Below are 42,540 nucleotides of genomic sequence, written 5' to 3' on the forward strand. Positions count from 1 at the left end.
GGGCGAGCACGGTCGGGTCGTTGTCCACGTACACCACGCGTGACTGCGGGTTGATCCGCTGGACCACCTGACGGGTGTTCTCTGCGGTCGGCAGGCCCGAGCCCAGATCCAGATACTGAACGATGCCGGCCTCTCTGGCGAGAAACCGGCACGCCCGAATCAGGAAATCCCGGTTGCCTCAGGCCAATTCGCTTACCTGCGGAGCCACGGTTCTGACCTGCGCCAAGACCGCGCGGTCGACCTCGTAGTTGTCCTTGTCGTTGAGCGCGGCGTCATAGACCCCCGCGATCCTCGCACGGGTGACGTCCACGCCTACCGGGACCACGCTTGGGGTAAGGAGCGTGGGGGAGACATACCACGGGCCCCGGGGAGCGGTCGGTTCGGTATCCATCAGACCAGTCCCCCGTATCCGCTCCCGCCCCGGGTCGGTACAAACCAGATGCACGAGCCCGCTGTGCCGCGAGGTTGTCCGCGCATGTCCGCACCGTCATCGCCGCGATTTCGACTTGCCCCGCCGAGCTGAGCGACAACCAGCGAACGCCGTCCGCGTTCCGCAACGAAAGCGGATGGCTGTGGTGTCCGCATCCGCGCCGTCGTTCTGCGAATATGTCACTGCTGCATCGGTATCGGCGACGTATCGATCATCACTCGTCGAATCACGGTGCGTGCCAGGACATCCGACCCAACCTTGCTGGCGCCAGCGCCACGGCCACGATCCGAGGCCGGGCGTTCGTGATGGCCATCGAGGCGATCTTACGGTGCTCGGCGTCTAGATCGATCGGGCAGAAGCCGCCGAGTATGGCGTAAATCCGCTGCGGCTACGTGATCTGGATCTCCTTTCGCCTGTGGAGTTCTCACTGGTGACAACGCGGCCGTGACCAGCACCGGGCCGAACATACCGTCATTCAACGACGTATCGACAAGTGCTGCTCAGGCAGCGTTCTCCGAAAGGCAGTCGTCATGGCCGTTACAACCCGGAAGCCGGGTCGGGTCGGGTCTGATCCACATGGGTTGGCAGCCGCGTACTTTCGCTGGATACGGCCGGATGCGACGGTTCTGGCGATCGCGGATCGGGCTGGCAAGATCGTTGACCGTCATCTGGAGCTTGCGGACGTCCGACGTACCGGAAGTCCAGCAATCCGGGTGTACCGGCCGGGCGACGACAGTGGGTTGGGCGCGGCGATCCAGATCGTGAACGACGACATGCCGCTGCTGGTCGACTCCGTGACCTCGGCCCTGCAGTATCTGGGCGCGAAGGTCACCGAGGTGATCCATCCGATCTTCGATGTCGCACGCGACGAGCAGGGCCGGGCGCGTGAGATTGTCGCCGCGGACACCGGTCGGGACAGCGCGAGTACTGAAGGGATGCACCGGGAATCGTGGATGCATCTGCAGTTGGGGCAGCCGGTCGATGGGGCGCTGCTCGACCGTATCGAGGCGGCGGTGCCACCGTTGTTAGAAGATCTGCGGCGAGTCCACGACGACACACCGGCGATGGTCGACGCAGTGCATGCGCTGGCCGATCGGCTGGACCGCGTCGGAGACGAGGAAATGCCCGAATGCGCGCGCCTTCTGCGCTGGCTCGCCGACGGACGCTTCACCGTTCTTGGATACGGGTACTACTTGTTGCGGCGATCCGCCCCTCGGCCCGACGCCGAACTCGATGCGTGGCCGTTGCCCGGCTCGGCGTTGGGGGTACTGCGCGACGAGTCGGCCGCGGAGATACCGTTGCCGGTCTTCGGTGCCAAGCGGCCGGTTTTGCGCGTGACCAGTGGGTTGGTGAACTCCCTGCTGCCAGGCTCCCGGGACGCACACTTCATCAGCATTGCCGACTATGGCGCCGACGAGTCCGAGCGGCTCGGACCCGCCGGGGACACCGTTGCGCTGGTCAAGGGGGAGCACGTGATCGTCGGTACGTTCACCGTCGCCGGCTTGCACGAGAACATTCTCGATATTCCGGTGGTCGCCCAGCGTGTACACGAGGTCATCGACTGGGCAGGTTTCGAACTGAATTCCTTCTCCGGCCAGGCGATGCTCGAGGTGATGCAGTCGTTTCCACGCACGGAGTTGTTTGCTACCGATATCCGGCGATTGTTCGAAATGGTCTCCGCTGTAGCGAATTTGGGTCTACGGCGCCGCCTTCAGTTGTTCGTGCGCCAGGATGTCCGCGCCGGGGCGATCCACTGCCTGGTGTACCTGCCGCGCGACCGGTACTCGACCGAGGTGCGGCTGCGGATGCAGGACGTTTTGGCAGCGGAATTCGACGCCGAGCAGATCACCTTTTCGGCGCGCGCCAGCGAATCGGAACTTGCCGTCGTGTATTTCACGATTCATCGCCGCTTCGACGAAGATGGGCAGGTTGTTTCCGAGTCCGATCGTGAGCGGATCCAGGAGCTGTTGTTCGCCACCACTCGCACGTGGGCCGACCGCTTGATCGCTGAAGCCGCTACCAGCCCCGGCGTATCGCAAGCGCTCGCACAGGAGTACGCCTCCGCCTTCCCCGGCAGCTATCAGCAGGAGCACGAACCTGCCCGCGCGGTCGGCGACCTCCGGCGGCTCGAGCCGCTCGGCGTGGGAGATATCGACGTCGATCTGCACAAGGTGGTGGGATCTGCGCCGGGCACATGGCGATTCGTCCTCTACGTCAATGGTGACGGCGTATCGCTGAGTCGTGTGCTGCCGGTACTGCAGAGCCTGGGGGTGGAGGTGGTGGACGAGCGACCGTATCCCATCGTTCGCCGGGACGGATCGACGCGGTGGATCTACGATTTCGGGTTGCGAGTTCCGACGGCACCGTTCGGCGACGTAGTTGATCTGGTTGAAGGGGACGGACTCGCAGATCCCTCCATGCTTGTACCGGGCGGTGACGTCCGGCAACGAGTTGCTGAGGCAGTCGTGGCCATGTGGACCGGCCGCGCAGAGGTTGACGGGCTCAATGAGCTGATCCTGAGTGCGGGGCTGGACTGGCGAGAGGTCACCATGTTGCGGGCTTACGCGAAGTATCTGCGCCAGGCCGGGTTTGCCTACGCACACCGCAACATCATCCGTGTCCTGCTGGCAGGCTCGGTGATCGCGCGCTTGTTCGCCGAGCTGTTCGCTGCCTATTTCGATCCCGACAGAGCCGATGCGGCCGCCGCCGAGCCGGCCGACAGGATCGCGAGCCGTGTTCGGGCAGAGATCGACGCGGTGATGGGCTTGGACGCCGATCGCATCTTGCGTGCCATGCTGAGCCTGATCACCGCCACCTTGCGTACCAATTTCTATCGCCGCGGCGACGATGCGAAGCCGCCGGAATATCTGTCCTTCAAGTTCGATTCTCGCGAGATCGACGAATTGCCTAGGCCGAAGCCGCAGTTCGAGATCTTTGTGTATTCGCCGCGAGTGGAGGGTGTGCATCTGAGGTTCGGTTCGGTGGCCCGCGGTGGATTGCGGTGGTCGGACCGTTTGGAGGACTTCCGCACCGAGATCCTCGGGCTGGTGAAAGCACAGGCGGTGAAGAACGCGGTGATCGTGCCGGTCGGCGCGAAGGGCGGGTTCGTGGTCAAACAACCGCCATCCGCGACCGGTGATCCGGTCGCGGATCGGCAGGCGTTGGCCGCGGAAGGCGTGGTGTGCTACCGCACGTTCATCTCGGGGCTGTTGGATGTGACCGACAACGTGGATCACGCGAGCGGCGGGGTCGTGCCGCCGCCACGGGTCGTGCGTCGCGACGGTGACGATACGTACTTGGTGGTGGCAGCGGACAAGGGCACGGCGACGTACTCCGATATCGCCAATGAGGTGGCCGCGAGCTACGGGTTCTGGCTGGGTGATGCGTTCGCCTCGGGTGGGTCGGCCGGATACGATCACAAGGCGATGGGTATCACCGCCAAGGGGGCGTGGGAGAGTGTCAAGCGGCACTTCGCCGAAATGGACAGGGATACGCAGACAACCGATTTCACGGTGGTGGGCGTCGGCGACATGTCCGGCGATGTATTCGGCAACGGGATGCTGCTGTCGGAGCACATCCACCTGGTGGCGGCGTTCGATCACCGGCACATATTCTTGGATCCGCATCCGGACGCGTCGGCCTCGTATCGTGAGCGGCAGCGGATATTCGCACTGCCGCGGTCGTCGTGGGCCGACTACGATAACTCGCTGATCAGCGCGGGTGGCGGAGTATACGACCGCACCGCCAAGCTCATTCCGGTCAGTCCCGAAGTCAGGACTGTGCTGGGCATCGACTCCGCAGTGACTGCGCTGGCGCCGCCGAAGCTGATCCAGGCGATCCTGCGGGCGCCGGTCGACCTGCTGTGGAATGCCGGCATCGGCACCTATGTGAAGGCATCGGCGGAATCCCACACTGACGCCGGTGACAAGTCCAACGATGCGGTGCGGGTGAATGCTGACGAATTGAGAGTCGCGGTGATCGGAGAGGGCGGCAACCTCGGCCTCACCGCACTCGGCCGAGTCGAATTCGCCCGGCGCGGTGGGCGGATCACCTCCGACGCCTTCGACAACTCCGCCGGGGTGAACTGCTCCGATCACGAAGTCAACATCAAAATCCTGCTCGATTCCGCCGAAGCGGACGGCATTTCGGTCGGCGATCGTGACCAGTTGCTTCGCGACATGACCGAGGAAGTGGCCGAACTCGTCCTGCGTGAGAACTTCTCGCAGAACATTCAATTGGGGTTGTGCCGTGCCGAGGCCGACGCTATGGCGGGAGTGCACCGGCGGGTGCTGAGTGCCCTGGAGAGCGGGCACGGAATCGACCGGCAATTGGAGGCGCTGCCGTCGGATGCCGATATGCGGCGCCGGATAGCCGAAGGACGCGGGCTCACGTCGCCGGAGTTGGCGAATCTTCTAGCGCACGTGAAACTTTCGCTGAAGGCCAATCTGCTGTCTGGGAAGTTGCCCGACAGTGCTGCCTTCGCCGCCGTTCTGCCCACCTACTTTCCGGCACCGCTGCGCGGCCGCTATGGCGCTGCCATTCGGTGCCATCCGTTGCGCCGTGAGATCGTTGCCACCACCCTGATCAATGACATGGTCGACTTCGGGGGGCTCGCTTACGCGTTCTTGCTCGCCGAGCAGAACGGTGTCACCACAGATGACGCGGTGCGTGCTTTCACTGCCGCGGCCGCGATCTTCGAACTGCACTCCCTCTGGCAGCGCATCCGGACCACCCCGATGCCCACGGCGACCCGCGACGAACTGGAGTTGGAAACCAGACGCACCCTTGTCCGTGCCGCGCGCTGGCTGCTGGCGACGCGGCCCCAGCCCCTGGCCGTCGATGCCGATATCACCCGCTATCGCAGCGGTATCCACGCGTTGACGACAATCGTGCCGGTTCGGCATGACAGTTCGGCAGATCGGTTGTCGCGCAGCGCGATCGAGCGGGGAGCGCCCCGGGAACTGGCCGAGCAGGTGTTCCGGTTGATCCATCTGTTCCCGTTGCTGGATGTCGTCGACATCGCCGAGATCATGGACCAGGACTCCGACGGCGTAGCGCGACTGTATTTTTCTCTCGCCGATCACTTCGAGATCGAGCGACTCCTGAATGCGATCGGGGAGCTCGATCGGGGCGACCGCTGGCAATCGCTGGCCCGGCTTTCGGTGCGTGACGAGCTCTACGCGTCACTGCGACTGCTGACCATGGACGTTCTGCGTGCCGCCGAGTCATCCGACAGCGCCGCGGAGAAAATTGCCTACTGGGAGTCGGTCAATCGCCACCGGATCGAACGCTCGCGCACCGTCCTCGACGAGATCGTCACCGCCGCCACCTGCGATCTGGCCCAGCTATCGGTTGCCGCGCAGCAGGTTCGCAGCATGGTCGCCGGGCGTGAGACCGAAGTGTCCGCTACGAGCACGAGCTGATGGCGTCGACGGTTCAACCGGGTGTATCGGTGATTTGACGTCACCGTTGCTCGCTCGAGATCAGGCTGCCGTTGCGGAGCAGGCCGTGGCGTTTGACGGTACGCACTATCGGGGTGATCTCGAAGTGTTGGATGCCATCGAGGCCGCCGAGTGTGTTGGTCTGCATGCGGTACAGATCGCTGGTGTCGCGGTGATAGGTCGCGACCATCAAGTTGGCGGGTCCGGTGATCGACGCCGCAAATCGGACACGAGGGTCGGCAGCGAGAGCGGAACCTACGGTTTCGATAGCCCCCGGGGCGACCGATATCCAGATCATCGTCTCGATCGGGTAGCCGACCAATGCGAGCGGGTATTCAGTGACGATATCGAGGATATGTTGCTCGCGGAGGCGGTCCAGTCGACGCCGGACGGTTGGGGCAGTGGTAGCGAGCCGGGCGGCCAGGTCGCTGTAGTTGGCGCGGGCGTCGACCTGGAGTGCGGCGATCAATCGGTGGTCGAAGGCGTCGAGGGCGGGGGTCTGGTCGAACCAGCTGGCGGGGCTGGTGAATATGCGGAGTACGAACGATGGGATCAGTTCGCGGACGCCGGTGGTGCGGGACAGAGCGTCGAGGAGACCAGCGATATCGCCGCCATCGGGACGGGTGTGTGTCGTGAAAGTGAGGTCGGCCTGCCCGGCGAGCATGTCGACCCACGGGGTGTCGACGCGAGCCGCCACGGCGGCGGCGACCCGCGATGCTGTGCCGCCTTCGGCGCGCATCCGCAGGATCAGGTGCACCACACCGAGGGCGTGGGGTGCGGGCAGCGCGGTGACCCGCAGTAGCCCGGAGGTCGCGAGGCGATGGAAGCGGCGAGCGACTGCCTGCTCGGAGATATCGAGTTCGCTGGCGACGGCGCGAAACGAGGCTCGGCCATCCCGGTGCAAGATGGTGACCAACTCGCGATCGACGTCGTCGAAATGAGGATTTCCGCCCATCATTGCCTCTCGATTGATGGTTATTGTGCATTCCGACCGGACGGCTTGATGTTCTCGATTGTGCGATGTCACCGTGGCAAAGGATTGTGAATCGCCCAGAGTGTCGCCCGAATGAACGACAACCGACTCGAGGAGGCTGTTGATGGTTGAGACGCTCGAAACGCTGTCTCCGGCGCCAGGCCTGACCATTACCCGTATGGGATACGGTGCGATGCAGCTGTCAGGACCGAACGCATTCGGCCCACCTCACGATCGGGCTGAGGCCGTGGCCGTTCTGCGCGAGGCTGTCGAGCTTGGTGTCACCCACATCGATACCGCCGAGGCGTATGGGCCGACGATCACCAACGAGATCATCAACGAGGCGTTGCATCCGTATGACGGCATCACCATCGCTACGAAGGTCGGTGCCCGACGTGGTGCGAACGGTGAATGGTCGCGTTCTCCTTCAGTGGACGATTTGCGTGCTGAAGTGTACGAAAATCTCGACCATCTCGGTGTCGATGTTCTCGACGTGGTCTACCTGCGGTACCGGTCCGATGAAGCCAACGCTGCCGGTCAGGACTCGATAGCACCGGAGTTCACCGCGCTGGCCGAGCTCCGCGACAGGGGGCTGATCCGTCACCTGGGACTCAGCGGAGTGTCCTCGGTGCAGCTGACCGAAGCGCAGTCCATAGCTCCGGTTGTAGCGGTGCAGAACCTCTACAACCTGGCGTATCGCGAGGACGACGAGCTCGTCGACAGAACCGCACGCGAGGGCATCGTGTTCGCGTCGTTCTTCCCGCTGGGCGGTTTCAGCCCGCTGCAGTCCGATGCGCTGTCCGAGGTCGCAATCCGTTTGGGTGCCCCCCGCCAGCAGGTCGCTCTGGCGTGGCTGCTGCAGCGCTCGACCACCTCCATCGTCATCCCCGGCACGTCTTCCCGCGACCACCTACGCCAAAACATCGCCGCTGTCGATCTGAAACTACCCGTCGACGCCCTTGAGCAACTCGACAGCATCGGCCGCTGAGATTGGTCCGCACCGTCAACCACGACTTGCTCATCGTCCAAAACGACGGGGACTGGGACACTGGAAACTTCGGCTCTATCGCATCTTCGGGATGACGGTGTACGGGCAGACGGTGTACGCGATCTCCAATCTTTTTGTAGGCCAAGCCATCTGCGTCGATCCGATCGACTTCCGGCATCGAGCGATCCTGCCGTCCAGGGTATGGGCCGACGGCGAACCCGAGGGGGTGCGGCGCCGCGCCGCGCTGGAGATGGCCGATACCGCACGGGCGGCCGCGATGTTGGGCGTGGACACCGTGGTCGGTTTCATCGGCTCGAAGATCTGGAAGTATTCCGACGGCGTAGCGCGACTGTATTTTTCTCTCGCCGATCACTTCGAGATCGAGCGACTCCTGAATGCGATCGGGGAGCTCGATCGGGGCGACCGCTGGCAATCGCTGGCCCGGCTTTCGGTGCGTGACGAGCTCTACGCGTCACTGCGACTGCTGACCATGGACGTTCTGCGTGCCGCCGAGTCATCCGACAGCGCCGCGGAGAAAATTGCCTACTGGGAGTCGGTCAATCGCCACCGGATCGAACGCTCGCGCACCGTCCTCGACGAGATCGTCACCGCCGCCACCTGCGATCTGGCCCAGCTATCGGTTGCCGCGCAGCAGGTTCGCAGCATGGTCGCCGGGCGTGAGACCGAAGTGTCCCCCACAAGCACGAGTTGAGGGCGGAGTGGAAGGGATTCAGCGTCTTGCCAGTTCGCAGCGGCTGAGGAACTGGAATTCCTGCGACCGGCAGCGGGCTGAGCCTTACGAGCCGGCGGCGTCAGCGAGGTGGCTGGACCCGGTCAGGTTCGTTCGGCGGGGGTGCCGGTGACGATCGTGTCACCCGGTACATGAGGCCCTGTTTGGCCAGGTAGCTGCCGCGCGATCACTGTTCTTGTTCGGCCGCTGACGTGAGATAGCGATGCAGTGAGGTCTTCGATGCGGGCCATGCCTTCGTGACATGACTGTGAACGGCACCCCTTGTTGCGGCGGTGCGGTTCCCACCACTGACAAGTCGAGTTCGGTGGCATACGCCTCGTTGTTAGCCTGTGCGTCGGCACGGGGAACTCGTTGTGCTACAACGGGATTAGCGAATCAGGAAGTGCATGTGACGATTTCATCGATAAGCCAGATCCTGCAAGTCGCCGGTGCCCTGATTCTCTTGGCTGCTTTCATCGCCGCACAGCATGGTGTGCTGACGGGCTCATCGACCACGTATCTGACGCTCAACGCGGTGGGTGGGGCGTTGCTCGCCGCGCTCGCGTATCTGGGTCACGACTGGGGCTTCCTGTTGTTGGAAGGCGCTTGGGCCGCGGTGGCGGCGTTCTCACTGGTAAAGGCTCATTCTTCGGCGCGGTCGAGCGATCCCGACTTCAGTGCGAGCGCGGTGTCAGGTCCACGCCGGGCTCCGCCGCTTCCTGAGGCGCGCGCGGCCCGCCTCATCGGTGATGAGCTGAGCAACCCCGATCGGCTCATTCATCTGTTCCGTGACTCCTATGTAGGTGCCCAGGGCCGCCAGTGGGTGCAAGGGCACATCCTGTGGTGGGTGTTGACGTTCCTGCGCGACAATGGGGTTCGCGTCGACTTCGGCGTGCTGACGTCGGCGGCATTGCGTCGCAAGGTCGTGCGGATGCCGTTGCCGCCGGGGCACAGCGCGATACATCCAGCCGGGCACACCGATATGAATTTCGGCCTGTGGTGGTCGCTGTTCGTCGATATCGCGCGAGTGGTTTACCGGCCGTGGTGGTGTCGGCTGATACCCGGACTCGGTCCGAGGTTGCCGGGCCTGGCCGAATTGGAGCGGCGTGCGTCGGTGCTCGGGCTACGGTCGTGGATGTCGAGTACCAGCTACGAGGAAATATCCGGAATCAGCCGGTCGCTGGCGGTGATCCGAGCGCACGAGCGCCGCCGCACGCACGCCGACGACGTGATGATGGTGGTGTTGGTGCGCGAACTACTGCTCGTCGAAATGCATTGGCTCCATGCCCCTGACGGTCGCCCGCGCGCCGGCGACCGGTCGCGCGTTGACGTCGCGCTGCTACGGCGCTATGCGGTCGCCGACATCCGCTGGGGCGACCGCTATTTGAGCCCCCTGGACCACATGTACTTGCGCGCTGGCGACATCCTCGGGCATCTCGCGTTGCGACGGGACTCAGTCCTCGATCCGGCTCTGCGGCCGGTCCTGGAATTGTACGAGCGGGTCAAACGCGCGGATGAGCAACCAGGTTCTGCCGCAAGAATTATGCCCGGTCATGTGCCTGATCCAGCGGCCCTCTGACCTCCAATGGCCGGGCCGAGTTACCGGCCGTGTTCGGACTCGCGTCCGCCGATCGCGGCGACCCGACGTCGGCAGGTTCGGCGTTGCGCTGTCGGCCGACAGGCACCAAAATCCGTCACAAGATCGGACGGAACTGGTCGCCCGCCAGCGGGATGCAGTCAGCCGCCGTAGCCTGCGGCATCGGTGGTGGGGTCCATCTCTGGTTTCGATTCGATCCATTCGCACAGCTCGGCTGGGAGATGCCGCTGGCGCGCAGTTGCGCATGCACTTGTCAGGCGAGTTGCCGGTCTACTGCCGAGGGGTTCAGGATTTCCTGGATCACCATGACGGCGGCTCCGATGACGCCCGCTTGGTCGCCGGTTTGCGAGTGGACGATGCGCAGATTCTCCGTGGCCAGGGGCAGTGATCGTCGGTAGATGGACTCGCGAATGCCTGCGAGGAGGAGTTCGCCGGCCTGCGCCAGGCTGCCGCTGACGACGATCAGGGCGGGGTTGAACATGTTGACGCACGCCGCGAGTACCTCGCCGATACTGCGACCCGCCTCGCGCAGGACTTGCCCTGCGACGATATCGCCGCCGCGGACGACGTCGACGATCTCCGCGTTGGTGTCGACATGCAGCCCTTTGTCTCTGAGGAGTGCGGCGATGGCGCTGCCGCCGGCGATCGCTTCGAGGCAGCCGGTGTTGCCGCAGCGGCACGGTACATCGGGGGAGTTGTGCACACGGATGTGGCCGATATCGCCTGCGGCGCCGGCCGTGCCGCGGTGCAGCCGGTAGTTGCTGATCAGGCCGGCGCCGATCCCGGTCGCGATTTTGACCAAGATCAGATGGTCGGTGTCGGGGTAGGCGGTGTTGTGCTCGCCGAGTGCCATCAGGTTGACCTCGTTGTCGACGAGTACGGGAACATCGAAGTCGGCCTGCACGCGGGCGGGCACGTTGTAGCCATTCCAGCCGGGCATTATCGGGGGATTGGTAGGGCGGCCGGTGGCATGCTCGACCGGTCCGGGAAGTCCGATGCCAACACCTGCGACTTGCGATGCGGGAGTTGCCAACTGGGCGAGCAGAGCATGCCACTGCTCGACCAGTGTCGTGAGGACGGTATCGGGACCGGCGGAGATGTCGAGAGACAACTTGTGTACCGCGAGGGTCGCGCCCGTAAGGTCGTTGACCGCGATGATGGCGTGAGTCGCGCCGACTTCCGCGGTGAGGACCACGCGCGCGCGAGTATTGAACACGAACAGGTCGGCGGGCCGTCCACCGGTCGAGACGCCGGTGTCTGCTTCGCTGACGAGTCCGGCGTGCATGAGCATGTCGAGGCGAGTGCGCACAGTGGAGCGGGATAGCCCCGTCGCCGAGGACAGATCGGCGCGCGTGCGCGGTTTCCCATCGCGCAGCAGTTGCAGCAGGTGTCCTGGTGAGGCTGCGTTGGATGCGAGTAGTTCGGCCACCTGTCAAGTTAATCAGACCACGAAGGCTTTGTGATGAGGCGGGTCATGTTGTGTTCATCTATGAACCAATACCTTCGCCGCACTGACAAGAAGTAGTCATGCTGTTCGGCTTTAGTCGGCATATTCTGGACTTCTGTGTTGACCGCACCATAAGTGCTGGCTACGTTCGGTCCATGTGGGATATTGGGATCAACACCTGGGTTTGGGCCTCGCCGCTGACCAATCGTGACTTGGCCGCACTCGCTCCGAAGATTCGCGATTGGGGCTTCGATGTTGTCGAGTTGCCCGTGGAATCGCCGGGCGACTGGGATCCGCACCAAGCGTCGGATCTTCTGGCCGAGATCGGCCTGAAGGCGTCGTTGTGCCTGGTCATGCCGCCTGGCCGAGATCTGCTCGACGCGGATCAGGCGTCGGAGACGCAGGTATACCTGCGCCATGTCGTGGATGTGGCGGCGATCGTCGGTAGTCCCGTGGCGGCTGGCCCGGCATACAGCTCGGTCGGCCGTAGGTGGTGGATTGAGGATAGGGCGCAGGTCTACGCGCAGCTGCGTGTCGGCCTCGCCCCTGTCGTCGAGTACGCGGCGTCGAAGGCGGTTCGGATCGCGGTGGAGCCGCTGAATCGGTATGAGACCAGCCTGCTCAACACAGTCGAGCAGGCGTTGGAGGCGTTGGAGGGGCTGCCCGAACAGGGGTGGGGTCTCGCGCTCGACACCTATCACATGAATATCGAGCAATCCTCCTGTGCCGCTGCGGTTTCGGCCGCTGGTGCGCGCATCGCCCACGTGCAGGTCGCTGGTAACGACCGGGGCGCGCCGGGGCGGGATGGCCAGGACTGGGCCGCGTTTCTGCGCGCTCTGGCTCGCTCCGGCTACCGCGGTCCACTGTGTGTCGAGTCGTTTACGCCTGAGGTTCCCGCGCTCGCCACCGCTGCCTGTTCGTGGCGCCCTGTTGCGGTGTCGCAGGATGCCCTCGCCGTCGACAGCCTGGAGTTTCTGCGCACTGAGATCGCCCGTCTCGGCGGTTGACGGCGTCTCGTGCGAGCGACGGCATCGAATTGCCATCGGAACTCCTACTTTTGATTGACTACCGACGAAAGTGGTCCTACTGTTCGCCATATGAATGTGACGCATAGAACATCGGTCGCCCGGAATGGCCGTGCGGGTTCTCCTACGGTGCGGGCAGCGGTGGTCGGTGCGGGATTCATGGGCCGGGTGCACGCCGAGTCCGTGCGCCGCGCGGGCGGCCAGGTTGTCGCGGTTGCGTCGAGCAGCCCGTTCACCGCCGACGCCGCCGCGGCGGCACTGGGCGCAGGCCGCGGCTATCCGAGCCTGGACGCGTTGTTGTCCGACGCGGAGATCGACGTGCTCCATGTTTGTGCGCCGAACACCGTGCATGTGAGCGTGACGCTCGCCGCGCTGGCGGCCGGTGTCCATGTGATCTGCGAAAAGCCGCTTGCGACAAGGGAAGCCGACGCGGCCGCCTTGGTGGGCGCCGCGAGCGGGCGAGTGGCTACCGTGCCGTTCGTGTACCGATTCCATCCGATGATCCGCGAAATGCGGCAACGACTGGCTGCCGGTGAGGCGGGGGTCTTGTCGACGGTCAGCGGCGGTTATTTGCAGGACTGGTTGTCCGAATCGACCGACGACGACTGGCGTGTCGATGCTGAATTGGGCGGACCATCACGGGCTTTCGCCGATATCGGATCGCACTGGTGCGACCTGATGGAATTCATTACCGGCGACCGTATCGCGCGGTTGTCCGCGCAGACCCTGGTCGTCCATGAGCGGCGTGAGGTCTCCACGGAAGACGTTGCGTCGGTGCACTTCACGACTGAATCCGGCGTGGTCGGCACTCTCCTCGTTTCGCAAGTGGCGGCCGGTCGCAAGAATCGTCTGCACATCGAAGTGTCGGGTACGCAAACGAGTTTCGGCTTCGATCAGGAGGACCCGGAACGACTGTGGGTGGGGCGCCGCAGAGGAAATCTGGTGCTGCTCCGCGATCCCGACGCGCTGTCCGCGCAGGCTGCCCGGTACTCGCGGCTGCCCGCCGGCCACGCGCAGGGCTATCAGGACTGCTTCGACGCCTTCGTCGGCGACACCTACCGCGCCATTCGGGGCGAGGACCCCGCCGACGGGCTGCCCACCTTCGAGGACGGGCTCCGGGCTGTCCGTATCACCGAAGCCGTCTTGCGCTCGGCCGCGAGCGGCGGGGAGTGGAACGAGGTGCTCCCATGAGTGAGGTACTGGTGCGGCTGGAAGGCATCACCAAGAGTTTCCTGGGTGTCCCGGTGCTGCGTGGGGTGGATCTGGACCTGCGGGCGGGCGAGGTGCACGCGCTGATGGGCGAGAACGGGGCGGGCAAGTCGACACTGCTCAAGGTACTGGCAGGTGTGCACCGGCCGGACACCGGCCGGATTCTGTTGGGGGGCAACGAAATTGTCTTCTCCGCACCACGCGCCGCGCAGGCCGCCGGGATCGCGATCATCCATCAGGAACTGAACCTGCTTCCGCACCGGACCGTCGCGCAGAACGTCTTTCTGGGGCGTGAACCTGTGCGGCGCGGGCGGGTCGACCGGCGAGCAATGGAGTCCGAGACCCGGCGATTGCTCGAGTGGGTGGGGGAAGAGGGCATCGAACCGGGGGCCGAAGTCGCTGGGCTGTCTGTGGCGCAGCGACAGGTCGTGGAGATCGTGAAGGCGCTATCCACCGACGCGGTGGTGCTCGCGATGGACGAGCCGACCGCGGCGCTGGCCGAGCACGAGGTTGCGCTGCTGTACGGCTTGGTGTCGCGGCTGCGGGACCGCGGGATGGCGATCCTCTACGTCTCGCATCGGATGCGGGAGGTGTTCGACCTGAGCCAGCGCGTCACGGTGCTGAAAGACGGTGCGTTCGTGGCGTGTTCACCAACCGGCGAGTTGACCTCCGATCAGCTGGTGCGGCACATGGTCGGCCGCCCGCTCGCCACGCTGTACCCCGAACGGGCGAGCGAACCCGGGCAGGTTCGCATCGCCCTTCGCGGCGCGGGCAACGGGCGGGTGCGCGATCTGACGTTCGAGGTGCGAGCAGGGGAGATCGTAGGGCTGGCAGGGCTACAGGGATCCGGCCGATCGGCCATCGCCAGGGCCATCTGGGGCTTGGAGCCTTTCACCAGCGGTGTCCTCGAACTGGATGGCAAACCGAGGCGAATCTCGAACCCGCGCACCGCGGTGCGCAGTGGAATCGGGTATGTCACCGAGGACCGCAAAGGCAACGGGCTAGCGCTGCGACAGTCGGTGCGGGACAACGTACTGCTGGTGCGCCGCGCCGGATTGAAAGGGACAGCAGCACGGCGGACATCGGATCTGATCGGGCTGCTGAACATGGTCGCGGTCGCGGCGCGTGGTCCGCAGCAGGAGGTGCGGTACCTGTCCGGTGGTAATCAGCAGAAGGTTGTGTTGAGCAAATGGCTCGCGGTGCGGCCGACTGTCCTGATCGTGGACGAACCGACGCGAGGGATAGACGTCGGCGCCAAACAGGCTGTCTACCAACTGCTTCGCACTTTGGCCAGCGACGGTGTGGCGGTCCTGATGATCTCGTCCGACCTTCCCGAGTTGATCGGCATGAGTGATCGGATCCTCGTCATGCATCAGGGCGTCCTCGCGGGCGAGTTGCCCGCCAACGCATCCGAAGCCGCAGTGATGGGGCTGGCCACCGGTCACCGGATCGGAGAGGTCGCATGAGCACCGTGGCAGAAAGGATCCCGGTCATGCGCCGCGCCTTCACCTCGGAGCGAGGGTTCTCGTTCACGCCGACTGTATCGGTGTACCTGGCGCTGGCAGCGCTGCTCGTGATCGGCAGCATTTTGGTGGGCTTGCGGGGCGGGGTGCTGCTGGATGAGGGCGGCATCTTCAACATCCTCACGCGCAGCACGGTGCTCGGTCTGGTCGCGGTCGGGCAGACCATCGTCGTGGTCACCGGGTCGTTGGATCTGTCGGTGGCCTACCTGATCGGATTGTGTTCGTTGGTGGCGGCACAAACGATGGCCGGTCGGCTTGAGATGGTCGTGCCGGGGGTAGCGGCGGCGCTGGCGGTCGCCGCGGTGGTCGGGTTGCTCAATGGGCTGGTGATTACCGTGCTGCGGGCAAATGCCTTCATCGCCACGCTGGGGGTGGCACTGATCTTGCGTGGATATCTGCAGGAGAATTACACCGGTCCCGCGGGGAGCGTGCCGCGCGCGTTCGAACACCTCGGATACGACCGGATCGGACCGGTCCCGCTCGCGGCGTTGCTGATGTTGCTGATCGCGGCGGGTGCGTGGTGGTACATGCGACGTACCCGGACCGGCTATCACATGTACGCGGTCGGGGGTGACGTCGATGTCGCCCGGCTGTCGGGTGTGCGAACCGCACGCACGATAGTCATCGCGCACATACTGTGCGCGCTGATGGCCGGACTGGCCGGGGTGTTCTTGGCCTCGCGCCTCGGTTCGGGTGCGCCCTGGGTCGGTACCGACGCCGGATACGACCTGGAATCCATCGCCGCGACCGTGCTGGGCGGTGCGGCGCTGAGCGGGGGGCGCGGCGGCGTCATCGGCACTGTCGGTGGAGTTCTCATCCTGGCGACGTTGGACACCATCTTCGACGACCTCGCCGTAGATCCCTTCTTCAAGAATGTCGTGCGCGGTGTCGTGCTGATCATTGCCGTGGCGATGTACGCCCGCCGCATGCTGTCGGAGAAGACATCATGAGCGTGACGTGGCGTCCGAGACTTGCCGAGGGCACGGGTCCGGTCTTGACAGTCCTCGTCGTACTGGTGGTGGCACTGGCATTCACTGGGTCCGCCTACACCGAGGTAACCGGCTATCTGGCACTGCTCAAACGTGCGGCCCCCCTGGTGATTCTCGCGATCGGACAGTACTTCGTTGTCGTGTCCGGTGGCTTCGACCTCTCGGTCGGGTCGCTGGTGACCGCGGAGGTCGTCATCGCGGCGCGCTTGATCAACGGCGACGACGGCAATATCGCCTGGGTGGTACCGCTGCTATTCGGTTTCGGTCTCCTGGTCGGCTTGGTGAACGGGCTCATTACGACGAAGCTCCTCGTTCCGTCGTTCATAGTGACCCTCGGAATGCTGCTCATACTCGACGGTGCGGTGTTCCTGTGGACCGGTGGCGCTCCGCGGGGGGACTTGACGCCGTCGTTCCGAGTGCTCGGGCGGGGCAGCGCCGATCTCCCGATAGCGGGACAGGTGCCCTGGTCGGTGCTCATCCTGACCGCGGTTCTCATGGGCGCGGCGTTGTTCATGCGCAGCGGCAAGGGGCGGACATTGGTGGCAGTCGGCGACAACGAGGAGACGGTCCGCCTCGCTGGCGGTCGTGTCGACCGACTGCACCTGCTGGCGTTCGTATTGTCTGGGCTGCTCGCCGCATTGGCAGCGATCCTGCTGGCCGGCTTCGCCGGAGTATCCGCACAGGTCGGGCGTGGCCTGGAATTCCGGGCCATTACCGCCGTCGTCCTGGGCGGCGTGCTCCTCGGCGGAGGTCGCGGCTCTGTCGTCGCCGCGGCGGCGGGCGGGGTGTCGCTGGAAGCGCTGTTCTCACTGCTGCATCTCGTCGGCGTGTCCGGCGGGCTCGAATCGGCAGTCCAGGGCGTGATCATCATCGCGGCGATCGCGTACGCCGCACACGGCGCGGGCCTGCGACGTCTGCTGCGACTTCACAAACCGGAACCGGTCACCTAGACCAATCTCACGCAGTACCAAGGAGAAACAACAATGAGAAGCAAATTGGCCATCACGGCAATGGCAGGCATACTCGCCCTCGCCGGGTGTTCCAGCGACTTACCCGACAAAGGTGCAGGGAACACGTCCAAAGCGGCGGCTTCGAAATCGGAGTTCTTCGACCGCGGTGAGTTCGATCGCCAATTGGCTTTCCGCACCGCCCAGCCGGTCGGGCTCGACGGCGGCGACTCACGCGACAAACCATGGGAGCAGATGCTCGATCCGGCGATGGTCGACACCGCGAAATATGCCAAGCCGGGTGGCAATTACAACCTGTGCTTCGCCAACGCCTCGGTGAACAATCCCTGGCGGCAGGTGGGCATCAAGACCATGCGTGAAGAGGCCAAGCTGCATCCCGAGATCGGGAAATTCACCGTGCTCGACGCGGGAGCCAAGGACGACAAGCAGATCAGCGACATCCAGTCGTTCGCGACACAGGGGTGCAGCGCGCTGATCATCTCACCCAACACCACCGCGACGTTGACGCCGGCCGTGGAGGCGGCGTGCAACACCGGTGTTCCGGTCATCGTGTTCGACCGCGGTGTGAAGACCAGCTGCCCGGTAACGTTCATCCATCCCATCGGCGGATACGCCTTCGGCGCGGACGGCGCCGAGTTCCTGAAGCAGAAGGTGCCTGCCGGCGGAAAGATCCTCGCACTGCGAATCCTGCCGGGGGTGGACGTGCTGGAACAGCGGTGGGCCGCGGCCGATCAGATCTTCACGGGCAGTGGGCTCGACATCGTCGGTGTGGAGTTCACCGACGGCGATGCCGCCAAGACCAAGAGCATCGTCACCAGCTATCTCCAGCGCAAAGGCAAGATCGATGGCATCTGGATGGACGCCGGGCAGACTGCCGTCGCCGCGGTCGAGGCATTCCAGGACGCCGGTGTTGCGCTGCCCGCGATCGTCGGTGAGGATCAGCAGGACTTCCTGCGAATGTGGAACAAGGTGAAGCTGACTGCCGTCGCCCCCACGTATCCGGCCTACCAGTGGCGGACACCCGTCATCGCTGCGTTGCGGATCATGGAGGGCAAACAGGTTCCGCGCGAATGGGTGCTGCCGCAGTTGAAGATCACCCAGGAGACGTTGCCCAACTACATCAAGGCGGATATGCCGCCACTGCACTACGCGATGTGTGGCTGCGAGAACATGCCGGGATACCCGGCGCCGTGGAAGTAGTGCCAGCGGCGTATGGATCGGGAGCGAGGAACCATACCGATGAGCCGACCACTCACCTTGTTCACCGGGCAATGGGCGGATCTGCCGTTTGAGGAAGTCTGTCGGCTGGCCGCCGACTGGGGCTATGACGGAGTGGAGATCGCGTGCTCGGGTGACCATTTCGATGTCGCCCGGGCGGTCACCGACAGCGGATACGCCGAGGCCAAGCTGGCTCAGCTGAAGCGGTACGGGTTGACGGTGTACGCGATCTCCAATCATCTTGTGGGCCAAGCCATCTGCGATGACCCGATCGACTTCCGGCACCGATCGATCCTGCCGTCCAGGGTATGGGCCGACGGCGAACCCGAGGGGGTGCGGCGCCGCGCCGCGCTGGAGATGGCCGATACCGCACGGGCGGCCGCGATGTTGGGCGTGGACACCGTGGTCGGTTTCACCGGCTCGAAGATCTGGAAGTATGTCGCGATGTTTCCGCCGGTGTCGCTCGATGTGATCGACGATGGCTACGCCGATTTCGCTGAGCGTTGGCATCCGATCCTCGATGTCTTCGACAACGTGGGTGTCCGGTTCGCGCACGAGGTGCATCCGTCGGAGATCGCCTACGACTATTGGACCACCAAGCGGGCGTTGGCGGCGGTCGACCATCGTCCCGCGTTCGGTCTCAACTGGGACCCATCGCATTTCGTGTGGCAGGACCTCGATCCGGTTGCCTTCATTCTGGATTTCGCCGACCGCATCTACCACGTGGACTGTAAGGACACGAAGAAGCGATTCGACGGGCGCAACGGGCGGCTCGGCTCGCATCTGCCGTGGGCGCATCCGCGGCGTGGATGGGATTTCGTGTCGACCGGTCATGGTGACGTGCCGTGGGAACAGTGCTTCCGGGCGTTGAATGCCATCGGCTACTCCGGCCCCATTTCGGTGGAGTGGGAAGACGCCGGGATGGACCGCAGGCAGGGTGCGCAGGAAGCTGTTGGGTTCGTCCGCAGCCTGTTGTTCGACCCGCCCTCGGCCGCGTTCGACGCGGCATTCGCACGCAACGACGATGCCTGAACTCGACACCCGCGTGAAAACCTGAGCGGCCGTTATTGTCCCGATCGGCTGTCCGGCTGTGCGTGGTCTGGCATAGTCGGATGATGGGGCACACGGGGAGTTGTGCGACCGCCACCAAGCACGAATGCCGGTGTGGTGGATGTGCAGGGGCAAAACATCGGTGGGGCTACCTGCTGGCTTTGGCAGGCGGCGGCGCGGCGTCGACGTATCCCCAGCGGCCGTCGACGACCAGTGATTTCCGCAAGGCGACCGACGCGGCGTGGGCGGTGGCCACGGGGCCGCGGACCTCGAAGAAGCCCACGAAAAGGCGTAAGGCCGCTGCGGTCGAGTCCCTGTTCGCGGATGTGGTCGACTGGATGGCCACGCATCCCGATGATCTCGAGTCGGTTCGAACGTTGGCCGAGGCATTGGCCGGCGAGGTCGCCGACGAGCTGTCAGAAGGGCTCGAGCCTGGGGCTAGACTCGCACGTCGCCAGTTGTTGGCCGATCACTTCTGGTGCTCGCTGTTGGCTGCCTTCGCACAGGTGATGGCGACCGTGGACGAGGTGCCCAAGGCGGTATCCAAACTCTTGCTGCAGCACAAGCAATCCACTCCGTGGGCCGCTGTTCCGGACGCGGTGATCACCGCTGCGGTGCATCTGGCCTGGAAGGCGATCAAGAGCCTTCCAGTGTTCGAAGGGTATGACCATGCCCTGTTTATAGTGCGGGTTCTTGCGGTCGCGATCTGCCCTGCACCCGAAAACCACAGGGAGGTCTTCGAATACTGTGTTAAACCGTTCCTCAACGACCTGATCAAGCCGATACTGCAGGATCGTACCGTCGACATGCTCCGCGAGGCTCTACCAGAAGGTTGGATCTGACCGACTATGTCGGCTGACGAGGCCACCTGCGCCTTGGGCGCCATCGTGTCGTCTCGGCAGGGCGCTCGGCGCCTGCGCCGACTGGACCGGTCGAGGCGGATGGTGCCGCGTGCCCTGGGTTTTCGTCGGACTGACGATGCCGCCCCTCGGATGTGGCGACAGGTTGGTCGGTGGCTGGTAGAGGTGTGGTCGCGGCTGCTTGTTGAGCGTATTCGCCGTCGACGAGATCGTAGGTCTTGGTGATATCTGCGAGGATCGAGCGCCACCTCGCGTCGGCGCCTTCGTCGTGGGGACGCCTGCTCAGGTCGATGAGGGTTTCGACGACGCCTGCCGATCGCGCAGCGGCTCCCAGTAGTGCCGATGTGGTGCGTGGATTGTCGGCCGCTGCGGCGGCCCCGAGTTGGGCGCGCCAGCGGCGAACTTCCACGATGACCGGCTCGTGCGTGGGCTGGAGTTGCCCCAGCTCGGCGGATGTCGCCGCATGCAGAAGTTCGAGCAGCCTTCGATGTTCGATGGCTGACCGAAACTCGTTGGCCTGCCGTGAAACCACCCGCGGGACTGCCACAGCGGAATCGATGCCGAGGACCGCCAGCGCTGCCCGGAGTTGGGCGATCGTGCTCACTTGCGTGTACTCCTGTTCTGGACTGTCGCTATGAAGTGCCGACGATCGCCACGCAGGTGATCGGCCTGCGCCGAGGGCGCCGAACAGAACGGTTGGTCGGCTCGGCAGGACGCGGGCGGGTTGTTGGCGCTGGATTTGCTGGTCCAGGAGAGGTTTTGGCTTGGCGGACGGAGCGGCCGAACGGGTTGTGGGTGACGGATCAAGTGCGACGCCCCATGTTTGCTACGGGGTGGCAATGCGCTGAATTCCTCGGCTCTCGAGTTCGGCATCGGTGGTCATGAGCTCGTTGCGAGCCGAGTATGTCATTGGTAAGTGATTGTTTGCTGACAGCGAGACGGATTCTGTGCAGGAGGAGGAATCTGGCGGGCTTGTTTGTTACGTGTGCCAAGGCGCTCCGACGTCCGCGATCAATGCGGCCGGACTGCGGGTCGCTCTGGTCAGCCCCTGCCATTGCGGCGAAGTGAGGTGGCCAGAACGGCCGCCGAGAGCACGCGCGCGTCGACGATATCGGTGGCGTCCAGGCCGGTGAGTTCCGCGATTCGCCGCAATCGGTAGCTATAGCTGTTGGGATGGATGTGCAGCGATGAGGACGCGGCCTTGCGGTCCATGCCGTGGAGAAGGTTTGCGTGCAGCGCTTCCAGTAGGTGCGGATGGTCGTGCAGCGGATCGATGAGTGCTTCCAACGCATCCCGGGCGGGGCCCGGTCGGGTGATCTGGTACTCGACGAGGACATCGTCGAGTCGATAGAGGCCAGGTTCGTGTCCGATGGATAGGACCAATTCGAGCACGTCGCCGGCCAGCGTCACTGTCGCCGGAATCGCGGCGATCGAATCGGCGTGCGCGACTGCGGCAGTGACCGGGAGTGCGAAGTCCGCGGTCAAAGCCTGAACAAGGTCGCCGAGGGTAGCGGATATCAGCGGCTCCTGAGCTGGTGCTGGGACTAGCAGGGCGCCGTGTTTGCCGTCGAAAGCGAGCAGGGTTTTGCCTGCGCCGATGTAGCGGTTGGCGACGTCCTGGGTCTGCCTGATGCGTCGGCGGGCCGATGCGAGTTCACCGGCATTGGTCGGGCGGGCAGGCACGCCGTCGACGTCGACGATGACGACATCGTAAGAATCGGCGAGTGAGATGTTGGCCTGGGCTGCCAGTCCGGCAGCATTCTTGCCCATCAGCAGGGCTGTCGAGAGGGCCTCGCGCGCCTCGCGTTCGACGCCGAGGAGGCCTCGGTGCACCTCGAGGTAGGTCGACGTGATCTCGACCGTGGCTCGGTGGAGGTACGCGAGCAGATTCGACGTGAACGCCCGCAGATCGCCGATGTCATCGGGGCCGGCCGCCGCGGTCACCGCGTCGGACACTACGCGCGCGCCGGTCAAATACGCGTCCACGACGTCGCCGAGCGGAATCCGCTCCTCGGCACGACGACTCACCGAGGCGATGACCTCGGTGAGATCGTCTCTGCGCGCCTCGCGTCCTTGGTCGGCGACGGTCAGGAAGGCCGAGAAGTGGGTCAGCGCCGACTGTTTCAGCTCGTTGCCGACCAGTTCCTCCGATAATTGCGAATACACGTCGACCTCGTGTATCGACGTGGACACAGTTTGTTGCGCCAGCGAGGACAACCTGGCGAGGACGTTCTGCATCAGAGGTGAATCCATCCGCAACGGAGTCAACGGCAAAGGCATGCAAGGGATTATGGCAATCGCTCGCTTTTGACACGTCAATAGTGTTGAAACGAGGGCATATCCGGGAGTGTCGGCAACTTTGTGGTAGTAGAGATCGTTGCGCAATGAGGGGATGATCCGGTGATATTTAGGGTAGATTTCACTCGTATCGGACATGCCTGCCGACTGCTGGGAGTGCGCATTCATGCGCGGCCGCACGCGCTACTGCTGGAGTCGCATCCGTCGGCGCTGGTTGCGAGCAAGTGTCACATCTTGCAGTATGTAACTGAAAGGTAGCTGTTTCGCTCGGTCGTCCATTGCGCCGCCGGCCATGACAGTGTCCAGAGTCCGACCGGGGAGGTGTCGATGAGAACGAATCATGATTCGCTGGTTGAGGGCCGACGTTGGCATCCTGGAGCCGGGGAGCCGCAGAGATCGGATGTGGGCGAGTGAGCGATGCGGAGAACTCGCGCAGGAGGGCGGACGTGGCCAAGATGATCTCGGGGATCATCGCTACCTTGGATGCCGAGCCGCACGATGCGGACGCTTTCCGGTGGCGCACCAGGTTTGCTGGCATCGCCCGGGTGCTCGGCGATCCCGATGTCGATGACAGGAGAGCCGTGGACGAGGTCGTCGAGTCTGTCGGCGATTTATATGCGGGTGGTCGGAATCTCGCTGATTTCTATCTCGCGCGCAAAGACTTCGACGAGCAGCGACGGGTCAACCGGGAATTCGCAGCCCAACTGGGTTGTCTGCGCGAATTCTGCGCCGCTCATCCGCTGCCGCATCCGTTGGAATCAGCACGTGAGTGTGGTTGTCAGGCGCGACGGGGTCGGTCGTCGCGCTGACGTCCGGCCTGGATTGCGATACATAGTGTGGCAGCCAAGGGCGCGCGTGTGTTCTATCGCCGAGATAGGTTGCTGGTGTGCGGTTTACGATCGATGTTCCTCAGTCCGTGCTCGACGATCTGGACGCGCGGTTGCGTCGGGTCCGGCTACCGGCCGCCGCCCCGGGTGCGCCGTGGGCCGCGGGGACCGATCCGGGGTATCTCGGTGAACTCGTCGAATATTGGCGCACCGGCTACGACTGGCGTGCCGCCGAACGCAGGCTCAATGCCCACCCGCAGTTCGTGCTCGAGGTGGCAGGTACATCGATCCACTTCGTCCATGTCAGGGGGCGCGGCGTCGATCGGGTGCCGTTGATCCTGACTCATGGCTGGCCGAGCACATTCGCCGAAATGCTGCCGCTGGTACCGCTTCTCGCCGACGGGTTCGATTTGGTGATCCCCGATCTGCCGGGGTTCGGTTTCTCCGCGCCGCTGCGGGGGCCGGCGACCGAGGCCGCGATAGCCGATGTGTGGGCCGCGTTGATGTCGCGGTTGGGTTATGACAGGTTCGGTGCGGGCGGTGGCGATATCGGGTCGGGGGTGTCGGCCTGGCTGGGCGCCCGGTATCCGGAGCGGGTGATCGGCATCCACACCCACCACATCAAGTTTCCGCCCGCCGGCCGCCGCGGCGAATTGTCAACGGCCGAGCAGGCGTTCGTGGCGAAGCTGGCGGCCAAGAGCTCCGATGATTACGGCTACGGGATCATCCAGGCCACCCGTCCCGACACCCTCGCCGCCGCGCTGACCGACTCGCCGGCCGGGCTCGCCGCGTGGCTGGTGGAGAAGTTCCAGCGCTGGAGCGACTGCGCCGGACAGGTCGAACGCCGCTTCAGCAAGGACGACTTGCTGACGAACGTGATGCTGTATTGGATAACCGGCTCGATCGGTACCTCGTTCCGGCCGTACCGCGACGACGAACTCGCACCGGAGCTGCCGATGGTGGACGTGCCGGTCGGTGTGACCATGAGCGTTGAGGACGCGGGCTTGCCAAGGGAATTCGCCGAGCGGACGTATTCGGATATCCGGTATTGGCGTGAGCCGACGGTGGGCGGGCACTTCTTCGCGCAGGAGGAGCCGGAGCTGCTCGCGGACGAACTGCGACTGTTCTTCCGACTCTGCCGAAGCTGAGTTCACCGCCCTTCCCGCCGGTGGAAAGGATGTGCTGTTTCGATCCCGTGTGGTCCTACCGTCGTAGTCGTGGCGTTCAGTAGAGCCGTACGGCGGCCTCCGTCGGTACTCTGCCGCCACTCGGCTTCTCCGCTACCGCCCAGCCAGGTGTGACGACTGGCGACCGGGGTAGCGGAGAAGTCCCCGACGACGTTCGTCGGGGGACGACCGACCCCGCCCGGCACGACCCCTTCGCCGGGCGGGGTCTTCGTGCGAGTGCCTCGACATCGCTGGCGCACGACCGCCACACGGTTCGACGGTCGATGACGCACTGAAGACCCCGCCCAGGCGAACCCGGGCGGGGTCGGTGCGTCTCCAACTCGTTTTGTCGGAGACCTCTCCACTACCTACTTAGCCGGCGGCGTCACATAGGGCTGGTTGATAGTGGAGAAGTATTGGATGGCGGCGCCGATGGCGATCGGGGCGGTCACGAAGATCTGGCCCGCGAGCGTCCCGAGCGCGCCGATCGCGATGATGCCGCCGAGACAGCCGATGGCCGCGGCCGGAATGAACGGGCCGAAGAGACCGATAATCGTGGCCGACGCGACGGTCGCGCCCGCGATGCCGCCGAGGACGCAGCCGATGGCGCCGCCGCCGAGACCGCCGAGCAGGGTGCCGACAGTCGCACCCATGCTGATGGTGCTTGTCAAACGGTTCCAGGCCGCCTGCTCACGGTCGTACTCGTTCTTCCATGGCGCCTTGTCTTCGAATGGCAGGGCGGCAGGTTTGTAGACCGCCGCGTGCGGGTCGAGTTGGGGTGTGAGTGTTGCTGTGCGGTCCGCGATTTCGGCGACGATCGGGAATTCGAAGTCGTCGAGCCGGAACTTCAGCGGCATGCCGGTCAGCACCGTGCCGTTGCTCGCCTTGATCTTGAAGATCTCATCTTCGATGACCATGGCACCGGCATCGGTCTTGATGATGGTCTGAGTGTCGGTGGCAGCGGCGGTGAACCCGACCGCGCTCTCGTTCTCGGGCTGAGCACCGGCGGTGCCTGCCGCGATACCGACTGCGGCGGCCAATCCAGCGGCAACCGCTACGATTTTCCTCATCTTTGTTTCATTTCCTCTCGGTATTTCTGGGATCGAAATCCGCGCGCCGTACGAATCGAATGAACACGAGGTCCGAGACGGTAGGGCGTGCCGAGACGGCTTCGACCTTCTATTCCCATGATTGGGAAGTGATCGGTCGGCGCGGCGTCATCGCCCTAGCGTGGCGAACGGCGTCGTGGTCGAACGAGGAGTCAGACATTGACCAGCCATCTGAGTCCGGTTGCCGAAGCATGGGACTGGCAAATGTACGGAGAATGTCGGGGGATGAACTCGGCGGTGTTCTTTCATCCGGACAGGGAGCGTGGCTCGATGCGCGCCGTTCGGATCGGCTACGCGAAGCGAATCTGCCACCGCTGTGCGGTGCTCGAACAGTGCCGTGAATTCGCGCTCTCGAGCGGCGAACTGTATGGCGTGTGGGGTGGCATGTCCGAACAGGAGCGGCGGGCTGAGCAACAGCGCACGCGGGACGCAGCATCGACCGATCGCGCTGAGCGGCGGGTTAGGGGCCGGAACTGACCACGACGGCGGGATGTGTCGATGCCGTAGCGAGTATCTGGCGAACGAGGGTTCGGCGTGGCTGCTGGAGCGGTAATGTGCCTGGTCTGGACTACGGAGGGCGACGTGGACGGTAACGGAACTGGCCAGCGCGCAACGGCTGTCGAGCTCACGCCGCGAGAGGCGGCTGCGGCAATCTTTTCGCGGAAGTTGTCGGAGTTGATCGTGGAGTCGGTCGTTGCGACCGAGCGCGGCTCCACTCGCTCGATGACGCTTTACTCACTGGCACAGCATTTGGAGCTGGCATATCCGGACGTAGCCATCTCGCAGTCCGGGCTGTACCGGCTCATCCACGGTCAGGCGATACCTCGGCTCGATCTCATCATCGCGCTTGCGCGGGTTTTCGACGTATCCCCAGAGTATTTCGTGACAGCGGGCGAGGACTTCTGACTGGTCGACTGTTTCTCGGTGGAGCGTTCCGCCGTTGACGCAACCTGTACGCAACACCGTATCGGGAATTGGAAGTAGACTCCGGGATCCCACCACCCGATCAGCGCAGGCTGGCCGGTGCAGCGGCGGCGTGAGGTTCGCATGAGTAGACACAGGCATCAGCGCGTCCCTGTCCACGACAGCTTCGTCGGTCGAGAGGACGAATTGGAACGGGTCATCACTCTGATGCTGGGGCGGGTGCGGCTGCTGACGCTGATCGGGCCTGGCGGGATAGGGAAGACAAGGCTTGCCGCGGAGGCCGTTCGCGGCTATCGCGTCGCGGAACAACGGCCGGTGCACTGGGTGCGACTCGCACGCTTGACGGCTGGATCGGACGCCGCGGTCGTCGAGGACGAGGTTGCCCAGGCCGTGGTGGGGAGCGATTTCTCCACCCGCACAGCGGGTGTGGCGTTGCTGGAGACCCTCATAGCTACGCCGTCGGTACTCGTGCTCGACAACTGTGAACATGTGCTGGACGGTGTCGGTGAGCTGATCTCCCGACTGCTCGATTCGATCGACGATCTGAGCATCGTGGCGACCAGTCGCACGGCAATCGGGTGGGTCGACGAATACCGAATCACTGTGGCGCCGCTGGCGCACCGCGATGCTGTCGCCCTGTTTCGGCAGCGATCCGAGCTGACCGATCATCCGGTGGTCGACGGCGACGAGGCCGACATCGGCGCGATCTGCCGCCATATGAACGATCATCCGCTGTACATCCGGCTGGCCGCCGCCCGCTTGGCTCATCGGCCGCCGGCGATGATTCTGGCCGAGCTCAGCGGTGAATCGGGTGTGGATGGACGGCTGGATTGGGGCGACGGCCCGCGGTTCGGCGTCGACGCCCGCCACCGTGCGATATCCGACGCGATCACCTGGTCCTACGATCTGTGTGCCCCGCGAGAACGTGTCCTTTTCGAGCGGATGTCGGTATTCGCGGCCGGGTATGCCATCGATCCCGAGGAGGACGGGGAACTGCGCGCCTCGGTGATCGGAGTGGAGGCAGCGGCGATCCAAGCTGTGTGCGCCGATGAAGACACCTCGACCGAATCGCATTTGACGGCGGACGAAATCGAGATCCTGCTCGCGAATTTGGTCGATCATTCGCTGGTCACCGTCCATGTCGCTGGACCGACAGTGCGTTATTCCCTGGTCGAGAGCCTGCGCGTATTCGCGGCCCACCGTCTGCGGGAGCGTTCGACCGGCTCCGTCGACCATGCCGCACGAGTGGCGCAGAGATACCTGCACTACTACCGTGACCAAGTCGTCTATGCGGCAGCGACCTGGTACAGCGATGCGGAATGCGGCATGGTCGACTGGGCGGTCGCCTCGTGGGACAACATTCGCACCGCCGCCGAGCGTGGCATGCATACGCCAGATGAGCTGACCACCGGTCTGCAGATATGTGCCTGCGTGCTCGCGATGCGCCTGCCGTTCGTGATGGGGTCGCTTCGTGAGACGCGCCGACTTGCCGAACAGGCGCTGGAGGCCACGCGAACACTGCAACCTCCGCCGAACGAACTCCGCGTCACGACACAGGCATGGATCGCGTTGATCGCCTTGTGCCAGAGCGATCTCGAGGGCGCGGCGCGGTTGCTCGACGAGTGCGTCGACACGCACTTCGCCGGTGTCCCTGCGGCAGACCGGCCGCTGCACTGGCGGCGCACCGTGGATACCGATATCGGTCTGCCGCCGGCTGTGGAAGTGGCGTGGGGGCACGAGCTTCTCGCGCTTCGCGACGCGAAATCGGTGACGGTCCTGGAACGCGCCGTCCGCAAATGCGAGGATCTCGGCGACGTGGGTGGTGCCGGGTTCTGGGGTCTTGCATCCGCTATGGCGGCGGCGCTGCTGTGGACGCGACATCCGGCACTGACCCGTGCTCAGCACTACCTGGACACCGACACCGGCTCGGTCCGGGCGAAATCATGGGCGCAGTTGATACAAGCGATCGTCAAGACCAAGAGTGACGACCCCGAGGGTGCGCTGGTATTGGAACGCCAGGCATTGACCGGGTTGCTGGCCGAACGCGACCAGGCCGCCGCGATCTGGACCGTACATACGCGCACGTGGTCGCTGGCGCGACTGGTCGAGAAGCTGCGCGCGGCCGAGCGTACTGTCCAGCCCCGCGTCGTGGCCTTGGCCATCGAAACCGCCCAACTTCTGGGCGCGGCCTCCGTGTGGCGCACCCGGTTGGGCATAGATATCTCCAGAACCGGCCCGTTCCACGATGAAACCGAACACGCGACGGCGATCGTTCGCGATGTCCTCAGTGCCGAACAATATTCCGCGGCCACCTCGCAAGGGGCGGGACTGCGCCCGGAACTGAACGAAATACACCTGTTCGCCCAGGGAACACTGTCCGTCGAACCTCGATATCCGGTGGTTGCCGGAGCGGATCCCGCACTGTGGCATCGGCTCACCCGCGCCGAACAGGAGGTGGCCTTGCTCGCGGCTCGCGGAATGACGAACGCGGCGATCGCCTCGCGGCGCGGCAGTTCACGAAAGACCGTGGATTCGCAGATCGCTGCGGTGCTACAGAAATTGTCCATCGGTTCCCGTGCCGATATTCGGGAGTTCGTACCGAAGGAGTCGCGCCCGAGGAACAGTCACCAGACCTGACGCCGGGCGCCGCCATCCAGTCGTTCCCGTGTGCGGCGAACGGCCAACTTCCCAGCTGGGGGAAGAACGCCGGGATTGGGTACGGTCCGGTCGTAGCGTCACGGGCGTGGTATTCCTCCGATTCACCCGGGGCACTGTAATGAATCACCAAGCCGTGGCCAGCAATTCGACCGCACTAGCTATGGACAGGCGCGCCGTGGACATCGATCGGCTATCGATGGCGCAACGAATCGAAATGCTGTCCGCCCTCCGCGGCGGCCCCGCCGTCGCCTTCGGTGCGGGGCAACGGTGGCGGAATCTGGAGGGCGTGATGACGTTCTTCCGCGACGCGGGCCTGGGGCGACCTGGCACGTGGGTATCGATGGTGAACGCGGGTGTGCTCGAGGGCGTCGCGCGCGGGATCGCCATGGCCTACGACTCCACGGCCGACGATTACGGCAACCAGGCCGCGCGGGTGTGGGCCGCCTACCTCACCCGCCTCCGCGGTGGCGAATTGGCCGCGCCGAGCGCACACGCGGCGGCATGGTCACTGGCCAAACGTGTCGGCACCGACTACAGCGTTCGGCTGGCAGAACGGCACGATCTCACGCCGACGCCGGTGGAACTGCGCTTCCTCCGATTGGCGGAGGCCTACAACTGGCTCATGGACAACCGGGCCCCGGTCGATCTCGTCGTCGCGTTTGCCGGACATCTCAACCCCAGGCTGGCGGGAATCGATCGAGCCGGCGTCGACCGGCTTTTCTCGACCGGCAGCGTGGAGGCCGCCCGGCGAGCCTGCGAGATCGCCTATGCCGCAGCGTTGGTCGAACCGTCCGAAGGCGACAGCGCCGCGCGCCTGAATATGGTGATCACGCTGCTGCCCGCGGTGTTCAACGCGCTGGCTACTAGCGCCGAGCCCTGATAACGGACCGGAGCACGCGCCGGTGATCCGGTCGCACGTTCCCGAGGCGAGGTGGTCGCGTGGCTGATGAGGATACGTTGTGGCGTCGCGACGTGGCCGGGGCCGCCAGAGCAGGTGAGCTGATCATCGATCCGGCCGAGCTCGCGAAGATCAAGACCGCGTTGCACCAGACGATCGCGCGGGTCAAGGGGATCCGGAACCTCGCGTTGGGGGTGCCGACCGGGCGGGTCAGCAGCTTTCACGACGGACGCGATATCGGCGAGCGGATCCATCTGAAATCGGTGTCGGACCTGGCGCAGGTGCTGCACGCGCACACCGTCGTGCTCGACGACATGGCTGATGTGATGCATGTGGTCCAGTACGTCATGGGCGCGACTGAACGGCACAACAAGAAGATCTTCGATCTCACCATCCCGGACCGGCAGGCGATCGCGGCCGAGAACATCGGCGTGCCGGAGGAGGCCGCGGGTCTGTGGAAGACGGTGAAGCCGGGCAGGCAGCTGGTGAACGCTGACGAGCACCAAGTGAATTGGGACATTCCCCAGACCAAGACCTACGCGCAACTCTACGACCTGGGGCAGCATATCGATCCCACGATCGTGACCGCGGCGCAGGCGCTGTGGTACTCGATGACTACCAAACTCACGGAGTCGTTCGGGGAATTGACGGCTGTGCTGGACGCATCCCACAGGGGATGGGCGGGGGAGGGCGCGAGCGCGGCACGCCGAGCATCCGGCCGCTACATCGACGACGTCGGAAAACTCACCTCGGCAATGAACGGTGTCACCGGAAAGCTGCAAGACATTTTCACGGCGTTGCTGAACACCCGGCACGCGATGCCGCAGACACCTCCGATACCCGAGGGAACGGTCGTCACCCCCGAAGTCGCCCTTGCGGTGAATCAGCAGAAGACTCGAACACCGGGCTACCAGTTGGCCATGATGGTCAACTACACCACGCCCCTGCTGGCCGCCACCGGGTTCGACGAATTACCGCGGCCGACGTCCCCGGTGAGCGGAACATCGACGGACCCGAGCACACAGGGCTTGCCAGGAGCGAATGGCCTGACCGGCGAAACCGGCACGGGCCCAGGCAACACCGATGTACCCGGCAGGCCAGGCCCCCCGAGCGGGCCTGGCCTGGCGCAAGATCCGACGGCACCGGGTAACGGCACGTCGCCCGTCGGCAGTGGCGAACCCGAAATGCCCGGCGACTCTGGAAAACCGGGTGCTACCGGTGACGGCCCAGGCGATTCCCGCCTGGCCAGCGCCATCGACGCGGCGGCCGACAAGGCCGGTCGCGAGAACGGTGACCGTTCAGGGCTCGGCGACCTCGGGCAGCGGTCCACCGACTCGCATGCGCTGGCCGCCATGCCCGGCAACGCGGCCGGGCGCACCGGCGATGCCGCGAAGTCGTCGCTGGCGAACAGTCGCCCGCTCGCCGCCGGTCTCCGTGCCGGTGCCGCTGGTCCCGGCAGCGGGCCTCGCGCCGGAGATCTCACCAAACAGGCACTGGCGCAACGAATGTTCCCACGCGCCGGACTGCCGGCGGAGGAGCTCGCTGGCCGGACGCGCGCGGGTCTGCCGGGTGCGCCCGGCGTTCCCGGGGTGCCGGTCTCCCGGCGGGGCGACGGGGGTGAGGAAGGCGAGCACAAGTCCGCCGACTACCTGAATTCCGAGGAGCACCTCAACGAGGCGATCGGCCCGCTCGCGCCCATCTACCGGCCCGTCGTCGACCGATGAGCGCACCCCCGGGCCGAACCTGGCGTTTGACCGATCTCGAGTTCGTCGTCGGCTGGGAGGCGATGGGCGATTGCATGCTGCCCGAACCCTTCTACTGGCTGGCGCGGGCCACCGACTACTACGAGTTCGAGCGAGAAAAACGGGAAACGCTGCGCGGGTTGCGAAATCGGTTCGGCCAAACCTTCGACACGGTACTCGCGGCGGTCGCCCGCCCGGATATCCGCGTCGTCGTGAGCGCCGAGAACCCCCAGGCCATGACCGAACCGGAGAGCCCGATCCGGTTGCTGGGCGCCAGGCGGCACGACAACGGCTACCTGGTCACCCAACTGCCCGGCGAAACCGTGCAGCACAGCGGTGGATACACCGTCACCGAATTCAGTGCGCTCGACCTGGCGAAAGTCGTCGTCAACGCACTACCGACAGCTCCGGCCGGGCAGCGGACAGAGATCCAGTTGGTTACCGGCACCGGCCGATACGGTGTGACTACCGCTCGTGGCCAACACTTTCTCCAACTCCCGGCCACCGCTGCCGGAGTCATCGAGGTCGTTCAGGGCGTGTCGATCTTCGGCCCCCGCGGCATCACCCGGCGAACGCTGTACTGGCGCGACGTCCTCGACGACGGCCGCTACCTCATCACCGACAACCACGCCACGGTGGTTCCGGCCGATCCCCGCCGCCTCACCGCCGCCATCAACAACGCGATCGCCGAAGTCGTGCAGGCGATTCGGGAGGAACGGTCGTAGGTGGGGTGTTCAGTGTGCTGGAAGTGTTTACGGCCCAGCAGATATCGGATCATTCGCGCCGCCTGCTGGCGTGCCGATTCGGTGCTCTCATCGGTGAGAAGGGCTGAGCGGTGGGTCGGATGGACGTGGAACTATGCGAGAAATGTTCGTGAGTGGGATGGCCCTGCGCTGAGAGGAAGGCGCCTGAATGGGTGGCAAGCCTGATGATGTGTGGAAGCGGCTCAGAGGGCAGGCGCATGGCGGGACGATTTCGATCCCCCACGACTTGGCGGTGAATGCTGCGAATGCGCTCGGCGATGCCGAGGGACGGCTGGCGGCGATATCCGCCCGGAGTAACTGGCTCGAGTTCGATCCCGGCGGGTTCGGCACCCTCCCGTCTCCGGTGGGGAGTAACAATCTCGGGTATGAGTTCCAGGTGCAAGGGCGGAAGCTGACTGGGATTCTGGGAAAGCATTTGACGACGTTGCGGAATATGCGGGAAACATTCGTGCTGGCCGATGAGAAGTACAAGAGTCAGGAAAAGCATTCGGCCTCATGGTTTCAGCGGCTGGTGCCGATACCCAAGTCTATCGGTGATGAACTGTTGATGCACGGTGGCTCCGATGATCCGCAGAGCACCGCGCCATCGTCCGCGCAATCGGCATATGACGCCGGACGTGATCGCAAGTCACTCGGTGATGACGCAATGGGAATCAATTCGAAAGAGATCGAGCTCTCCCACACAAAGGTTGATTTCGTCGACGGAAGTTCGCTCAATTGGGGGCAGTTGTACACGCTCGGTACCACGATCAATGCGGGTCCGATTCTGCGGGCGGCCGAGAATTGGATCTGGTTGGCGAACGAACTGGACATTGCCACGAGGGACCTCCGTATGGGCATGGACAAAGCGTTCACCGGATGGAAAGGGGCAGAAGATGGCGGCAGAAACGCGGCCGCTGCGGCCTTCAAAACATATCAGGCGGATGTCGGTGCGCTGCGGGACAGCATGACGTTGATGGGATATGAGCTCGCTACTGCCGCAGGTTGGTTGGAGGGCACGCCGCCGTTGATGCCGCGAAAGTCGACTCCCGATCGGGTCTACGACTATGCAGTAGTGGGAACGGTCCGAGGTGACCGTGGCTGGGTGCGCCTCACGAAGATCCGGGCCGACTACAACGCTCAGTATCTTGCTGGATTCAGGGACGCGAAGGTTCCGGTGCTGGCTTCGAAAGCTTCCGCCGGTGCCGGGCCCAAGGTGCGTGATCCACACAAGAAGACCACGACGACAGTGAATCCCAAAGATAAGACCGGGCCCAGCGGAAGTACCGTCGGACCCAAAGGCGGTACCGGTCCCAAGGGGGGTAACCAGGGCAACGACAAACCCAAATCGGGATTCACGAGGGCTTCCGTGCCGATCCAGATCGACGAAGGTGTCAAGCATATCAACAAAGGCATCAATAAGATCAACTCGGGCGCGGACTTGATCGCGAAAGGTCAGCTCCTCGTTCAGCAGGGCTACGTGGATCTGGGCAAAGAGAAGATCAAGGATGGACAGAGCCTGATCCGTCAGGGGAGGAGCGAGATTCGGACCGGGAGGGACTATATCGATGGTGCCGATAAATCTACCAAGGCCGGTGACCAGGCGAAGCAGGCCGGTGCCAAGTATTTGAAGCTCGGACAGGACGCGCTGGATCAGAGCAAGAAGTACACCGAGACAACGGGGCAGCCGCCTGTCAATGGACCGGGTCTGCCTTCATCGACTCAGGCCACGCAGCCGCAGACGGTGCAGGGCCAGTCCGGGACAGTGACAACCCAGTCGGTGCCGGGCAATTCTTCGGCTCCGGCCGCGTCGACCTACGGTGACTCGGGACAAACGACCTCCACCGGCCAGTCCTCGTCTGGGCAGACCGCGGCGTCCGCGTCGAGCCAGGACCCGCTCAGCCAGATCGCCGGCGTCGCCCAGCAGATCAGCGGTATCGCGCAGCAGGCCGGGCAGGGCCTGCAGGGGTTGTTGCAATCGGGACTGATTCCGAATGCGGCGGGCCTGCCGGGTGCCATCGCGCCCGCTGGCCTGCCGGACGCGGCATCCCTGGGCGGTGGGAGCGACGCTGGTGTCGGCGGCGGTCCTGGTCCCGGGCCGGGGCCAGGGAACGGACCGGCAGGTCCGGAGATGACGCGCGACTACCCCGCACGGTTGTTCCCGCGCGCAGGCGGTGAGGTGTTGTCGGCGACCGACTGGCGCTCCGGCCTGGCCACCGGACAGTCCACCGCCGGTCCACCGGGAGCTCCTGGCGCCGGCGCGCCATACGGGGGACACGGCGCGGGCATGGGGCAGGGCCAGGAGCACAAGCGGCCGAAGTTCCTGTTCTCTCCGGAACATCTCGAGGAGGCCCTTGGTGAGGCGCCGCCGGTGTACAAGCCGGTGATCGACCGATGAGCGGCGGCCATGCTGGACAGGAGCGCGGAACCCGGTTCGATGACTTCGAATTCGCGGTCCGCTGGGAGGATTCGACGGGTGAGTTCTTGCCTGGCCCGCTGATCGTCACCAGCCGGATCGCCTCCGGGTTCGAATACGAAGCGGCCAAACGCCGTATGCGTGAATCCTTGCGCTCGGCGCCGAACGCTGCCGCGGACGAGATGATGCGAGCGTTGGTTCGCCCCGACTTGTCGGTGGCACTGTGCGGTGGAGATCCGCGAGACCCCGATAACCCCGAGTCTGTCGTGCGTGTCTACGGTGCCCGCAACGACGACCGCGCCTATGTGGTGCGGCAACTTCCTGGTGAGACCTGTTGGCATGCCTCAGGATTCGTGGTGTCCGAGCATGATCCGTCGGCACTGCCCGCCGCGTTGGTCGCGGCGTTGCCGAGCGTGGCGGCGGGCCGGCAGTCGGAGATCGCGTTGTCGCGCGGACCGGTCTCTGATGCTTCGGACGGCATGGACTATACGGTTGGACGCTCGGATATCCGTGACTCGTTCGAGGATTCGGCGGTGGACCGCGCGAATGCCTTCCAGCAGTTGCCGACCTCGATGAGTGGGTATGTCGAGTTCGCGCAGGGGTGGTCCGCGTTCGGTCCTCGCGGTCTGGTGCACCGCGCGATGGGCTGGCGCGACGTCGTCGATGACGGTCGTTACGCGATCGTCGGTGACCTGCCCACGGCCGTCGCCAAAGGCGTCGACGCCAAGGCATTTCAAACATTGATCGCCGAGGAGATCGAGGAAGTCATGCTTGTCATCGCGGACGAACGCCGCTCCATTCCCCGGGGGTAATGCCCATGACTACACCGGAGCCCGAATATTTCACCGGGACCGCGATATCGCGATCCGGCCTGATCTCGGTGGAAACCACGGAAACGGGTTTGCCGACAGCTGTCGACCTGGATCCGGGCGAACTACGGCGCAATCCAGAGGAATTGGCACACGAATTGCTGCGGCTGTTCCAGCGATCGACGGACCGGGCACGGTTGGCACGGCGCGCGGCGCTCACGGCGGCGGGCGTCGCACCCGACGTGATGGATCGGCTCGGCTTGCCGACTGCCGATGCGGTCGCCGACACGGAGGCTCGCGACGAAGAGGAGGTCGAGTATGAACCGGGCAGCTGGTTACGGAACTCCTATGAATGACGTCGATATCGCGCAGGAGCGGTTGCAAGACCATACGGATCGATTGGTGAATTTCGGCGCGGAGCTTGCCGCGATCAGAGCGGAAGAAACTTCCCAGAATGGGGAAGTTTCGGTCGCTGTGAACGGTGTCGGTGCCATAGTCGAGCTGCGTCTGTCGGAGGCGATTTCGCGGATGACCGTCGGCGAGTTCGAGCGAGTATTGGTCGAGACCGCCGGGGCCGCCGCGCGGCATGCGTTCGCGCGGCAAGCGGAGCTGATCGAATCCTTCAACGCGCGATAACACGGTTCCTTTGATTGGCCCTAGGGGTTGGCGATGAGCGACGTTGTAGTGGTTCCTTGGATCTTCCGGCAATTCGGCGGTGTGCATGCGGCGCAGGCGGCCACCACGGCGATGGCGGGCGCGGTGGATCAGGCCGCGACGGTCGCGGCCGCGGTACCGGTGTTCGGGCCGATCGGCGCCGACTTCGTCGCAACCTTCGCGACAGCGCAGGCCAACCACATGCGGTCGGTGGCGCAGCTGACGGTGGTGCACGAGGCGTCGGCCGCGGCGGCGCACCTGGCCGCGACTGCCTATGAGGGCAATGAGGCCGGCTCTGCCGCTACTTTCGAGGCGCAGCGGATATGACGGATCCAGCGCCGTTGGATCCGGCGGTGCAGGAGATCTTGCGGCAGTCGCCGATCGGGCCGCTGCTCGGCAAGCCGGTGGATCAGGTATTGGCGAGTATCGGGGCGGGACTGCCGCAATTCCCGCCGCTGCCGCCGATTCCGGGATTTCCGCCGCTGCCCGCGATCGATCCGGCGGTGCTGTTGAAGCCGATCACCGACATGCTCGGTCAGTTCGGCACCGGGCAGCTCGGCGGGATGGGTGCGGTGAACCCGCAGCAGATCTTGTCGCAAGTGGTCAATGGATTGACCCAGGTCATCTCGCTCGGCTCCTCGGCGATCGGGCTGCTGGCCGGGCTGCAGGGCAAGGGCACCGACGCCGCGGCGTCGAAAAGCACTCAGGCACAGGGCAATGCGTCGGAACTGGTGACCCAGGCGGGCCAGATCAAAGCCATCGTCACAGCCGCGGCCACGGTCGTGCAGCTGGGTAACGCCGCATTGGCGGCGATCGCCGCGAAGCTGGTCGCCACCACCGCGGCGCTGGCGGCGGTGCCGGGCGCTCAGGCCGCTATCGCCGCGGCGGCGGCAGAGGCGGCGGCGGAGTCGGCGGCTGTGGTCGCGAAGGTGCGGGCCGAGTTGACCGCGCTGTCAACGCAGATGACCACTGCGGGCCGACCTGTTCCGGTGACGAAGCCACCGAACGTGGCAGGAGCCGCCGGCAAGGACGGTCAGCAGTTGCTGCAGCAGGTGCAGCAACTGATTACGCCGTTGACCCAGCTAGTCCAGCAGGGCAGCAAGGTTGCCGACCAAGCGGTACGGCCAGCGGGCAGGCCCGTTTCGGCGCCGGCTGCAGCACCGGAGGATGCCACTGGTCGGGTAAGCCCTGCGGTGCCATTGGGGGCCGGGCTGAGCGGTCGGACGGGCGGATCCGTCGCAGCGTCATCCGCCGCGACGTCGTCCGCGGCGGCGCTACGGCCGTTCCAGCACACGCCGATTCGGGTGGCGGCCAGCGAGATCGTCCGGCCGACCGGCAGTGTCGACTACGCAGCCGCGGGGACCGTCGGCGGGCGCGGGGAGGTCACGCCGATGATGCCGCCGGTCGCCGGACCGCTGGCGCGCGCGGGCGACGCGGGCACCGGCCAAACCCAAACCCCGGTGGTCGGCATCCACTACGACGAGGTCGATTCCGAAGGCGTTGCGACGCCAGTGGTCGGCGTGGTCGATGAACTCGACGAACCTCCAGACCAGAGGCTCGTTCTCTAATTCGGCATCAGCATAGAAAGACGATCAGATGAGCGGACATTTCGAATTCGACGCGGTCGCGGCCGAGCGAGCCGCCCAGCAGCTGGACGGGCTGGTGGCCCGGCTCGAACAAGAATTGCATGCGGCCGGTCCGGCGTTGGCGCCGCCGGCGGCAGGTGACGATGAGGTATCCCGGCGGGCGGCGCAGACGCTGAATACCGTTGGTGCGCAATATCAACAGACACTACGCGCCGGCGTCGCGGAAGTGCGGAAACTCGCGGGGGCATTGCGGTTGCAGATCGGCGCTGTCGGTGGGACCGAGTCCGAGAGTGCCGCCGCGTTCGGAGCCACCCATGTGGTGGCGTAGCGGACTGACCTCAATACGTGAGCGAGGGCGTGGTCAATGGTTGAGCCACACGAATCCGGGTTCACCGGCCGGGTTTGGGAGGCCGTGCCCGCCGAAAAGCTTGCGCGTGACCTGGAGTCGGGTCCCGGCTCCGCGCCGACCGCGCAGGCGGGAGCGGCGTACGCGCACTTGGCGATCGGGCTCGGTGAGGCTGCGGTGGAAGTCGGAGTGATCCGTGCGGCCCTCGACATCGCCTGGCAGTCCGACCATCGCTCGTCGGAACGGCTCGCGGCGCTCGGCACGTGGTTCGCCGATGCGGCCGCGACAGCGTTGGCGAATGCCGCCAAGGCCGAGGCGCAGGCGCTCGCCCACGAGGTCGCGCGGCTGGCGATGCCGGGCAGTTCGGAGATCGCGATCCTCGAAGCGGTGAAATCGGCGCTCCTGCAAGGACTTGCGCTGGGGTCACCGATCAAGGCGGTCGCCGCGGATATCGACGACAAGGCCGATATCGCCACCGCGCACGCCGCGCGGGTGATGCGGGAGTACGAGCGCGCCACGGCCCCGCTCGCGCAGCCGTGGTCGCAGGCCGATCCGCCGCGAACCCTCACCGAATCCGCGCAGGTGACCGAGCAGGCCGCAGCACAACCTCCAACGAACCCTGCCGCCTCCGTGCCCGTTGTCTCGTCGTTGGCGCCCGCACAGTTCGTCGGCGGGCTGCCACGAGTCAAGTCAGGCTACCGGGCACCAACTTTCGTCAATATCGTCGATTCGGCACACGTCGCCGAAACCGTCGTTCCCGCGCCGGTGACCGTCGGCCCTGCGGCGACGCCGATCGCGCCCGTCGCGCCGGTCACCGGTCAGGCGCAGGACCAGGAACATCATCCGCAGATCGCCGCGGCCGCCCAGACGCCGGGTGACACCGATCGCATCGGACTCGACCTCGGCTACACCACCGCACCGGCGGTTGTCGGCGGTTTGAGCGCGCCGCGAGCCCAGCGACCGGACGTGCCGGAGGCGACATGACCGTATTGACACTGGACGGCTTGCTCGCGGTGGCGGACGTGCTCGGCGTGCAGACGTTCCCGGTGGTCCTGACCGTGGTGCCCAAGCACGATCACATCGACACCCGGGATCGGGCGCGGCGAGCCGCCTTGGATCAGTTGGCGGCCGACCGGGTGATCGATCAATACGGCGATGTCGACGAGGAACTCGCGGTCGCGGTGCGCACGCTCGCCCGGCCCGACCGCGAACTCGTCGCTCGCATCTACGCGCCCGACGGCCTGCGCCGAGTGTGCCTGGCGCGCCGTGGTCTCGCGCATGTGGTGGCCGAGCGCACGGGGGACGATTTCGATGTTCGGACCGTCTGGGGCGAGGAAGACCCCGCCGTGCTGGTTCGGCCGCTACTTGCCGCACTCGGATTCCGCGAGCCGATCGAGCTGGCCCCGTTCACCGTCCCGTCCGACACCATGTGCGCGCGGCTCGACGCGGCACGCACCTCGTCGGAATTCGCCGACCTCGCCTACCACTTCGGTCTCGCCGAGCGGGATTCGGTGGAGTTCGGCATGGCCATGGCGAACTGCCACACCCACGCCGAGATCGCGGCCTACCGGCACGACGACGGGGTCACCCGGCGGTCGGCGGCGGGGGTGGCCGTGTACGACACCGACCGCGGTCGGCTGGTCGCCGGTCCTGGTCGAACGGTCGAGGGCCAGCGATGGTCCACCTTTGCCCCCGGCACCGATCACCGGCTGGCGCAAGCCATTTCGGCGCTGATCGCGAGTTTGCCGGGAGAGAGGTGGATGTCATAGCGCACAGATGAACGACGACCTGAACACAAACGCATCCACAAACGAAAGGTAGGGAAATGTCTCCCACCCCGAACGACAAGGATCTGTCACTCGATCACGCCGCGCTGGACAAGGCGAAGGGTGTGATGGAGAACGACGTGATCGAAGGTATCCGGACGACAGCGCAACAGCTCGCCAGGAGCGTCGAGGCGTCGGCGCCCAATTGGCAGGGCCCGGCCGCTCTCGCCTTCGTCGGATTTCACGCGCGGCTCAATGCCGCCATCGTGAATCTGAACGGCAGGCTCACCGAGTTGAGCACGGCGATGGGCGCATCGAACACGAAAGTCCAGGCGCAGGAGGCGGATTCGCGGACCCTGTTCACGAATCTGCAAACCAACACCGTGTAGTCGTCAACGCGCGACAGAGATTTCGAGAGGAGAATCGTCATGGCCGATCATGGCTTGACGTTGTACAACAACGCTGGAATCGACCAGCTGGTTCAGGAGATGAACAACTACTACGACCTGTTCACCAGCCACGAACATACCGCCACCAGCACAGACAAGGCTTTGATGGCGGCATGGGGTGGCCAGGGCCACGGCGCGTATCAGCATGCGTTCAAGAACATGATGGACGCACTGCAGGACATTCAGAACGTCATGGCGCAGGGCACTTCGGGGGTCATCAATGCGGCATTGAACATGAATACGACCGACAAGGAGGTGGCCGCCAGGTTCGAAGGGCTCTGATCGATAGGACACGCGGGTGTCAGGGCGCATCGCGACATTGCGCCCTGACATTCGCATCGGAGAAGGAGAAGGGGTGCCCGCTCCGCTGACAACCCGGGCGCAGGTCAACGGCTACCGGTTTCTGCTCAAGCGAATCCAGCATGCGCTGGTGCGCCGCGATGTGCGGATGTTGCACGACCCGATGCGGGCACAGATCCGTTCGATGGTGGTCGGTTTCGTACTGGCGGTCGTGGCAGTGGCCGGCTGTCTGATTCTCGGTCTACTGCGCCCGCAGGGTGCGGTCGGTGACGCGAAGATCATCATCGGCAAGGACAGCGGCATGCTGTTCGTGTTGCACGAGGGCACGCTGCATCCGGCCCTGAATCTGGCTTCGGCGCGACTGATCAGCGGGTCCGGCGAAAACCCGCAATCTGTCAAGGAATCCAAGCTCGCCGCCTATCCGCGCGGGCCGATCCTGGGCATCGCGGGCGCACCCGGCGCATTGCTCGGCTCCGCCACCGCAGGGGACGGATCGGCGTGGACGCTGTGCGAAGCGGTGGCGGCGATCGACGGGCGCTCGCGAATAGTGCTGGCCGGTACGCCGAGCCTCGGCGACGGCATCCGGCGAACGGCACGCGGCGAGGCGTTGCTGGTTCGGGTGGGTACGAAATCGTACCTGTTGTACGACGGCAAACGCGCCGAGGTCGACCTGGGTGACGACGCGACCGTGCGGTCGCTGCGGTTGGACGGTGCGGTACGTGAGCCTCGCACAATCGGCACGGGGCTGTTGAACGCCACTGTCGAGGTGCCTGCGTTACGCCCTCCCCCCATCGCGGGGATAGGAACACCAGGGCCGGTGAGCGGCACCAAGGTAGGGTCGGTGATCAAGGTCGCCGGTGTCGAATCCACCGAACTGTATGTCGTGCTTTCCCAAGGCGTACAGCGGATCTCGCCGTTCGCCGCCGAGGTCATCCGGAACGCCGACTCACAGGGCGCGAGCGACATCTCGGCTGTTCAGCCGGATGCGTTGCGCCGTGTGCCGGTGCTCGACGTGCTGCCGATCGGCCAATTTCCCAAGGAACGACCGCAGTTGCTGTCCCCAGAGCAGTACCCCGTCGTGTGCGCGGCGTGGGCACAGACACATGCCGATCAGGACTCCACACTGGATGTGCTGGTGGGGCGAACGTGGCCATTGTCCGATTCGGCCAGGGTGGCGGGGTTCGCGAGCGGCGGTCATGACGCCGAACGAGTCGAAGCCGCGTACATCCGACCGAATTCCGGCGAGTTCGTCCAAATGACCGGTATCGCGCCGGGCCGTGCCCCGCGCGCCACCCGGTTATATAAAGCCGAAACCCCCGACCGCCACCGGAGTAACCAACAAGCCACCACCCCCAACCAACGCCACCGCCCCCAGCCCACCCGCCCACCATGGGCACAACA

39 protein-coding genes (1 of these 39 running past the window's edge) are annotated in these 42,540 nt (G+C 65.0%); 32 read left to right on the forward strand and 7 right to left on the reverse strand.

The window, feature by feature from the left end:
• Both ACIG5A_RS29480 and ACIG5A_RS29485 read right to left on the reverse strand, forming a co-directional pair.
• A protein-coding gene (locus ACIG5A_RS29480; RefSeq protein WP_397245948.1) for an SAM-dependent methyltransferase crosses the window boundary here: on the reverse strand, positions 1-163 show its beginning. The gene continues 479 nt to the left of window position 1, outside the view; 163 of the gene's 642 nt are visible here — the first part of the coding sequence; the start codon lies at positions 161-163; the stop codon falls past the left edge of the window.
• 15 nt (positions 164-178) lie between these two features.
• Entirely contained in the window at positions 179-310 is a 132-nt protein-coding gene (locus tag ACIG5A_RS29485) for a hypothetical protein (RefSeq protein ID WP_397245794.1), read from the reverse strand.
• Positions 311-960: 650 nt separating this feature from the next.
• Between ACIG5A_RS29485 and ACIG5A_RS29490 the strand changes: the two genes are divergently transcribed.
• On the forward strand, positions 961-5,853 hold the full coding sequence (locus tag ACIG5A_RS29490) for an NAD-glutamate dehydrogenase (protein WP_397245796.1): 4,893 nt from the start codon (positions 961-963) through the stop codon (positions 5,851-5,853).
• Between the two features lie 40 nt (positions 5,854-5,893).
• Here the strand turns inward: ACIG5A_RS29490 and ACIG5A_RS29495 are convergent, their stop codons facing one another.
• Positions 5,894-6,829 (reverse strand): Lrp/AsnC family transcriptional regulator, encoded by a 936-nt coding sequence (locus ACIG5A_RS29495; RefSeq protein WP_397245798.1) that lies wholly within the window; start codon positions 6,827-6,829, stop codon positions 5,894-5,896.
• Between the two features lie 139 nt (positions 6,830-6,968).
• Here ACIG5A_RS29495 and ACIG5A_RS29500 point away from each other — a divergent pair, with 139 nt between their 5' ends.
• The 3 genes from ACIG5A_RS29500 (at position 6,969) to ACIG5A_RS29510 (ending at position 10,141) form a co-directional block, all read left to right on the forward strand.
• Complete coding sequence (locus ACIG5A_RS29500; RefSeq protein ID WP_397245801.1) at positions 6,969-7,832, forward strand: oxidoreductase; 864 nt, start codon at positions 6,969-6,971, stop codon at positions 7,830-7,832.
• On the forward strand, positions 7,804-8,544 hold the full coding sequence (locus tag ACIG5A_RS29505) for a hypothetical protein (RefSeq protein WP_397245803.1): 741 nt from the start codon (positions 7,804-7,806) through the stop codon (positions 8,542-8,544). Before ACIG5A_RS29500 ends, ACIG5A_RS29505 begins: the two co-directional genes overlap by 29 nt.
• Before the next feature lie 427 nt (positions 8,545-8,971).
• Positions 8,972-10,141 carry a hypothetical protein gene (locus ACIG5A_RS29510; protein ID WP_397245806.1) on the forward strand — a complete coding sequence of 390 codons (1,170 nt, stop codon included), beginning with the start codon at positions 8,972-8,974 and terminating at the stop codon, positions 10,139-10,141.
• Between the two features lie 271 nt (positions 10,142-10,412).
• Here ACIG5A_RS29510 and ACIG5A_RS29515 read toward each other — a convergent pair whose 3' ends face one another.
• A complete protein-coding gene (locus ACIG5A_RS29515) occupies positions 10,413-11,588 on the reverse strand; it encodes an ROK family protein (protein ID WP_397245809.1) in 1,176 nt (391 codons plus the stop codon).
• A gap of 98 nt (positions 11,589-11,686) precedes the next feature.
• On the opposite strand from ACIG5A_RS29515, the gene ACIG5A_RS29520 reads away from it, so the two are divergent.
• The 8 genes from ACIG5A_RS29520 (at position 11,687) to ACIG5A_RS29555 (ending at position 20,430) form a co-directional block, all read left to right on the forward strand.
• The gene (locus ACIG5A_RS29520; protein WP_397245811.1) at positions 11,687-12,613 is read left to right on the forward strand and encodes a sugar phosphate isomerase/epimerase family protein; all 927 of its coding nucleotides are present in this window, start codon (positions 11,687-11,689) and stop codon (positions 12,611-12,613) included.
• Between the two features lie 90 nt (positions 12,614-12,703).
• Complete coding sequence (locus ACIG5A_RS29525) at positions 12,704-13,822, forward strand: Gfo/Idh/MocA family protein (protein ID WP_397245813.1); 1,119 nt, start codon at positions 12,704-12,706, stop codon at positions 13,820-13,822.
• On the forward strand, positions 13,819-15,306 hold the full coding sequence (locus tag ACIG5A_RS29530; RefSeq protein WP_397245816.1) for a sugar ABC transporter ATP-binding protein: 1,488 nt from the start codon (positions 13,819-13,821) through the stop codon (positions 15,304-15,306). The genes ACIG5A_RS29525 and ACIG5A_RS29530 overlap by 4 nt, the downstream gene beginning before the upstream one ends.
• Complete coding sequence (locus ACIG5A_RS29535) at positions 15,303-16,313, forward strand: ABC transporter permease (RefSeq protein ID WP_397245818.1); 1,011 nt, start codon at positions 15,303-15,305, stop codon at positions 16,311-16,313. Before ACIG5A_RS29530 ends, ACIG5A_RS29535 begins: the two co-directional genes overlap by 4 nt.
• On the forward strand, positions 16,310-17,302 hold the full coding sequence (locus tag ACIG5A_RS29540) for an ABC transporter permease (protein WP_397245820.1): 993 nt from the start codon (positions 16,310-16,312) through the stop codon (positions 17,300-17,302). Before ACIG5A_RS29535 ends, ACIG5A_RS29540 begins: the two co-directional genes overlap by 4 nt.
• A 33-nt stretch (positions 17,303-17,335) precedes the next feature.
• A complete protein-coding gene (locus tag ACIG5A_RS29545; protein ID WP_397245822.1) occupies positions 17,336-18,520 on the forward strand; it encodes a substrate-binding domain-containing protein in 1,185 nt (394 codons plus the stop codon).
• Positions 18,521-18,559: 39 nt separating this feature from the next.
• Positions 18,560-19,570 carry a sugar phosphate isomerase/epimerase family protein gene (locus ACIG5A_RS29550; protein WP_397245824.1) on the forward strand — a complete coding sequence of 337 codons (1,011 nt, stop codon included), beginning with the start codon at positions 18,560-18,562 and terminating at the stop codon, positions 19,568-19,570.
• A 179-nt stretch (positions 19,571-19,749) separates the two neighbouring features.
• Entirely contained in the window at positions 19,750-20,430 is a 681-nt protein-coding gene (locus ACIG5A_RS29555; protein WP_397245827.1) for a hypothetical protein, read from the forward strand.
• Between the two features lie 4 nt (positions 20,431-20,434).
• On the opposite strand, the gene ACIG5A_RS29560 is transcribed toward ACIG5A_RS29555, so the two are convergent.
• Both ACIG5A_RS29560 and ACIG5A_RS29565 read right to left on the reverse strand, forming a co-directional pair.
• Complete coding sequence (locus ACIG5A_RS29560) at positions 20,435-21,052, reverse strand: hypothetical protein (RefSeq protein WP_397245829.1); 618 nt, start codon at positions 21,050-21,052, stop codon at positions 20,435-20,437.
• A 437-nt stretch (positions 21,053-21,489) separates the two neighbouring features.
• Positions 21,490-22,884, reverse strand: coding sequence for a PucR family transcriptional regulator (locus ACIG5A_RS29565; protein WP_397245831.1), 1,395 nt, complete (start codon positions 22,882-22,884; stop codon positions 21,490-21,492).
• A gap of 308 nt (positions 22,885-23,192) precedes the next feature.
• Here ACIG5A_RS29565 and ACIG5A_RS29570 point away from each other — a divergent pair, with 308 nt between their 5' ends.
• Entirely contained in the window at positions 23,193-23,555 is a 363-nt protein-coding gene (locus ACIG5A_RS29570; protein WP_397245834.1) for a hypothetical protein, read from the forward strand.
• Positions 23,556-23,632: 77 nt separating this feature from the next.
• Positions 23,633-24,721, forward strand: coding sequence for an epoxide hydrolase family protein (locus ACIG5A_RS29575; protein ID WP_397245836.1), 1,089 nt, complete (start codon positions 23,633-23,635; stop codon positions 24,719-24,721).
• A gap of 386 nt (positions 24,722-25,107) precedes the next feature.
• Here ACIG5A_RS29575 and ACIG5A_RS29580 read toward each other — a convergent pair whose 3' ends face one another.
• Complete coding sequence (locus ACIG5A_RS29580) at positions 25,108-25,809, reverse strand: hypothetical protein (RefSeq protein WP_397245838.1); 702 nt, start codon at positions 25,807-25,809, stop codon at positions 25,108-25,110.
• 198 nt (positions 25,810-26,007) lie between these two features.
• Here ACIG5A_RS29580 and ACIG5A_RS29585 point away from each other — a divergent pair, with 198 nt between their 5' ends.
• From ACIG5A_RS29585 to eccB, 18 genes are all read left to right on the forward strand, one after another.
• Positions 26,008-26,325, forward strand: a complete 318-nt coding sequence (locus ACIG5A_RS29585; RefSeq protein WP_397245840.1) for a WhiB family transcriptional regulator — start codon at positions 26,008-26,010, stop codon at positions 26,323-26,325.
• A 246-nt stretch (positions 26,326-26,571) separates the two neighbouring features.
• The gene (locus tag ACIG5A_RS29590; RefSeq protein ID WP_397245842.1) at positions 26,572-26,754 is read left to right on the forward strand and encodes a helix-turn-helix domain-containing protein; all 183 of its coding nucleotides are present in this window, start codon (positions 26,572-26,574) and stop codon (positions 26,752-26,754) included.
• A 141-nt stretch (positions 26,755-26,895) separates the two neighbouring features.
• Positions 26,896-29,409: an ATP-binding protein gene (locus ACIG5A_RS29595; protein ID WP_397245845.1), complete on the forward strand. Its 2,514-nt coding sequence runs from the start codon at positions 26,896-26,898 to the stop codon at positions 29,407-29,409.
• 235 nt (positions 29,410-29,644) lie between these two features.
• Entirely contained in the window at positions 29,645-30,310 is a 666-nt protein-coding gene (locus ACIG5A_RS29600) for a hypothetical protein (RefSeq protein WP_397245847.1), read from the forward strand.
• 59 nt (positions 30,311-30,369) lie between these two features.
• A complete protein-coding gene (locus ACIG5A_RS29605) occupies positions 30,370-32,052 on the forward strand; it encodes a hypothetical protein (protein ID WP_397245849.1) in 1,683 nt (560 codons plus the stop codon).
• A complete protein-coding gene (locus ACIG5A_RS29610) occupies positions 32,049-32,795 on the forward strand; it encodes an ESX secretion-associated protein EspG (RefSeq protein ID WP_397245851.1) in 747 nt (248 codons plus the stop codon). Before ACIG5A_RS29605 ends, ACIG5A_RS29610 begins: the two co-directional genes overlap by 4 nt.
• A 187-nt stretch (positions 32,796-32,982) precedes the next feature.
• Positions 32,983-35,211 (forward strand): hypothetical protein, encoded by a 2,229-nt coding sequence (locus tag ACIG5A_RS29615; RefSeq protein ID WP_397245853.1) that lies wholly within the window; start codon positions 32,983-32,985, stop codon positions 35,209-35,211.
• Positions 35,208-36,041 (forward strand): ESX secretion-associated protein EspG, encoded by an 834-nt coding sequence (locus ACIG5A_RS29620; protein WP_397245855.1) that lies wholly within the window; start codon positions 35,208-35,210, stop codon positions 36,039-36,041. Before ACIG5A_RS29615 ends, ACIG5A_RS29620 begins: the two co-directional genes overlap by 4 nt.
• A 5-nt stretch (positions 36,042-36,046) precedes the next feature.
• Positions 36,047-36,394 carry a hypothetical protein gene (locus tag ACIG5A_RS29625; protein WP_397245858.1) on the forward strand — a complete coding sequence of 116 codons (348 nt, stop codon included), beginning with the start codon at positions 36,047-36,049 and terminating at the stop codon, positions 36,392-36,394.
• On the forward strand, positions 36,387-36,674 hold the full coding sequence (locus ACIG5A_RS29630; protein ID WP_397245861.1) for a YbaB/EbfC family nucleoid-associated protein: 288 nt from the start codon (positions 36,387-36,389) through the stop codon (positions 36,672-36,674). Before ACIG5A_RS29625 ends, ACIG5A_RS29630 begins: the two co-directional genes overlap by 8 nt.
• A gap of 33 nt (positions 36,675-36,707) precedes the next feature.
• Entirely contained in the window at positions 36,708-37,019 is a 312-nt protein-coding gene (locus ACIG5A_RS29635; RefSeq protein WP_397245864.1) for a hypothetical protein, read from the forward strand.
• On the forward strand, positions 37,016-38,260 hold the full coding sequence (locus tag ACIG5A_RS29640) for a hypothetical protein (RefSeq protein ID WP_397245866.1): 1,245 nt from the start codon (positions 37,016-37,018) through the stop codon (positions 38,258-38,260). The genes ACIG5A_RS29635 and ACIG5A_RS29640 overlap by 4 nt, the downstream gene beginning before the upstream one ends.
• A gap of 28 nt (positions 38,261-38,288) precedes the next feature.
• Positions 38,289-38,606, forward strand: coding sequence for a PE domain-containing protein (locus ACIG5A_RS29645; RefSeq protein ID WP_397245868.1), 318 nt, complete (start codon positions 38,289-38,291; stop codon positions 38,604-38,606).
• A 36-nt stretch (positions 38,607-38,642) separates the two neighbouring features.
• Positions 38,643-39,608 carry a PPE domain-containing protein gene (locus ACIG5A_RS29650; RefSeq protein WP_397245870.1) on the forward strand — a complete coding sequence of 322 codons (966 nt, stop codon included), beginning with the start codon at positions 38,643-38,645 and terminating at the stop codon, positions 39,606-39,608.
• Positions 39,605-40,393 (forward strand): ESX secretion-associated protein EspG, encoded by a 789-nt coding sequence (locus ACIG5A_RS29655; protein WP_397245872.1) that lies wholly within the window; start codon positions 39,605-39,607, stop codon positions 40,391-40,393. The genes ACIG5A_RS29650 and ACIG5A_RS29655 overlap by 4 nt, the downstream gene beginning before the upstream one ends.
• 56 nt (positions 40,394-40,449) lie before the next feature.
• A complete protein-coding gene (locus tag ACIG5A_RS29660; protein ID WP_397245874.1) occupies positions 40,450-40,779 on the forward strand; it encodes a WXG100 family type VII secretion target in 330 nt (109 codons plus the stop codon).
• Positions 40,780-40,818: 39 nt separating this feature from the next.
• Positions 40,819-41,121 carry a WXG100 family type VII secretion target gene (locus tag ACIG5A_RS29665; protein ID WP_397245876.1) on the forward strand — a complete coding sequence of 101 codons (303 nt, stop codon included), beginning with the start codon at positions 40,819-40,821 and terminating at the stop codon, positions 41,119-41,121.
• Positions 41,122-41,194: 73 nt separating this feature from the next.
• Positions 41,195-42,540, forward strand: a 1,346-nt coding sequence (eccB, locus tag ACIG5A_RS29670) for a type VII secretion protein EccB (protein WP_397245878.1), incomplete at its 3' end; no start/stop codon positions are given.

Source organism: Nocardia sp. NPDC052566 (genome assembly GCF_044547285.1).
Lineage (GTDB): Bacteria > Actinomycetota > Actinomycetes > Mycobacteriales > Mycobacteriaceae > Nocardia.

Bases quoted from the DNA above. Each gene is read 5' to 3' on its own strand.
- ACIG5A_RS29615 (WP_397245853.1), top strand. From the start codon at position 32,983: ATGGGTGGCAAGCCTGATGATGTGTGGAAGCGGCTCAGAGGGCAGGCG.
- ACIG5A_RS29545 (WP_397245822.1), top strand. From the start codon at position 17,336: ATGAGAAGCAAATTGGCCATCACGGCAATGGCAGGCATACTCGCCCTC.
- ACIG5A_RS29645 (WP_397245868.1), top strand. From the start codon at position 38,289: ATGAGCGGACATTTCGAATTCGACGCGGTCGCGGCCGAGCGAGCCGCC.
- ACIG5A_RS29590 (WP_397245842.1), top strand. From the start codon at position 26,572: ATGACGCTTTACTCACTGGCACAGCATTTGGAGCTGGCATATCCGGAC.
- ACIG5A_RS29640 (WP_397245866.1), top strand. From the start codon at position 37,016: ATGACGGATCCAGCGCCGTTGGATCCGGCGGTGCAGGAGATCTTGCGG.
- ACIG5A_RS29565 (WP_397245831.1), bottom strand. From the start codon at position 22,884: ATGTCCGATACGAGTGAAATCTACCCTAAATATCACCGGATCATCCCC.
- ACIG5A_RS29550 (WP_397245824.1), top strand. From the start codon at position 18,560: ATGAGCCGACCACTCACCTTGTTCACCGGGCAATGGGCGGATCTGCCG.
- ACIG5A_RS29650 (WP_397245870.1), top strand. From the start codon at position 38,643: ATGGTTGAGCCACACGAATCCGGGTTCACCGGCCGGGTTTGGGAGGCC.
- ACIG5A_RS29595 (WP_397245845.1), top strand. From the start codon at position 26,896: ATGAGTAGACACAGGCATCAGCGCGTCCCTGTCCACGACAGCTTCGTC.
- ACIG5A_RS29525 (WP_397245813.1), top strand. From the start codon at position 12,704: ATGAATGTGACGCATAGAACATCGGTCGCCCGGAATGGCCGTGCGGGT.
- ACIG5A_RS29495 (WP_397245798.1), bottom strand. From the start codon at position 6,829: ATGATGGGCGGAAATCCTCATTTCGACGACGTCGATCGCGAGTTGGTC.
- ACIG5A_RS29665 (WP_397245876.1), top strand. From the start codon at position 40,819: ATGGCCGATCATGGCTTGACGTTGTACAACAACGCTGGAATCGACCAG.
- ACIG5A_RS29580 (WP_397245838.1), bottom strand. From the start codon at position 25,809: ATGAGGAAAATCGTAGCGGTTGCCGCTGGATTGGCCGCCGCAGTCGGT.
- ACIG5A_RS29490 (WP_397245796.1), top strand. From the start codon at position 961: ATGGCCGTTACAACCCGGAAGCCGGGTCGGGTCGGGTCTGATCCACAT.
- ACIG5A_RS29660 (WP_397245874.1), top strand. From the start codon at position 40,450: ATGTCTCCCACCCCGAACGACAAGGATCTGTCACTCGATCACGCCGCG.
- ACIG5A_RS29620 (WP_397245855.1), top strand. From the start codon at position 35,208: ATGAGCGGCGGCCATGCTGGACAGGAGCGCGGAACCCGGTTCGATGAC.
- ACIG5A_RS29625 (WP_397245858.1), top strand. From the start codon at position 36,047: ATGACTACACCGGAGCCCGAATATTTCACCGGGACCGCGATATCGCGA.
- ACIG5A_RS29600 (WP_397245847.1), top strand. From the start codon at position 29,645: ATGCTGTCCGCCCTCCGCGGCGGCCCCGCCGTCGCCTTCGGTGCGGGG.
- ACIG5A_RS29540 (WP_397245820.1), top strand. From the start codon at position 16,310: ATGAGCGTGACGTGGCGTCCGAGACTTGCCGAGGGCACGGGTCCGGTC.
- ACIG5A_RS29530 (WP_397245816.1), top strand. From the start codon at position 13,819: ATGAGTGAGGTACTGGTGCGGCTGGAAGGCATCACCAAGAGTTTCCTG.
- ACIG5A_RS29610 (WP_397245851.1), top strand. From the start codon at position 32,049: ATGAGCGCACCCCCGGGCCGAACCTGGCGTTTGACCGATCTCGAGTTC.
- ACIG5A_RS29535 (WP_397245818.1), top strand. From the start codon at position 15,303: ATGAGCACCGTGGCAGAAAGGATCCCGGTCATGCGCCGCGCCTTCACC.
- ACIG5A_RS29520 (WP_397245811.1), top strand. From the start codon at position 11,687: ATGCTGTTCGGCTTTAGTCGGCATATTCTGGACTTCTGTGTTGACCGC.
- ACIG5A_RS29500 (WP_397245801.1), top strand. From the start codon at position 6,969: ATGGTTGAGACGCTCGAAACGCTGTCTCCGGCGCCAGGCCTGACCATT.
- ACIG5A_RS29635 (WP_397245864.1), top strand. From the start codon at position 36,708: ATGAGCGACGTTGTAGTGGTTCCTTGGATCTTCCGGCAATTCGGCGGT.
- ACIG5A_RS29655 (WP_397245872.1), top strand. From the start codon at position 39,605: ATGACCGTATTGACACTGGACGGCTTGCTCGCGGTGGCGGACGTGCTC.
- ACIG5A_RS29630 (WP_397245861.1), top strand. From the start codon at position 36,387: ATGAATGACGTCGATATCGCGCAGGAGCGGTTGCAAGACCATACGGAT.